The organism is Streptomyces sp. 7R007 (assembly GCF_054850255.1).
On the sequence record NZ_JBTWMV010000008.1, the window covers coordinates 169,667 to 225,682 of the forward strand.

The window sequence follows — 56,016 nt, forward strand, 5'->3', positions numbered from 1 at the left end:
GGCCGAGGAGGCTGTCGCGTTTGTTCAAGAGCCCTGAGCGCGCGCTGCCTAGCGTGCAGGGCATGACGTACGAACAGACGCACCGCTACATGACCGCATGTGCCGCCGAGGCGGCGCGCATCGCGCGCGGCGTCCCGGCGGACCGGCTCGACGACCCCACCCACTGCCCCGGCTGGGACGTCCGCGCCCTGGTCAACCACTGGGTCCTCTACACCTCCCACGGCCTGGAGCACCGTGCGCTGCGCAGGCAGCTGCCCGAGGAGCTGACCGCCCGCGACTTCACCGCAGACCCGGACTGGGCCGGGGCCTACGCCGCCCAGCTGGACCGCGCCGTCGCGGCCTGGGCCGATCCGGCGGTGTGGGAGGGCGAGGTCGACCTCGGCATGGCGACGATGCCGGCCGCCGAGATCGCCGCGATGGTGATCAAGGAGATGGCCGTACACGGCTGGGACGTCGCCGCGGCCACCGGCCAGCGGCTGCGCATCCCGGACGACGCCGCCGCCTTCGTCCTCGACGTGGTGGAGAAGCACGGCGACCTCTACCGCCGGTACGACGGCTTCGCCGACCCGGTGCCCGTCCCCGACGACGCACCCGTGTTCGACCGCGCGCTCGCCGCCAGTGGACGGGATCCCAAATTGGGCCAGTGAAATCGACGTCGATTGGGCCGGGATGCTGCTCCGCCTGGCGGCTAACGTCGACGGCATGACGGACACCGCACCCACCCGCGTCGACTTCTGGTTCGACCCCGCCTGCCCTTTCGCCTGGATCACCTCCCGCTGGCTGCTGGAGGTCGAGCGCGAGCGCCCGCTCGACCTCCGCTTCCACGCGATGAGCCTGTACCTGCACAACATCGGCAACGAACTCCCCGACTGGTACCGGGAGTTGGTCGACAAGTCGATCGGCCCGGTGCGGGTGGCCGTGGCGGCGGCCGAACGGCACGGGGAGAAGGTGCTGCGCGACCTCTACACCGCTTTCGGCACCCGTATCCACGAGCGCAAGGCCGAGGACTTCGACGCCGTGATCGCCGAGTCGCTGGCCGAACTCGGCCTGCCGGCCGACCTCGCGGCAGCCGCCCACGACACCTCCCACGACGAGGCGGTACGGCGCAGCCACGAGGCCGGCGTCGAACCCGACTCGGGCGGCTACGTCGGCACGCCCACCCTCCATGTCGACGGCACGGTGTGGTTCGGCCCCGTCCTGCGGGCGATTCCCCGAGGGGCACGGGCGGCCCGGCTCTTCGACAGCTTCCGGGTCCTGGCCACCGACCCCGACCTCTTCGAGCTCAAACGCACCCGCACGGGGGCGCTCCGCTTCGACTGACGGAAGCCGTCTGACGGCAGCCGTCTGACGGAAGCCGCCTGAGTGGTGCCAAGAGGTGGGCGTCACAGATCGGATGAATGTGTCTCGGAGTGGCGAGATCCACGACCGTTTCCGTCCCGTTCATTGACTGGGGTATTCAATTGCTCCTACCTTTCCGGGGGTTGGGTACAGGCTGATCCCACGGGAGGGGTACATGCCCACGCACCGAAGAGCCGCCCTGGTCGCCCTCGTCACCGCCGTGCTGGCCCTCGGCATCCCGGGCCTCGCGGCCCCGGCCCAGGCCGCCGGCTCCGACGTCCACGTCTCACCCGCCGGCGACGACCACGCCGACGGCAGCGCACGACATCCCGTCCGCACGCTGCAACGCGCCCGCGACCTGGTCCGTGCCCGCGCCGCGCACCTGACGTCCGACCTGACCGTGCACCTCGCCTCCGGCACCTACCGCCAGTCCGGCCCGCTCGTCCTCGACGCCCGCGACTCCGGCACCGCGGGCCACCGGGTGATCTGGCAGGGCACCGGCGCCAGCGTCGTCAGCGGCGGCCGCGAGGTCACCGGCTGGCACCAGGTGCCCGGCCGCGACGGCCTGTGGTCCGCGCCCGCACCCCAAGGTCTCACCGACACCCGCCAGTTGTACGTCGACGGTGTGCGCGCCCAGCGGGCCCGCGGGGCCGTGCCCGTCACCCTCACCCAGACCGCAACCGGCTACACCGCCTCCTCCGACACCCTCGCCCGCTGGAAGCACCCCGAGGACGCCGAGTTCGTCTACACCGGCGGCGAGGCGCTGTGGAACATCGAGCGCAACGGACTCGGCCAGTGGACCGAACCGCGCTGCCGGGTCGCCCGCCTGCGTCCGTGCCCCGCTCGGCGGCGTGCTGTGCCGTCAGGCTCCGACAGCCGCCAGTGCGGGCACGCACGCCGTGTCGTAGCGCTCCAGCAGCACCTGTGCCACCTCCGGTGCCGGGCCCAGCACCTCGGCGAGGACGTCCGCCCCGGCCGCGCCCCGCGCGATCCGGTCCGGCAGGAAGCCCGGCGCCAGGACGTACGGCGCGACAGCGATCTTCGCGCAGCCCGAGGCGCGCAACTCGCCCACCACGTCCTCGGTGCGGGGCAGAGCGGCGGAGGCGAACGCGGGCCGCACGGCGCACCAACCGGTGTGCCGCCACTCCCGCGCGATTGCTGCGATCACCGCGATCGCCTCCGGGTCCGAGGACCCCGCCGAGGCCAGCACGACCCCGGTCGAGGACTTGTCGGCGGGCGTCAACCCCGCCTCGTACAACCGCCGTTCGAGGGCGGACAGCAGCAGCGGCGACGGGCCGAGGACGTCGGCCTGCCGGATCCGCAACCGCCGCGGCGCGTCCCGCAGGACCGCCGGGATGTCCGCCTTCGCGTGGAAGGCGCGGGTCAGCAGCAGGGGCAGGGCCACGACGTCCCGCACGCCCTGCGCCGCCAGCGACTCCAGCACCCCGTGCACGGACGGGATGTTGAAGTCCAGGAAGCCGGTCTCCACGCGGAGTCCCGGCCGCAGCGACCGCACCCGCCGCACCAGGGCGTGCACGGTCGCGGCATGCCGCGGATCACGGCTGCCGTGGGCGATGACGAGAAGAACCGGAGGGCGCATGGCGGATCGGCTCAGCTCTTCACCCCGGCCGGCTTCAGAAGTCCCACCCGTCGTCCTCGGCCTCGTCCTTGACGGGCTCGGGCGACGCGAAGGACTCGCCGACCATGCCCGCGGTGAGCGTGGTGCCGTCGCTGGGGTCGATCAGGATGAACGAACCCGTGCGCCGGGAGTCGGCGTAGGAGTCGACCGGAAGCGGTTCCGCGGTGCGGATCTTCACCCGGCCGATGTCGTTGGCGACCAGGTGTCCCGGGTGCGGGTGCAGCGACAGGTCGTCGAGCGTGAGACGGGACGGGATGTCCTTGACGATCGCCTTGACGGTGCGGGTGCCGTGCTTGAGCAGCACCCGGTGGCCGACGGTGAGCGGGGCGTCGGCGACGTGGCAGACGGTCGCCTCGATGTCCTGCGTGGTCGGCGGGGCGTCCTTGGTCGGGACGATCAGGTCGCCGCGCGAGATGTCGATGTCGTCGGCCAGCAGCACCGTCACCGACTGGGTGGTCCAGGCGACGTCGACCGGCTTGCCCAGCAGGTCGATGCCCGAGATCGTCGAGGTGCGGCCCGACGGCAGCACGGTGACGGACTCGCCGACCCGGAAGGAGCCGGCCGCGATCTGACCGGCGTAACCGCGGTAGTCGGGGTGCTCGGCGGTCTGCGGCCGGATCACGTACTGCACGGGCAGCCGGGCGTGGCAGTGACTCAGATCGTGGCTTACGGGAACGGTTTCCAGGTGTTCCAGCACGGTCGGGCCGCCGTACCAGTCCATGTTGGCGGACGGCTCCACCACGTTGTCGCCGGCCAGCGCGGAGATCGGGATGGCGGTGACCTCCGGGACGCCCAGCTCGGTCGCGTACGCCGTGAACTCCTCGGCGATCGCGGCGAAGACGTTCTCCCGGTAGTCGACCAGGTCCATCTTGTTGACGGCGAGGACCACGTGCGGCACGCGCAGCAGCGCGGCGATCGCGGCATGGCGGCGGGTCTGCTCGACCACACCGTTGCGGGCGTCGACCAGGATCACCGTCAGCTCGGCGGTGGAGGCGCCGGTGACCATGTTGCGGGTGTACTGCACATGGCCGGGGGTGTCGGCGAGGATGAACCGGCGCTTGGGCGTGGCGAAGTAGCGGTAGGCGACGTCGATGGTGATGCCCTGCTCGCGCTCGGCCCGCAGGCCGTCGGTCAGCAGGGCGAGGTCGGGCGCGTCCTGGCCGCGGCTGAGCGAGGCGCGCTCGACGGCCTCCAGCTGGTCGACCAGCACCGACTTGGAGTCGTGCAGCAGCCGGCCCACCAGCGTGGACTTGCCGTCGTCGACGGAACCGGCGGTGGCGAACCGCAGGAGCGTGGTCGCGGAGAGTTCGGCGGTCGTGCTCATGCTTAGAAGTACCCCTCGCGCTTGCGGTCTTCCATCGCGGCCTCGGAGAGCTTGTCGTCGGCCCGGGTGGCGCCGCGCTCGGTGAGCCGGGAGGCGGCGATCTCGGTGATGACGGCGTCCAGCGTCGTGGCGTCGGAGTCGACGGCACCCGTGCAGGACATGTCGCCGACGGTGCGGTAGCGCACGCGCCGCTTCTCGACGGTCTCGCCGTCCTTCGGGCCGCCCCACTCGCCGGCCGTCAGCCACATGCCGTGGCGGCGGAACACCTCGCGCTCGTGCGCGAAGTAGATCTGCGGCAGCTCGATGCCCTCGCGGGCGATGTACTGCCACACGTCCAGCTCGGTCCAGTTGGACAGCGGGAAGACGCGGACGTGCTCGCCGGGGGCGTGCCGGCCGTTGTAGAGGTTCCACAGCTCGGGGCGCTGACGGCGCGGGTCCCACTGCGAGAACTCGTCCCGCAGACTGAACACCCGCTCCTTCGCGCGGGCCTTCTCCTCGTCCCGGCGTCCCCCGCCGAAGACCGCGTCGAACTTCTCCGCCTGGATCTTCTCCGTCAGCGGCAGCGTCTGCAGCGGGTTGCGGGTCCCGTCCGGGCGCTCCTTGAGCACACCCCGGTCGATGTAGTCCTGTACGGAGGCCACATGGAGCCGCAGCCCGTGCGCGGCCACCGTGCGGTCGCGGTACTCCAGGACCTCGGGGAAGTTGTGCCCGGTGTCGACGTGCAGCAGCGAGAACGGCACCGGCGCCGGCGCGAACGCCTTCAGCGCCAGGTGCAGCATGACGATGGAGTCCTTGCCGCCGGAGAACAGGATCACCGGCCGCTCGAACTCGCCCGCCACCTCACGGAAGATGTGCACCGCCTCGGACTCCAGCGCGTCCAGGTGCGAGAGGGCGTACGGGGCGTCCGTACCCTCCTGTACGGAGGCGACGGTCGTCGTCATGCCAGTCCCCTTTCGGTGAGCAGCGCGTGAACCGCGGCCGCGGACTCCTGGACGGTCTGGTGCTGCGACTCGATGCGCAGGTCGGGCGAGGCGGGCTCCTCGTACGGGTCGTCGACACCCGTCAGCCCGCTCAGCTCGCCGGCCGCCTGCTTGGCGTACAGGCCCTTGACGTCCCGCTCGGAGCACACCTCGACCGGGGTGGCCACGTGCACCTCGATGTAGGCCGCCCCGCTCTCCTGGTGGCGCTTGCGGACGGCCTCGCGGCTGTCGGCGTAGGGCGCGATCACCGGGACCAGCGCCTTGACGCCGTTGCGGGCGAGCAGTTCGGCGACGAAACCGATGCGCTGCACGTTGGTGTGCCGGTCCTCGCGGCTGAAGCCGAGGCCCGCCGAGATGAACTCGCGGATCTCGTCGCCGTCGAGCACCTCGACGAGGTGGCCCTCCTCGCGCAGCCGGCCGGCCAGCTCGTACGCGATGGTGGTCTTGCCGGCACTCGGCAGACCCGTGAGCCAGACGGTGGCTCCGGTCGTCACGTGCAACTCCTTGGTGTCCGCCACAGGGGCATTCGCGGTCATTCGTGCAGCCCGCACTCGGTCTTGGCGCGGCCCGCCCAGCGGCCGGCGCGCGCGTCCTCGCCCGCCAGCACCCGGCGGGTGCAGGGGGCGCAGCCGACGGAGGCGTAGCCGTCCATCAGCAACGGGTTGGTCAGGACGCCGTGTTCGGCGACATACGCGTCCACGTCGTCCTGGGTCCAGCGGGCGATGGGGGAGATCTTGACCTTCTGCCGCTTCTCGTCCCAGCCGACGACCGGGGTGTTCGCCCGGGTCGGGGACTCGTCGCGGCGCAGACCGGTCGCCCAGGCCAGGTAGCCGGTCAGACCCTGCTCCAGCGGCTGCACCTTGCGCAGCTTGCAGCACAGGTCCGGGTCGCGGTCGTGCAGCCTGGGGCCGTACTGCGCGTCCTGCTCGGCGACCGTCTGGCGCGGGGTGAGGGTGATGACGTTGACGTCCATCACCGCCTCGACCGCGTCGCGGGTGCCGATGGTCTCCGGGAAGTGGTAGCCGGTGTCGAGGAACACCACGTCCACGCCGGGCATGGCGCGGGAGGCGAGGTGGGCGACCACCGCGTCCTCCATCGAGGAGGTCACGCAGAAGCGCTTGCCGAAGGTTTCCGCCGCCCACCGCAGGATCTCCAGCGCGCTGGCGTCCTCCAGGTCGCGGCCCGCCTGTTCGGCGAGTGCCTTGAGGTCCTCGGTCGTACGCTCTTCCTTCACCGCGGTCATATCTCGTCTCCCCCTGCTTCGGTGTGCTGAAGGCCCCGGGCCAGCAGCCCGAGGAACTTCAACTGGAAAGCCCGGTTGCACGCGGCGCATTCCCACGCGCCGTGGCCCTGCTCGGACGGACGCAGGTCCTCGTCGCCGCAGTAGGGGCAGTAGAAGGGGGCGGCCCGCTCGCTCACGACAGGGCCTCCTCGGACGCGCGGGCGGCCCAGACGGCGAACCGCTCACCCTCCTCGCGCTCGGCCTGGAACCGCCTCAGCACCCGCTCGACGTAGTCGGGCAGCTCCTCGGAGGTGACCTTCAGACCGCGCACCTTGCGGCCGAACCCGGCGTCCAGGCCCAGCGCGCCGCCCAGGTGCACCTGGTAGCCCTCGACCTGCTCGCCCTGGTCGTTGAGGACCAGCTGCCCCTTGAGACCGATGTCCGCCACCTGGATGCGCGCGCAGGCGTTCGGGCAGCCGTTGAGGTTGATGGTGATCGGCTCGTCGAAGTCCGGGATGCGGCGCTCGAGTTCGTCGATCAGCGTGGAGCCGCGCTGCTTGGTCTCGACGATGGCGAGCTTGCAGTACTCGATGCCCGTGCAGGCCATGGTGCCGCGCCGGAAGGGCGACGGCTTGGCCGTCAGGTCCAGCGCCTCCAGGGCCTCGACCAGCGGCTCGACCTGCTCCTCCGCCACATCGAGGATGATCATCTTCTGTTCGACGGTGGTCCGCACCCGGCCCGAGCCGTGCGCCTCGGCGACCTCGGCGATCTTCGTGAGCGTGGCGCCGTCGACCCGGCCGACACGCGGGGCGAAGCCGACGTAGAAACGGCCGTCCTTCTGCCGGTGCACGCCGACGTGGTCGCGCCAGCGGCCCACGGGCTCGGCGGGGGCGGGACCGTCGGCCAGCTTCCGCTTGAGGTAGTCGTCCTCCAGCACCTGGCGGAACTTCTCCGCGCCCCAGTCGGCGACCAGGAACTTCAGGCGGGCCCGGTTGCGCAGGCGCCGGTAGCCCCAGTCCCGGAAGATGCCGACCACACCGGCCCACACCTCCGGCACGTCCTGAAGCGGCACCCAGGTGCCGAGCCGCACGCCGAGCTTGGGGTTGGTGGACAGTCCGCCGCCGACCCAGAGGTCGAAGCCGGGGCCGTGCTCGGGGTGCTCGACGCCGACGAACGCCACGTCGTTGATCTCGTGCACGACGTCCAGCAGCGGCGAGCCGGAGATCGCCGTCTTGAACTTGCGCGGCAGGTTGGAGAACTCCTTGCTGCCGATGTACCGGTCGTGGATCTGCTCGATGGCCCAGGAGCCGTCGATGATCTCGTCCTCGGCGATCCCGGCGACCGGCGAGCCGATCACGACGCGCGGGCAGTCGCCGCAGGCCTCGGTGGTGGACAGCCCGACGGCCTCCAGCCGCTCCCAGATCTCCGGCACGTCCTCGATGCGGATCCAGTGCAGCTGGATGTTCTGCCGGTCGGTGATGTCGGCGCTGCCGCGCGCGAACTCCTGCGAGATCTCGCCGATCACGCGCAGCTGCCCGGTGGTCAGCCGGCCGCCGTCGATGCGCACGCGCAGCATGAAGTACTTGTCATCCAGCTCCTCCGGCTCCAGGATCGCGGTCTTGCCGCCGTCGATGCCGGGCTTGCGCTGGGTGTACAGCCCCCACCAGCGCATCCGGCCGCGCAGGTCGTTGGGGTCGATGGAGTCGAAGCCGCGCTTGGAGTAGATCGTCTCAATGCGTGTCCGCACATTGAGACCGTCGTCGTCCTTCTTGAACTGCTCGTTGCCGTTGAGCGGGGTGTAGTGCCCCGCGGCCCACTGGCCCTCGCCCCGGTGACGGCTCACCTTGCGGCGGGGAGTCGCGGCGGCAGGGTTCTGCGGGGTGGCGGCCATGGTGATTACGTCCTTCGGGACAGGCGGAAAGCGGCTCTGACCTGCGCGTACACGCGCATGGGCATACGTGCGCGACGTTGCGCAACAGGAGAGGAGAAGGCAGGAGTTGTCGGGCGCGGGAGGGCTCTCAGCGCGCCGGACAGATGGCGCTGGACATGCGGCCGAGGTCGACGTGCCGCCGACTCACCAAGGCAATTCCAGTTCCAGACATGACGGAAGCGTGTCACGGCGATCTGGACACAGTCCAGCTTCGTCCATGATGCGGACACCCTTGTCTCGAAGGGTGGGACAAGGGTGGCGTCGATCACATCGTCCGCCGCCGGTCTTGTCCGCGCAGGTCAGACAAGCTATGCGCCGGTCAGGCGGACGACCTGCGCGGCGGGTGGCTCAGACCGGACGTGCGCCGGGCCACGGCCCGGGCGCGGCGACCTCCGCCTGCTCCTCCACCTTGGTGTCGAAGACCTTGAACCCCCTGCGCAGATAGTTGTCCATGGCGTGCTCGCCGTCCAGGCTGCAGGTGTGCAGCCACACCCGCTTCGTCGGCGCCAGCGCCGGCCAGCGCTCGGCGAGGTCCCAGGCGCGGGCGGCACCGTACGACAGCAGGTGACCACCGATGCGGCGGCCCCGGAAGGCGGGGATCAGGCCGAAGTAGACGATCTCGACGGCCCCGTCGTCCTGCGGCTCCAGCTCCACGTACCCGGCCGGCGTGCCCCGCTCGTACGCCACCCACGTCTCCACACCCGGCCGCCCCAGGTGCTCCTCCCAGCGGGCGTACGTCCAGCCGAGCCGGTCGACCCAGCGGATGTCGCCGCCGACGGAGGCGTACAGGAAACGGCTGAACTCGGGGGAGGGGACCTCGGAGCGGACGATCCGGACGTCGCCGTCGGGCGCCGCCGCGGGCAGCAGGTCGGTCGGGGCCGTCTGCTCCAGGGACCAGGTGGTCACGGGGATGTGCGTCATGCCCGTCAGACAATCACCCACGCCGCGGATCTGTCGATCGAGCCGGAACCGGCCGGCTATCCCAGCGACCTGTCGACGGAGGTCAGCGGCAACGCGAACAGCACGCGGCCCGACTGCGACCACAGCTCGCCGGTCTCCTCCCAGTACGACAGAGCCCCGGCGCGCGGGCTCCAGCACTGCCGGCTGTCGTCCGAGCCGCACCGCGTGGCCTTCGCACCCGCCCGGTCCTGCCGCCACAGGCTGCCGTGCTCGTCCCGCGTCTCGGCGCTGCGGCTGAGGAACCAGCCCGAGCGGTACGACAGCACGCCCGCGACGCCGGTCGCCTTCGTCTCGTACGTCTCGTCGGCGACCGCCTTCCCGGCGGCGTCCGTGGCCAGCAGACCGGCCCGCGCCGGGTCCCTGCTGAAGGCGTAGCGCCACAGCCGGGTGTGCCGCGAACCGTCGGCGGGCACCCGCTGGCTCGCCACCAGGCTGTCGGGCGCCGTGCTGCGGTCCAGCGAGAGCGCCGCGGGGCTCGCGGCGGCGGAGGCGGGCCGGTAGGCGCCGACGGCGGGCAGGACGAAGCGGGAGTGGTACGCCGCGAAGCCGCCGTGCACCCGGCCGATCCTGCCACGGTCGACGGAGGCGCGCTGGATGCGGCGCACGTCGAAGACGTAGACCCCGTCCGCCGCGCTGACCAGGAGCTTGCTCTGGTACCAGACCATGCCGGAGACGGCCGAGGTCAGCCCGCGGTAGTCACGGCCGCCGTCGACCGGGACGGCCAGCAGCGCCCAGGTGTAGGTGAGCCGGGCGGCGTCGTCGGCGTTCACGAAGGCGACCCGGGCCACCCCGGCGCGGCCCGCCGTGCCGCTGTCGTGGCTCCAGCCGGACAGCAGCACCCGGTCCGTGCCCCAGTGGCCGTCGTCGTCCGCGTCGCCCGAGGAGGTGACCGCGCCGGCCGTCCAGCCGCGCGTGTCGGCGGCGTCCCAGCAGTACGCGCGCGTGGCCGCCGGTTCCACGGGCAGCGCCGTGCGCTCGGCGGCCGTACAGCCGTCCGCGAGGCGCAGGGAGCGGTCGGACTCGGCGAGGAGGGTGCGCACGCCGACCGGGCGGCCCATCGCGGAGGACAGCCGGTCGAGGGTGGTCTGCGGCACCAGGCTCTCGCGGAGCCCGGCGGACTCGGCGAGCGGCTTGAGCGCGCCGGGGGTGTCGCCGACCGTCGCCTGCGAGGCGCTGATCATGGTGGCGGCGGCGGTGAGCGCCAGGGCGGTGCCGGCCAGGAACGCGCGCAGCGCTGCGCCGCGCTTTCGCCTGCGGTGTCTGCCACGATGCTTCATTGAACCTCCCGAGGCGGACCAACTGCGGCCAATGGTCCGAGGGTTGACCAAAGGAGCAGGTGGGGTGGCCCGTAGAGGATGCTACGGCAGTCGGGCCCGGCTGCGGACGAAGACCCTGCAAATATGCGGAACTCGTCGCGGCATCACAGCTCGACGGCGCCCGTACGGGCCCTGGCCACCGCCGGCGCGGTGGAGTGCGGCAGCAGGTGTCCGGGCTTCTCCGGCAGCAGCACCTCGACCTCGGCGTCCTCGGAGAAACGATACGGCCGATGCTCCAGCAGCCCCCCGAGATACCGCCGCACCCGGGACAGTTCGGCCCGCACCGTCACCGTACGGGCCGGGTCCCCGAACACGTCCTCGGCCAGCTCCGAGGCGCTGCGCCCCGAGCGGTGCACGGCGAGCAGGTAGAGCAACTCGGCGTGCCGCGGACTCAGTTCGTGACTCCAGGACCCCGCGTACCCGGAGACCGTCACCGACCAGCGGCGCGGCTGCGTCAGATCCAGCGCGATCCGGGTGGCGCCCGGCGGCACCGGCTCGTCGCAGGGCCGTATCAACCAGCCCTCGGTCAGCGGTTCCACGGCGCACACACCGAGCGGCGGCAGCCATCGGCGGCCCGCCGACAGCGCCTTGGGCAGCACCACGCGGTGCGTGTACGGCATCCCGGTCACCGCGGCCGTCCAGCCGTCCCGGTCGACCGCCAGCGCCCTGCCGCCCAGCCGCGCCAGCACCGGCGCCGCCACCGCCCGCAGCCGCTCCAGCGAGGCCAGATGCAGCTCGCGCAGCCGGGACTCGGCGAGCTTGGCCACCGAGTCCACCCACGCCAGCGTGGCCGGATGCATGGTCTCCAGCGGCCCGCTGACGTCCACGACGCCCAGCAGCCGTCCGTCGCGCGGGTCCGTGATCGGGGCGCCCGCGCAGGTCCACGTCGTCTGCGAGCGCACGAAGTGCTCGGAGGCGAAGACCTGCACCGGCCGGCGCACCACCGCCGGCGTGCCCACGCCGTTGGTGCCGACGACCTCCTCCCGCCAGTCGGCGCCCAGTTCGAAGCCGAGCCCGTCGGCCCGGCGCAGCACCGCCGCGCTGCCCTCGCGCCACAGCACCCGGCCGTCCTCGTCGGCGACCACCATGATGTGGTGGGCGACGTCCGCGACCGACAGCAGACCCTCGCGCAGCACCGGCAGCACGTGCCGCAGCGCCGACCGCTCACGCCGGCGCCGCACCTCCTCGGCCGGCAGCAGCCCGGACCGGCGGTCGCGCTCGGGGTCCATGCCGCTGCGCAGCATCCGCTCCCAGGACTGCTCGATCACCGGGCGCGGCGCCACCGGGGCGCGCTGTCCGGAGAGCGCGGCGGAGCGGACCTCGCTGAGTACCCGCGCCGCACGAGCCGTGTCGACCACGGCGAGCTGCGTCACGTCCGTCGGCGAGAGGGCCACGGGGCCTCCTGGAGGAAGGGCGTCACTGACTGTCAGTCTCATACTGCCGTTCGTCCCTGTCGGGCGGACACGGTCAGTCCACAGAGAGCAGCAAGTTGCAACCCCCTGCAACCCTGGTGAACGGATCGGGACTCGTTGAAACTTGAGCGACGCCGTCCCGAGCGGCGTCTGCGGCTCTGAAATGGGCCGATGTGGCGGGGGTGGTGCCGTGTCGGCGCAGCACCACCCCTTGCCTCCGACGGTCGGGCCGGTGGCGCGGGGTCCCGTGCGGGGCCGGACGCGCCGACGCGGCCCAAACCCCTCAAGCCCGTTGCGGCCGGGCTCCTTCTACGTCTCCTGTACGGGGCGGGCCCTGGTCACCAGCGCCTTCAGGTTCAGGGTCGGGGGCAGGGTGCCGAAGGCGGCGCCCGCGTCGCCGCCCAGGCGGGCCGCGCAGAAGGCGTCGGCCACCTCGGGCGGGGCGTGGCGGACCAGGAGCGAGCCCTGCAGGACCAGGGCGAGGCGTTCGGTCAGGCGACGGGCCCGGGGTTCGACGCGGTCGAGGTCGGCCAGCTCGGTCAGCAGGTTCTTGATCGCGCCGTCGAGGCGGTGGTCGGCGCCACGGGCCTTGCCGACCTCCTGGAGATAGGCGTCCAGCGCCTGCGGTTCACGCTGCAGGGCCCGCAGCACGTCCAGGGCCTGGACGTTCCCGGCGCCCTCCCAGATCGAGTTGAGCGGCGACTCGCGCACCAGCCGGGGCAGCCCGGACTCCTCGACGTAACCGTTTCCGCCCAGGCACTCCGCGGCCTCCACGGCCAGCGGCGCGCACCGCTTGGTCACCCAGTACTTCGCGGCCGGTACGGCGATCCTCAGCAGCGCGCGCTCCTGCTCACCGCCGTCGTCGCAGGCGGCCGTGAGCCGCAGGGCGAGGGTGGTGGCCGCCTCCGACTCCAGCGCGAGATCGGCCAGCACGTTGCGCATCAGCGGCTGGTCGAGGAGCCTGGCACCGAAGGCCTCCCGGTACGCGCAGTGGTGCACGGCCTGCGCGACGGCCTGGCGCATCAGACCCGCCGAACCCAGCACGCAGTCCAGACGGGTCGCCGCGACCATGTCGATGATCGTGCGCACCCCCCGCCCCTCCTCGCCGACCCGGCGGGCCCAGGTGCCGTCGAACTCGACCTCGCCGGAGGCGTTCGACCGGTTGCCGAGCTTGTCCTTCAGACGCTGCAGGAGGAAGACGTTGCGGGAACCGTCGTCGAGGACACGCGGCACGAGGAAACAGGTGAGCCCGCCGGGGGCCTGCGCGAGCACCAGGAAACCGTCGGACATCGGCGCCGAACAGAACCACTTGTGCCCGGTGAGCTCGTACGTCCCCTCCTCGGCGAGCGGCGTGGCCGCGGTCGTGTTGGCGCGTACGTCGCTGCCGCCCTGTTTCTCCGTCATACCCATCCCGAACAGGGCGCCGGCCTTCAGGTGCGCCGGGCGCAGCTCGCGGTCGTAGACCATCGAGGTCAGGCGCGGCTCCCAGGTGGCGGCGAGGTCCGGGGTGGTGCGCAGGGCGGGGACGGCGGCGTGGGTCATCGACAGCGGGCAGAGGTTGCCGGCCTCGACCTGCGTCCACACCAGGAACGCGGCGGCCCTGCGGACGTGGCCGGCGGGACGGGACCAGGCGGCGGTCAGGCCCGCGGCGACGCCCTTGCCGAGGAGGCGGTGCCAGGCCGGGTGGAACTCGACCTCGTCGACCCGGTGGCCGTGGCGGTCGTGGGTGCGCAGCCGGGGCGGGTTGTCGTTGGCCTGCACACCCCACTCCTGCACCTGGGCCGAGCCGGCGGCGCGCCCGAGGGCGCTGAGCTCGGACCGGACCTCGGGCAGCAGGTCGGGGGGCAGGTGCCGGGTGACGGCGGAGGTCAGGGCTTGGTCGGCGCTGTACACGTCGTAGCCGGTCAGGGGTGGGGGCTGGTTGGTCACGGTGTGGGTGCTGCGTGCCATGCCGCGAACGTACCCCGGGGTGGGGTGGGGGTCACGCCACGGCCTGAACCGTATCCGCGCGTTTCGGCGTCCGGCGGAGAACCGCGTCAGCACGGTGTCCGAACCGGTTCCGCACCGTGTCCGCACCGCGTCCGGGAGGAACCCGCTCACGGCGGGCGTGAGCAGGCGGGGCGGGGGATGAGTGCACTCACGTGCGGCGGATACCTTTAGGGCGTGCAGCAAGCCAGCGAATCCCCTCAGCGGCCCTCCGGTCGTCTCCACCGCGCGCGTGCCCTCTACCGGAACGTCTCGAAGCGCCGGACCGCCTGGCTGCTGCTCAAGGACACCGTCAACTCGTGCATGGAGTACCGCATCCTCGGCCTCGCCGCCGAGGCGGCCTTCTTCACCCTGCTGTCCGTGCCCCCGCTGCTGCTCAGCCTCATCGGCCTGCTCGGCTACGTCGACGACTGGACCGGCACGGACACCATCACCAGCCTCGAGAACAACATCCTGGAGGCCTCCCGCACCGTCCTGTCCGACAAGGGCGTCACCGAGATCGCCCAGCCGATCCTGCACGACGTGGTCAAGGGCGGCCGCCCCGACGTGATCTCGGTCGGCTTCCTGTTCGCCCTGTGGTCGGGATCGCGCGCGGTGAACGTCTTCATCGACACCATCACGGTGATGTACGGCCTCGACGGCGTCCGCGGCATCGTCAGGACACGGGTGATGTCGTTCCTGCTGTTCATCGTGGCCCTGCTGATCGGCTCCATCGCGCTGCCGCTGATGGTCGCGGGCCCCGACGCGGTGGTGCGGATCGTGCCGTGGTCGGAGACGCTGGTCCAAGTCCTGTACTGGCCCGTGGTGATCATCCTGTCCGTCGTCTTCCTGACGACCCTCTACCACGTGTCCGTGCCCGTGCGCTCGCCCTGGATCGAGGACGTCCCCGGCGCCCTGGTCGCCCTGGCGATGTGGGTGCTCGGCAGCTTCCTGCTGCGCATCTACATCACCCACACCATCGAGGGAGCGACGATCTACGGCTCCCTCGCCGCGTCCGTCGCCGTCCTGCTGTGGATCGGCGTGTCCGCCTTCGCGGTGCTGGTCGGCGCGGCGGTGAACGCGGCGATCGACCGGGTGTGGCCGGCCGCCGCCACGGCCGCGGCGCGCGCGGCGAACGAGCGGCTGCGGGAGGCCCAGCTGGCCGAGCACGTGGCCCGTACGGCGGCGGGGCTCGACACCGATCCCGACGATCCGGACATGCCGTCGGAGTTCCCGGAACGCTGGTCGCGTTTCCTGCCACCGGAGGACGTGACGTCGCGCCTGCGCACGCACGTCAAGAGCACGCACACGCACCCGCCGAACAAGCCCGAGGAGCCGTGAGACACCGCCGGCCGACCGGTGCCGGTGGCCGGTCGGGGGGCTGGTCCGGGTGGGCTCTCGTCCGGGCGCGTACGCTGGTCCGGGTGTACACCGAAAGGGCGTCTCGGCTCGGTGGGGCGGTCGTGTGGACGAACACGCCCGCTGAGGACGGCGTCGGGCGGGTGCTGCCCGACGGGTGCATGGATCTGCTGTGGCACGACGGACGGCTGCTCGTCGCGGGGCCCGACACGCGGGCCTATCTGAGCGAAAACGCTTCCGGCACGTGGGCCGGCGTCCGTTTCTACCCGGGGACCGCCCCCGCTCTCCTCGGTCTTCCGGCCCGCGACCTGCTCGACCGGCGCGTGGCGCTCGACGACCTGTGGCCCGCCGCCCGGGCCCGGCGGCTCACCGCGCGAGTGAACGCGGCGCGGGATCCGGCGACGGGGCTGGACGAGGCGGCGGTGTGGCTGGCGGCCGGCGCCGGACCGGCGGACCCGCTGCTCCGACGGCTGGTGGCGGCCCTCGCCGCCGGACGCTCCGTCGGCGCGGTCGCCGACGAACTCGGGCTCGGCGCCCGGCAGCTGCACCGGCGCTCCCTGGCCGCGTTCGGCTACGGGCCCAAGACGCTGGCCCGCGTGCTGCGGCTGCAACGGGCGCTGGGGCTCGCCCGCGACGGCGTGCCGTTCGCGCAGACGGCGGCCCTGGCCGGGTTCGCCGACCAGGCCCATCTGGCGCGGGAGGTGAAGGAGCTCGCCGGGACGCCGCTCGGCGCGCTACTGCGGTAGCGGGGCGAACAGGTCGACGCCGTTGCCGTCGGGGTCGTGCACGACGGCGTACCGCATGCCCCAGAACGCGTCCCACGGCTTGAGCTCCCCGTGGTACCCGGCGCCCACCACATCGTCGTAGAGGGCGTCCACTTCGGCGGGCGACGCGCACCGGAAGGCAAGGGAGACGCGTCCGCCGGCGCTCGGCGGCTGCCAGCCCGCGTGGAAGGAGCGGATGGTCTCCTCGGTGTCCAGGGCGAGGGTCAGTCCGCCGGGCAGTTCGGCCTCGACATGCGGCTGGTCCTCGGAGCCCGCGGGGAAGGCGAGGCCGAGGCGGCGGTAGAAGGCGAGCGAGGCGGCCATGTCGGAGGCCACCAGGCCGATCACGGCGAATCGTGGAGTCATGCGGCCACCGTAGGCGGGGTGGTGGAGGGCGGTCTTGAAGGAATCGGACATTCCCGGGGCGGCGGGTGTCGGGCGGCGGCCGGTGGGGACGCGCGTCGGGAGCGGTGGTGTCCGCCGTGGTCAGGCGAAGGTGACCGGTCCGCGCGGGGTGTCGACCGTGAAGGTGAGGTTCACCGGGCCCCGCCTGAGCGGCAGTTCGGTGCCCACGGCCGCCAGCAGTGGCCGCAGTTCGTCCGGGTCGGGTGCGCTGGCGGACATCGAGAGCAGGGGGGTGACGGGCAGTCCCGAGGCGGTCGGGTGGATCGAGGAACCCCAGTCGATGAGGAAGGGCACGAGGCCGGAGGGGTGCGCGGTGTCGCCGTCCGTCAGCCGCCACCGCAGCACCGTGCCGTCGGGCCGGCGGCGGCCCATCGCCCGTACGTCACCGGGGTCGTACCCCCGCGACCGGGCCGCCGCGACCGCCGCGTCCAGGTCGGGTGGGCTGATCGCCCAGGTCACCGTGCGGGCACGGGCCAGCTCGTCCACGTCGAAGGGCCGCTCGCCGTCCGGATCCGCCTGCTCCGGGTCCGGCCCGATGATCTCCAGGTAGCTGCAACCGCCCAGTGAGACCAGGTAGTTGCGCGTGCCGAGTCCGACATGGGCGCCGCCCGGCGCCGGCGACACCCCGGTGCGCCGGGTGAAGTCGGCGACCGTCGCCGCCAGATCGGGGGTCGCGAGGACCAGATGGTCCAGATGCGGGGGAATCGCGTTCATCTCAGTCGAGGCTACGCAGCACCCACCCGCAATGGAACACCTGTGCGGCGGGCGGGCGAACTCCCAGTCGTCGTACGGGAGATGCCCGTCCTCGTCCCTGTACGGCAGCGCCCACGTCTCGGCCGGGCCGTCGTGGAGCATGCGCCGAAACCCGTGGGGGCAGCACCAGTTCGGGATGGGTGAGCACCGCCTGTCCGGAGCCGGCGCGCACGGCGGCGGGGAAGCGGGCGCCGCTGTGAGCGAGTCCCGCAGCCCCGGAGAGCGCCGGCGGCCGGTCCGTCCGTCCGGTCCGGGGTCGAGAACGAAACTCCGTGGGCCGTGGCGGCTCCAGGCCGTCGTCGCCGGCCGGGGTGAACTCGTCACCGCGCACCCCGCGGCAGTGCACCCCGCGGCAGTGCACCCCGCACGCCTCGACCTCGTTCACCGGCTGCCGCGCCAAGACATCCGCGGCGGCCGGCAGTTCGCGCCGTACCGCCCGGTCGTCCGTGCCCTCCTCCGCGGTGAGGAACAGACGCGACTGCGGCCCGTCCCGCGCCGTCTGCGGCATGCCGTCCACCACGGGCTTCAGCACCCGCCACTCGGAGACCCGGCCCCGGGACCCTGTACGGCCACCCCGCACACCGGCCCGCGCAACGCCGGGTGCGGACAGCGCAGCGGAGAGACCGAACGGACCCGACAGACGCCTCTGTTGAGTGGCCACCGAAGCGAGGCGCTCGGTGTACCCGCGCGGGTGGCACAGTGGGCACCATGGCCCCGCGACTGCTCGTCTACACCCGCACCACCGACTACCGCCACGACTCCATCCCGGCCGCCGTGGCGGCCTTGCGCGCCCTGGGCGGCTTCGAGATCGACCACACCGAGGACCCCGCGGCCCTGGAGGCGCCCCTGGACCGCTATGCCGCGGTGGTCTTCCTGTCCACCAGCGGTGAGGTGCTCACCGCGGCCGGACGGGAGCGGCTGGCGGCCCACGTCGAGGCGGGCGGCGGGTTCGTCGGCGTGCACGCGGCGGCCTGCACGGAGTACGAATGGCCGTACTACGGCCGGCTGCTGGGTGCCCGCTTCGCCCGCCACCCGCAACTCCAGCCCGGCAAGGCCCTGGTCGAGGACCGTGACCATCCGGCGACCCGGCACCTGCCCGCCGTCTGGGACTTCACCGACGAGTGGTACGACTTCCGCACCAACCCCCGCGACACGGTCCACGTCCTGCTGCGGGCCGACGAGTCGTCGTACGAAGGCGGTGGCATGGGCGAGGACCACCCTCTGGCCTGGTGCCGCGAGCAGGGTGCGGGACGCGTGTTCTACACCGCCCTCGGGCATGCCCGCGAGGCCTACGCCGACCCCGCCTTCCGCGCCCATCTGGCGGGCGGGATCGTCTGGGCCGCGCGAACGGCCGCTTCCACCACGTGAGCCGGCCTCACAGGTGTGCCGTGCTGGCCCGTTGGATCAGGCGGGTCGACAGCTCCGTGCGGGTGCTCTCGGGGCGGTCGCCCTCCATCATGCGGACCAGCAGGTGCAGGGCGGTGGCGGCCATCTCCGACAGCGGCTGGCGGACGGTCGTCAGGGCGGGGGCGAGCCACCGGGACTCGGGCAGGTCGTCGAAACCGACGACGCTGATGTCGTCCGGGACACGCAACCCCCGCTCGGCCAGGGCCTGGTAGACGCCGAGCGCCATGCGGTCCGAGCAGACGAACACCGCGCTCGGCGGCTCGCGCAGGTCGAGCAGGTCCAGCATGCGGCGGTGGGCGACGGTTTCGTCGAAACCGGCGTGCCGCACGTACTCCGGACGGTGCCGCACCCCGGCCGAGGCGAGCGCCGAACGGTACCCGGCGATCCGGGCGCTGCTGCACATCTTGCGCTGGTGACCGGCGATGACCGCGATCCGCTCATGGCCGAGGGCGAGCAGGTGCTCGGTCGCCGTGACGCCGCCCTGCCAGTTGGCCGCGCCCACCGACACCACGCCCGGCGGCGGCTCCAGCACCGGGTCGATCATCACGAACGGGATGCGGTGCTGCTCCAGCCACGCGTACTGCGACGGCGTCAGCTCGGCCAGGTTGAACAGCACCCCCGACGAGCCGCGCGCGATCAGCTTGTCCAGCCACCCGCGTTCCGGTCGCCCGCCGCGCGTCCGGGTCAGCCCCGCCGACACGACGACCTCCAGCCCGGCGTCGTGCGCCGCCGCCTCCACCCCGTGCAGCACCGCCCCCGACCAGGACGTGTCGAGCGAGTGCACGACGAGGTCCACCAGCCCCGGCACCTTCGCCGCGTCGAACCGGGGTCTGCGCACATAGCCGAGGCGGTCCAGCGCCTCCGTGACCCGGCGGCGCGTCTCCGGCGCCACGTCCTCGCGGCCGTTGACCACCTTGGACGCGGTCGGCACGGACACCCCGGCCTCGCGGGCCACCACGGCCAGCGTCGGCCCGGCAGCCACGCTCGCACTCCCGGAACGGACCATCGGGAAACCACCTCTCCGGCCCGCCCGAGGGCCATGAAAAGTTTCGACCAGCGCGGAAGTAGTAAGCGCTTCCTACCCTAGGGTCGCGACAATTCCTCGGGAAGAGGTCGGACTTCGCAGGTCTTGAGCGGCGTGGACTTTCGAAACTTCGAACGCGGTATCGCCCTTGGGCGACAAGTAGGTCTCTCACAGATGTCCTACGACTTCGTCGGCCCGTAACCGCATACGCACCGTAACCGTCTCCCCCGAGTAGCGGTCGAATCGCGCTCTGCGCCGGAATACCGCGGCGCCCTGTGGTGCTCTGGTGTTACCGGTGCAGTAGCGCGGTGAGGAGGCTGGTGGGCGTATGACGGCAGCAGTCCGAACAGACCCCGTGGTGAGCACGCCGTACGGCGCCGTGCGCGGACGGTACGAACACGGCGTCGCGGTGTTCCGGGGAATCCCGTACGCCGCGCCCCCCTTCGGCCCCCGCCGGTTCCGGCCGCCCGTCCCGCCCGAGCCCTGGGACGGCGTGCGCGACGCGGGCTCCTTCGGGCCGACGCCGCCGAAACCGCCGTACTCCGAAGCCTTCGAGAAGTACCTGTCGGACCCCGTCGTGCCCGGGGACGACTGCCTCAACCTCAACGTCTGGACACCCGAGCCCGGCCCCGGTGCCCGGCTCCCGGTCCTGGTGTGGCTGCACGGCGGCGCTCTGACCAGGGGTTCGTCCGCCGTGCCCGTGTACGACGGGCGCACCTTCGCCCGCGACGGCGTCGTCTGCGTCTCGGTCAACTACCGGCTGGGCGTCGAGGGCTACGGACTCTTCCCCGACGCCCCCGCCAACCCCGGCCTGCGCGACCAGCTCGCCGCGCTGCGCTGGGTGCACGAGGCGATCACCGCCTTCGGCGGCGACCCCGACCGCGTCACCCTGTGCGGCCAGTCGGCCGGTTCGATCAGCGCCGGCGCCCTGCTCGCCGCCCCGCAGGCGCAGGGGCTGGTGCGGCGCGCGGTGCTGCAGAGCGGACCGCCCGAGGCGTTCGACAGGGACAAGGTACGGCGGATGGTGCGCCGGATGGCCACCCGGCTGAAGATCCCCGCCACCGCCGCCGCCTTCGCCGAGGTCGACCGCGAGCTGCTGCTGCGCACCCAGGCCGAGGTGGGCCGGCTCAGCAGCCCGGTGCTCGGCGGCCCGTCCTTCGGGATCGTCGTCGACGGCGACCTCGTACCCCGTGATCCCCTCCAGGCCCTGGTCGACGGCGACGCCGCCAAGGACGTCGAGCTGCTGATGGGCTGGACCCGCGACGAGTACCGCCTCTGGCTCGTCCCCGGCGGCCTCCTGGAACGCGTCGACCGGCTCGGCGCGGTCGCCCTCGCCGGCGCCATGGCCCGCTGCCACTGCGGCACCGAGGTTCCGCGCGGCTACCGCGCCCTGCACCCCGGCGCCGGCACCGCCGAGATCGTCGGCCAGATGGTCACCGACCACCTGCTGCGCATCCCGCTGCACCGCCTGGCCGACGCGCGGCCCGGGTCGTCGTACGTCTACGAGTTCGCCTGGCCCTCCAACCTGCCCGCCCTCGGCGCCTGCCACGCTCTCGAACTCGGTTTCGTCTTCGATACGGGCGACGTCCCCGAGTCCGCCCGGCTGGCGGGCGAGGGGGCCCCGCAGGAGCTCGCCGACGCGATGCACGGGGCGTGGGTGCGGTTCGCGACCGACGGGGATCCCGGATGGCAAGCCTGGGACGCCACACACCCGGTGCGGATCTTCGACGCGGAGACGCCGCGCACGGTGTTCGGTCCGCGAGACGCCGAGCTCGCACTGTGGACGGTGGACGCCGTCACGCAGGCGGCCACCGCCGCTCCCGTGACCGCCGAGCGTGATCCGCAGCTGCGGTCGGTGGTACGGCGGCTGCGCCTGCCCGGCGCCGTCCGGCGGCAGTGAACCGAGCGAGGGGTCACGGAGCGTTGAGCCGGCCGTACCGTCATCTGGCCGGGCAGTGACTGAACCGGTTACCTAGGCACTCAGCCGATCATCCGGCGCCGGTTGTCGGGCCGGCGCCGCGACCGAGTCCCACGCGACCACGTGCGTGCCCGGGCACAGCTGCTCGGCCGCGCTTTCCGGAGTGCGGCCGAGCGCGGTGCGCGCGGCGAGCCGGCCTGGTTCCTCGTAGGGCACGTGGACCGTCGTCAGGGCCGGACGCAGGTCGCGGGCGCAGAATGCCAGCGCGGGCGTGCGGACCCCGGCGACCGCTTCGGCGTGCGCGTCGGCGACGTACTCCATCCATCTCGCGCACCGCCCGCAGCACCCGTTCCCGGGTCGCCGCACGCACCGGATGCACCCCGCCGGGCACCCGCGACACCGCCAAGGCGAAGACACCGGCACGCACGGCGACGTCCCGGATCGTGCTCCGGCCCGCACGAGAACTGCGGAAACGGTACGGGAGCCGGTTGCCGACGGCGAGCGTCGCGCCGTATCGGCACGGAAATCGGCGCGGCGCACGCCGTTCGAGACACCCGCCGCTGGGCTCACGCCGCTCCATCCGCGCGGCTCGGCTCACGCCGCTGGGCCGACGCCGTTCAATCCGCGCGGCTCAGCTCACGCCGCTCAGCTCACGCCGCTCAGCGTCTCCGTGAGGGACGCGATCGCTTGAGGGCCGACCCGGCAGCACCCGCCGATCAGGCGCGCTCCGGCCTCCCGCCACCCCGTGACCTCCTCCGGCGTGAAGGTCGAGCGCCCGTTCCACGCCCGGGCCTCCGCGTCCCACGCCTCCCCGCTGTTGGGGTACACGACGACAGGCTTGCCGGTGACCCGCGCGGCGATCTCGACCGCGCGCTCCACGTCCCGCGGAGCACAGCAGTTGACGCCGACCGCGATCACCTCGTCCACCTCGGCCGCCAACGCGAACGCCTCCTCCAGGGGCTGCCCCGCCCGCGTGCGCTCACCGTCCACGGTGTACGACATCCACGCCGGCACCCCCAGCCCGCGCACCGCCCGCAGCAGCGCCGCGGCCTCGTCCGCGTCCGGCACCGTCTCCAGCGCGAGAACGTCCGGAGCCGCCGCGGCCAGCACCTCCAGGCGCGGCCGGTGAAAAGCCTCCAACTCGGCCACGCTCAGCCCGTACCGCCCCCGGTACTCGGAGCCGTCCGCCAGCATCGCCCCGTACGGACCGGCCGAGGCCGCCACCCACAACGGCCGCCCCGCACCGGCCCGCCGTGCCGCCTCCCGCGCCAACTCCACGCTCAGCGAGAGGAGTTCGGCAGCCCGCTCGTGCCCGATGCCACGCTTCTCGAAGCCCTCGAAGGTCGCCTGGTAGCTGGCGGTGATCGCCACGTCCGCGCCCGCCTCGAAATAGGCGAGATGCGCCTCGGTGATCGCCTCGGGCCGCTCGGCGAGCAGCCGCGCCGACCACAGCTCGTCGCTCAGGTCGTGCCCGGCGGATTCGAGCTGGTTGGACATGCCGCCGTCGAGCACGACCGTGCCGGCGGCGAGAGCGTCGGCGAGGGGGATGGGGGTGTCGCTGGTCATGCCACGAGGCTAGGCGAACGGCCGCGCACCAGCCGTGTATGTCCAGTACGTGAACAGATCGCCCAGGATGTGGGACACGGGTCGCGATCACGCCCTCCCCGTCCCCTGCAACGGAACCGCCATCACCGCAACCAGCCCCACCCAGGCCGCCGCCCCGTCCCCCGACCCCGCCGCGGACCCGGCTGCGGACCCGGCCGCTCCCGCCGTAGGCCGACGCGCCTTCGGTCTCGCCGCCACCGCTCTCGTCATGGGAAACATCATCGGCGGCGGCAACTTCGCCCTGCCCGCCGCCACCCAGTTGTACCGGCTGGCCCGCGGCACCCGCGAACGCGTCCGCCCGGCCCGTCTGACCCGCGCAACCTGATCGTCGCCCCCCTCTCCTTCGCGTCCTCCTTCTGGTTGATCGCGGGCGCGAGCGACGCGGCCGTGTACCAGGGAGTGCTGTTCCTGTTGGCCGGGATTCCGGTGTACGTGTGGCTGCGCGGACGCCGGTGAAGGGGGTCGCGCCGGCCGCCTGAGCGGTTCGTCCGCCTGACCCATGGCCCGTCTGACCCATGGCCCGCCCCGGTAGCCCCCTTACGCTTGTTCCCGTGATCGAGCCGAGAGCCGTCGGTTCCGCCGAAGGCGGCCATGACATCGACGTGACCCTCGTGCACGCGTGCCGGCGGGACGGCCGTGGGGGCAGTCCGACCGCCGTGCTGGACGAGGTGCCGATGAGCGACGAGCAACGCCGCCGGGTGCCCGTGACGGTGGGCGCCTCGCACGCCGTGTTCGTGTCGCGAAACGGCGCGGGACCGGTCTCGTTGCGTTTCTTCACGGCCGAGGGCGAGCTGCCCGCCTGCGGGCACGGCACGGTCGCGGCCCTCGCGGTGCTCGCTCAGCGGGACGGGGGCGCCGGGGGTGCGGGGCAGGCCGTATACGAGGTGACGCTGCGGACGGTGGCGGGCGAGCTGGAGGGCCGGGCCACCCGGGGGCACGAGGGGTTCGAGGCATTCTTCACCACGGCCCCGATCGGCCTGAGAAAGCCCGAGGGACGCGAACACGCCGACGTCCTCACCGCATTGGGCATCGACGCGAGCACCCCCGGCTGTGTCGTCGCCACCCTCGGAAGGCCCCGCCTCCTGGTCCCACTGCCGACCCGTTCCGCCGTCGCCGCCCTGACCCCGGACACCGCCCGTCTCCGCGCCGCGTGCGACCGGCTCGGCCTGCTCGGCTGTTACGTCCACTCGGCGCCGACGCCCGAAGGCCGCGTCGCCGCCCGGATGTTCGCCCCGTCGATCGGCGTCCCCGAGGACGTCGCCAACGCCAACAGCACCGCCTGCCTGGCCGCCCGTCTGGCCCGCCGGGGCGTCCCCAGGGTCACCGCCGACATGGGCGACTCGCTCGGCAACCCGGCGACGATCACCGCCGTCGCCCGGGCGGGGGAGCAGGGCACCGGAGTTCTCGTGGGCGGAGCGGCGGAGATCATCCGCGTTCTAGCCTTGGGCCATGCCTGAAAGGTCACTCGCGGACGCCTGTGAGCGCGCGGAGGCGCGCGAGGTGCTCGGCACGGGCGAAACCGTCTCCGAGCCCCTCGTGCACAACCCCAAGAACGGTGTCACCGCGGGCGTTTGGCGAGTGACCTCCAAAGACCCTGCTCGCGACGGCCGTTCCGCCGTGCTGAAGGTGCTCACCCGCCGCAAGAAGGCCACCGGCCGCTGGGTCGCCTCGGACGACCCGCGGCACTGGAACTACTGGCGGCGCGAGGCGCACGCGTACGAGTCCGGGCTCACGCAGCTCTGGCAGCCGTACGGCATCCGCGCGCCCCGCCTGCTCGCCTGCGTCGAACGGCCCGACGGGGACGTCGCGTTGTGGCTGGAGGACGTGGCGGGTCAGCCGGCCACCGCCTGGCCGCTCGCCCGGCACATCGAGCACGCCCGCCGGCTCGGCGCCGCCCAGGCGGCCGTGCCGATGACGGACCGGCCGTGGCTGACCCGCCGCTTCCTGCGCCAGTACGTCGGCAGCAACACGCTCGGCGAGGAACTCCTGGAGGACGCCGAGGCCTGGCAACAGCCCCTGGTCCGCGACCACTTCCCGCCCGGCCTGCGTCACGAGACGGTCCGCCTCCACCATGACCGGGAGTGGTTCCTGCAGATCATGGAAGCGCTGCCCCGCACACTCGGCCACCTCGACCACTGGCCCGCGAACGTCCGCGGTGACGGACGCGAAAGCGTGCTCTTCGACTGGGCGTTCACCGGAGACGGCGCGCTCGGCGAGGATCTCGGGAACTACCTCCCCGACTCCGTCTTCGACCTCTTCGTCCCGGCCGCGCGCCTGCCCGCGTACGCGGCGGCGGCCTATGAGGCGTACCTGCGGGGCCTGCGCGAGGGGGGCTGGCGCGGGGAGGAACGGCTGGTCCGGCTCGGGGTCTGCGCCTCGGCAGTGAAGTACGACTGGCTCACCGCGCTGATGCTGGCCAGGGCGGGGGAGGAGCAGGTGGACTACGGCGGCACACGCAGCGTATCGGCCGAACTCCGCTACCGGGAGCGCGGGTTGGCCCTGTCCTTCCTCGCCGGCTGGGCCGCCGAGGCGCGAACGCTCGCGCCACAGCTGGGTTTTCCCGAGGCGCCCAGCGGACGCTGACGCGAAGCCCGCCCGCACTCCTCGGGGCAACGCCACCCGCCTCCGCCGCGAGCACCTGGGTGAAAGCGCTCTCTGTTCGTCGCGTCAGACCCGTTGACCTCCCCCTTCCACGCCCTTACCTTTTCGGCGTTCGTCATGGCAGATGCTGTTTGACATCTCGAACATCCCTCCGAGAGGCACGCCGTATGAGCCGCGATGACGACCTGCCCCCAGACCCTCACCCCCCCACCCGTCGGCTGACGCCGAAGGGAGCCGCCATGGCCGCGGGCGCCCTGGCGTGGGCCCCCACCCTGACCGCCGCCGCCCCGAACCCCGCGGCCGGCCCCACCCCTACATCCACCGCCACGCAGACGGTCACTCCTACTTCACCGCGACCGTCCCCGAGTACGACCGCATCACCGCATGGGCGGCAAGTGGTACGTCTACTTCGCCTCCGCGCCCGAAACCGAGAGCGTGTGGGACATCCGCATCGGGGTCCTGGAGAACGCCGACCACGACCGGTTCCAGGGAACCTGGACCGAAAAGGGCCGGATCAAGACCGCCTGGGAGACGTGGCTGTCGGAGATGGCGAACCCGTGGACCCTCCAGGGCCCCCAAGTACGGCTCTTCATCTACCACGCCCGCCAGTACAAGGAGATCACCGGCGATCCCCTGAACGACCCCAACCGCCACACCGGGATCCAGAAGCTTGGCTGGAACCCGGACGGCACACCCGACTTCGGCATCCCCGTGGCCGGCTCAGCGGCCGACCGACGTAAAGGAGAGTGCGTGAGATGAGACGTGCGTACGCCGTCGTGCTCGCTTTCTGCCTGGGCCTGCTCGGCGCCCTCGTCACCGCCGGGCCCGCCCAGGCCGCGGCCCAGACCATCACCAACGGCACCCAGTTCACGGACACGTCGGGCAACGTCGTGCACGCGCACGGCGGCGGTGTCATCAAGGTCGGCTCCTACTACTACTGGTTCGGCGAGGACCGCAACTCCGACAACACCTTCAGGTACGTCGACGCCTACCGCTCCACCGACCTGAAGAACTGGGAGTTCAGGAACCACGTCCTGAGCCAGTCCTCCGCCTCCGAACTGGGCACCGCTTACATCGAGCGCCCGAAAGTCGTCTACAACGCCTCCACCGGCAAGTTCGTGATGTGGATGCACAAGGAGAACGGCGTCGACTACAGCCAGGCCCGCGCCGCCGTCGCCGTCTCCGACACCGTCGACGGCACCTACACCTACCAGGGCAGCTTCCAGCCGCTCGGCCAGTACATGTCCCGGGACATCACGACGTTCGTCGACACCGACGGAACCGCCTACATGGTCTCCGCCGCCAACGAGAACTACGACCTGCACATCTACAGGCTCACCGCCGACTACACCGGCATCGACAGCCTGGTCGCCAACCCCTGGCCCGGCGGGCACCGCGAGGCCCCGGCGCTGTTCAAGCGCGGCGGCGTCTACTTCATGCTGACCTCGGGCGCCACCGGCTGGAGCGCCAACCAGCAGCAGTACGCCACCGCCACCAGCCTCTCGGGTCCCTGGACGTCCTGGTCGAACGTCGGCGACTCCACGGCCTACAACTCCCAGACCGCCTACGTCCTGCCCGTCACCGGCACCTCGGGCACCTCCTACCTGTACATGGGCGACCGGTGGGGCAACTCCTTCGGCGGCACCGTCAACGACTCCCGCTACGTGTGGCTGCCGCTGACCTTCCCCACCTCCACCACGATGTCCATGTCCTGGTACCCGGAGGTCACCGTCGACACGGCCGCCGGCACCGTCGGCGGCGCAAGCGCCACGTACAACACGCTCGTCGCGCGCCACAGCGGCAAGTGCGCGGACGTACCGAACCAGTCCCTGTGGCAGGGCGTCGCCATCAGCCAGTACACCTGCAACAGCGGCACCAACCAGAAGTGGTGGTTCAAGGACCTGGGAACCGGTTACTACGAGCTGATGGGCCGCGGCAGCTCCCTGTGCCTGCAGGAGAACGCTTCCGACGTCACCCAGGAGAACTGCACCGGCGCCACCGCCCAGCAGTGGTCCGTGGTCACCTCGGGCTCCTACGTCACCCTCAGGGCCCGCGCCAGCGGCGAGTGCCTGGACGTGTCCGGCGCGTCCACCGCCAACTCCGCCGCGATCATCACGTACACCTGCAACGGAGGCACCAACCAGCAGTGGACGCGCGGGACATGACGGTCAGGCCAGCAGGTCGATCGCGTCGATGGACGTGCCCGCGCTGAGATACGAGGTCGTCCCCGAACCGCTGACCACGTAGATCTTCAGCGTGTTGTACGCGCTGGTGTCCGTCTGCCAGGCGGACGCCGGGATGCTGTAGCCGAAGGTGTGGTTGTTGCCCCGGTAGGAGCCGACGGTCAGCGACCGGGTGCTCGGCTGGGAGGGCGGGGAGGGGATGGCGGACGTCCAGGTGTCGTTGACGACGACCTGCGGCCGGCCGTTGGCGTAGGCCGTCGTCACGCCGATGCGCAGGGTGTGCGCGGCGGCGGCCTGCGCGGCCGTCAGCCTGAAGTAGACGACGATGCCGCTGTTGACGTCCTTCCAGAGATAGCAGGGGAAGGCGGAGGTCTCGGTGCCGCTGCCGATGACCACGTTGCCGGTCCAGGACGCGGCCCGTACGTCCGAGGGGTGGGCGTACGTCATCAGGTCGGCGTTCTTGAAACCGCTCGGCGTGCCGTTCCAGTCGCCGATGCGCCAGATCGCGCTCGCGTTGCCCGGGTCGTTGGAGGAGGGGACCGCGATCGTGTTGAGGGTGGTCGTGGCACCCGCGGTGACCGTCACCGAGCCGGTATAGACGGCGAGTTCACCCTTGAAGACGGTGAGGGTGTACGTCCCCGGAAGGACACCGGGGATGGAGAAGTAGCCGTCCGAGGAGCGGGCCGGACCCCAGTACTGGGCGGCCGGGTTGGCGAGGCCGACCGTGTAGGGGTACGCGGTGTTCCGGCCGCTGATGCCCACCCCGGCGACCCGGCCGCGGCCGCTCGCCGCGACGTACCCGGAGATGCCGAGCCCGTCGGCCCAGGAGGTGTCGACGTTGGCGTGGTAGAGCGACGAGGAGGGGGCGCCGCCGTCCGTGAAGGCGATGACGTAGGGGCCCTGGAGGCCGTAGCGCTCGGACTCCGTCTGGTTCTCGCCGTAGTAGAGGATCTCGTACAGGCCGCCGCCGTCGGCGCTCTGGTGGCGCAGCAGGGAGCGGTAGAAGGGGCCGCCGGACGCCTTCTCGTGGTTGGAGCGGACGACCCACAGGCCCACGCTGCCGGTGCTCCAGCCGATGTAGTCGTAGTCGATGACGCGGAGTTTCGAGTAGTGCTTCGAGCGGGTCTGGCCGTCGGACTTCTCGAAGACGTCGGAGGCCTCGATGGTGGTGGGCGCGTAGGTGTAGGAGTCGGGCTCGTCGTTGAGGAACATGCCCGCCTTGACGCGCACGATGTAACGGGTCGCGGTGACCGAACTGTCGGCCTTGTTGGTCCACAGATAGATGTTGTTCTCGCCGCTGCGGGCCGCGTAGTAGTGCTTGAGCGTGCCGTAGGCGACGGAGATCAGGATCGTCGGGCCGGACTGCCTGACGGTCACGGTGGAGGTGCCGAGGCCCGACTCGACGTGCGAGTTCTTGCCGCCGTAGCCCTGGTACTCGGTGCCCTTGTAGACCAGTGAGGTCAGGTCGCCGTTGGTCTTGCTGACCTTGAAGACCAGGCTGGCGCCGGTGTCGACGACGTAGTTCGAGCCGTCGTCGCTGTAGCCGAAGCCCGCGGCGGACGCGGTCGGGGCGAGCGGTCCGGCGAGGGCGGCGGCGGACGCCACGGCGGCGCCGCCGAGGACGAAGGTGCGGCGGCCGACCGGTCTGTTCGCGGTGTCGGACATGGGGGTGCCTCCTTCGGAACGTGGGGGTTGCGGGTGAGAGGCAGCGTGGCAGTTGAATCGATTTCGCGAAAGGGCTTTCACTCGCTGGAGGTTGGCAATCTCGGGAAATCGGTCCAAGGGCTAGAAAGCGCTTGCGGACGGCGGTACGGTCCCTGCCGCCAGGCTTTGCCGACCCGTATCGACAGCCGAGGAGCCGTGATGAGACGTTTCAACCTCGCCGTGCTGGCGGCGCTCACCCTGGGCGCCACACTGACCGCCGTACCGGCGCAGGCCCATGAGGGAAGCCGACCGCTCGGCATCGGGAACTGCACCGCCACCGCCTGCCACTTCGACGTCCCGCCCGGCACCTACGACGTGCGGGTCCTGCTCGGCGGCGAAACCGCTTCCAGCACGTCCGTCAGCGGCGAGACCCGGCGCTCCCTGCTGCCCGAGACCTCCGTCGCGGCGGGAGAGCGGACCGCCCGCAGCTTCACCGTCGACGTACGCACCCCCGAAGGCGAACCGACCGGCGCCGACGGCACCCCCGGGCTCGACCTGACCCTCGGCGGATCCGCCCCCGCCCTCGCAGGCATCCAGGTCACCCCCGCCCACCGGGCCCGCCAGATCATCCTGGTCGGCGACTCCACCGTCTGCGACCAGCCCGCCGACCCCTACTCCGGCTGGGGCCAGCAACTGCCCCAGTACCTCCGCAAGGGCCTGTCCGTCGCCAACTACGCCGATTCCGGGGAGAGTACGGTCACGTACCTGGGGAACCCTCAGCTGTGGGGAACCGTCCAGCCGCTGATCCGCCCCGGCGACCTGGTCCTCGTGCAGCTGGCGCACAACGACAAGACGACCGACGAGGCGACATACCGCGCCAACCTGGAGACACTGGTGGCAGGAGTGCGGGAGAAGGGCGGTGAACCGGTGCTGGTGACCCCCATCGTGCGGCGCTGGTTCAACTCCGACGGCACCCTGAACAACAACACCGCGCTTCTGGTCAACGGCCTCGGCGTGGACCATCCTGCCGTCATCCGCTCCGTCGCGGCCGCGGAGGGCGTACCGTTGATCGACCTCACGGCCAAGACGAAGGCGTTGGTGGAGTCCTTGGGCGTCGAGGGCTCCAAGGCGATCTATCTCTACAACGAGAAGAAGGACAACACCCACACCTCCGTACACGGCGCAACGGTGTACGCGGGCCTGGTGCGTGACGAACTCGTCGCGCGGCATCTGGTGCCCGAGGGCCTGGTGCGGGTGGGATAGAACCCTGGGGCGTCCCGACCGGAACCGGGGCGCCCCAGGCCTGTGCCGTACGACCGCACCGCGACGCCGAGCCATCCGCGGCCCGGCGTCGCGGGGACACACGAGCCCGCCCCCCGACCCGCCTTCACGAGAACCGTGAAAGAGCCGACGCACGCAAGAGAGCCGACGCACGTGAGAGAGCCGATGCACCTGCCCCCCGAAGACCGCGCCCGCAGCCCGCGCACCGGCTACACGCGCGCCCACTGGGAGGCGGCCGCCGATTCCCTGCTCGCCGCGGTGGAGCCGTACGCCACCGACGAAGGCGCTCTCTACCACTTTCCCGGCGACCGGACGAGCTGGTCCGGTCGCCTCTCGGACGGCCTGGAGGGCTACGCCCGCACACTGCTCCTGGCGGCCTTCCGCCAGGACGAGACCGTCCTCGGCCGCTACGCCGACGGACTCGCGGCCGGCGTCGCCGGCGTCTGGCCCCGTATCGAGGACCGCGGCCAGCCCCTCGTCGAGGCCGCGTCGATCGCCCTGGCGCTGCGTCTGACGCGTCCCCTGCTGTGGGACCGGCTCGACGACGACGTCCGGCACCGGGCGGCGGCCTGGCTCGGCGACGCGCTCACCGCGGAACCCTGGCCCTGCAACTGGGAGTTGTTCCCGGTGACGGTGGGCGGATTCCTCGACGACATCGGTTACGAGCGCGACGTCGCCCGCAAGGCGGTCGACCGCGGCCTGGAGCGCATCGAGCGATGGTACGTCGCCGACGGCTGGTACACCGACGGCGACGGCCGCAAGTTCGACTACTACAACGGCTGGGCGATGCACCTCTACCCCGTGCTGCACGCCTGGCTCGCGCACGACACGCGGCTGCTCGACCTCTACGGCACCCGACTCGAACGCCATCTCGCCGACTACGCCCGCCTGTTCGGCGGCGACGGCGCCCCCGTGCACCAGGGCCGGTCGCTCACCTACCGCTTCGCCACCACGGCCCCGCTGTGGCTGGGCGCCCTGTGCGGCCGTACGCCGCTCCCGCCCGGGGAGACCAGGCGGCTGGCGTCCGGCGCGCTGAAGTACTTCCTCGACCGGGGCGCGGTGGACGAGCACGGCCTGCTCACCCTCGGCTGGCACGGCCCCGACTCCACGGTCCTGCAGGGCTATTCGGGGCCCGCGTCCCCTTACTGGGCGAGCAAGGGCTTCCTCGGCCTGCTGCTCCCGCCCGGCCACCCGGTGTGGACGGCCGCCGAGGAGCCGGGCCCGGCGGAGCGCGCGGACGCCCTGACGCCGGTCGCCGCCCCCAACTGGCTGCTTCAGTCCACCCGTTGCGACGGCCTGGTGCGCCTGCACAACCACGGCAGCGAGGACGTCCGCTACGACCCGTACTACACGCGGCTCGCCTACTCGACGGTGACGCGGCCCTCTTCGTCGTACGACAACAGCGTGTTCGTCGGCGGAGACCCCGGCCGCACCGGCATCGAGCCCCTCGGGGTGGGCGACGGCTGGGTGGCCTCCCGGCACACGGCGGCCGGCGGCGCACGCGTGACGAGCGTGGTGTTGGCGCACGGGGCGGTGGAGGTGCGGGCGCATCTGGTGTCGGGGGCCGCGCCCGGGACGCCGGTGCGGGTGTCGGGCTGGACGGCCGGGGACGGCGTGCGCGCCGAACTCGTTCCCGTGAGCGGTCTGGACGACGAACTCGCCGGTCGGACGGGCGACGGGGAGAGCCTGTTCGTCGCCCTGGCGCGGCTCACCGCCGAAACGGATCCGGCGCCGCTCGCTGAGTCGGCGGACGTGGCGCTGGGCGGGGAGGGGGAGTTGACCGCCCGTTTCACCGAGGGACCCGAGGTGCGGGTGCGGATCGCGGACGGCGCGGTCGAGGTGCGCGGGCCGGAGGCGGGGCCGAGCGCTCAGGCCAGCGAGGCATAGGCGTGGCCCGGCGACGAGGTGAGCGAAGCCAGACGTGGCGCGGCGATCGAGCCGGGAAGGACGAACACCGGCTCGATCGCCGCCGGAAGGGCCGCCTCAGGGCGTGAGGCGGGTGATCCGCAGGGGCGTCGACGCCGGTGACGCATCCGTGAGCCCCGTCGCATACGTGAGCGTGACCGGGACGTACGCGGACACGCCGTTGCGGAACCGCCGTGGCAACCCCGCGGCCGGCGTACGGACACTTCGGCCGGCGCCGAAACGATCCGTGTCTAGCGTGGACGCATGACCGAACGCCCGCAGGAAACCCCCGCCCAAGCCGTCACCGGCATGGTCGACCACGTCCTCGCCCTGGCCGCCACCTGGACCGCCTGGGACGGGAAACCGGCGCACGTCGACGACCGCGTCCACACCCCGCACAAGGCGATCCGACGCGTCGCCGACCACCTGGTGGACCACCTGGCGGAGCTGGAGGCCCGTCTCGCGGGCGAGGAGCCCCAGCCGGACCAGTGGCACGCGTCGGCCCTGACCAGCGAGGCCGATCTCGCGCCGTTCACCGGGGCGGACCTCGAGGAGGCCCGCAGCCGGCTCACCCGCCTCGCGCGCATCTGGGCCAACCGCCTCGACGCGCTCACCGACGAACAGCTCGACGCCTCCCCCGGCGAGGGCTGGAGCTTCCGTGAACTCGCCCTGCACCTCAAGGGATCCACGTACTACGCCGACGCGCTCGGAGCGCTTTCGTGAGTGTCTTCGCCGGCCTTCACCGCGAGGGCGAGCCCCTGCTGCTGCCCAACGCCTGGGACCACGCCTCGGCGTCGGCGCTGGCCGCGCGCGGGTTCCGGGCCGTCGCCACGACGAGCCTGGGTGTCGCGGCGGCCGCCGGCCTGCCCGACGGCGCCGCGGCGACCCGCGAGGAGACCCTGCGGCTCGCCCGGGTCCTGGGCGGCGTACGGCGGTCGGGCGGGCAGGCACCGGCCGCCCAGCCGTTGCTGCTGTCGGTCGACGCGGAAGGCGGATTCAGCGACGATCCCGACGAGGTGGCGGAGGCGGCGCGGGAACTGGCCGCCGCCGGCGCCGTCGGCATCAACCTGGAGGACGGACTCGGACCGGTGGAGCGGCACGCCGCGAAGATCGCCGCCGTGAAGGCCGCCGTGCCGGGCCTCTTCGTCAACGCCCGCACCGACACGTACTGGTTGGGCGACGGCGAGGGCACGGCGGACCGCCTGGACGCCTACCGACAGGCGGGCGCGGACGGCGTGTTCGTGCCCGGCCTGACCGAACCGGCCGCGATCGCCGACCTGGTGAGGCACCTCGACGTCCCCCTCAACATCCTCTACTCGCCCGCCGGTCCCACCGTCTCCCACCTCGCCGACCTCGGCGTGCGCCGCGTCAGCCTCGGTTCGCTGCTCTACCGGCGCGCCCTGGGCGCGGCCCTGGAGGCGGCCGAGGACGTCCGGGCGGGCCGGACACCGCGGGGCGCCATGCCGTCGTACGAGGACGTGGCGGCCCTGGGACGCCCGGTGCCCGCGGAGCCGATCAGCCGGCGCTGACCTCCCGGGGCCAGTTCTGCAGCAGCACGTGCAGCGCGTCGACGGCCTTGTCCCACGACTCGCGCACGTCACGCGGGGCGCCGAACCCGCCGTTGGACTCCAGGGCGCAGTAACCGTGGAAGGCCGCGCGCAGCAGGCGTACGGCGTCGGTGAGGTCGGGTTCCGCGAGGCCGTAGGCGCGCAGCATGGCGTAGGTGATCTCGGCGGTGCGGGCGAAGACGGGGGAGTCGGCGACCAGGGCCTGGTCGACGCGGATCTGCGTGGCGGCGTACCGCCCGGGCCGTTCCAGGGCGTACGCGCGGTAGGCGCCGGCGAACGCGACGAGCGCGTCCTTGCCCGCCCGTCCGGCCACGGCCGCGGCGATACGGTCGATCATCTCGGCGCCGGCGTACAGCGCCAGCCGCGTCCGCAGGTCCTGGATGTTGCGGACGTGCGAGTACAGACTCGCGTCCTTCACCCCGAAGCGCCGGGCCAGCGCGGACAGGGAGACGTTCTCGAAACCGACCTCGTCGGCGAGGTCGGCGGCGGCCGCGACGATGCGGTCGGGGGTGAGGCCTGCGCGAGGCATGGGCGAACCTCCGAGAACGGAAACCTAGGGGGCTTAGGAAATATACCGGCCCCGGCGTGCACGCAGGCCCGTGCGGGAGGCACGCGCCCCGGCTCAGCTCCGCCGCTCGCGGCGCGCCCGGTGCGTCCCGTGCACGGTGTCGAGTGCGCCGACCGCCGCGCGCACGTGTCCCGGGTCCCCGCCGGTTCCGCTGCCGGCGCAGACCCACACCACGGTGTCGTCGCGGTGGTCCAGATGCATGCCGAGACCGTGTTCCTCGCACACCGGCCAGGCGCGCCACAGGCACTCGGTGAGCGTGTCCTGCGCCGCCTCGGCCACGGCGGCGAGCGCGGTGTCCGCAGCCCCGGACCCCCACACGTTGTTGCCCCACCAGTGGCCGTTGGGAAGAGCGACGTAGACGTGCTCCACCTCGTCCTCCTCCTCCCAGCCGGGCAACGCCAGCAGACGCAACGGCCCGTGGTCCGGAAGCGTCGCGGCCACGTCCCGGTTGACCAGGGCCAGCGCCTCCTCCCACGCGGGGTGTTCGCCGGGCTGGACCCGGCGCGGGGTGGGGTGATCGAACGGTGTGTACATGGGGACCATCCTGCACCCCCGCACGGAAACGGGCGTGAGAATTGTCCGCCGGCAACCGTAGGGTGACCGGGGGTTCGGGAGGAGCGTGGGTGTCGTCTGAGACGGACAGGTGCGGTGGTCGTGCGCGTGACGCCGCGGCCGGCGGCGGGCGGCCGCTGTGGCGGCAGCGGGACTTCGGGGTGTTCTGGGGCGCGCAGACGCTTTCCGTGCTCGGCGACTCCTTCGCGCTGATCGCCCTGCCCCTGCTGGTGCTCCAGGCCACGGGGTCCGTCGCGCGGATGGGGCTGCTGACGGCCGTGGGCGGGGCCGCGGCGGTCGTCGCGGGGGTGTTCGCCGGAGTGGTGGTGGACCGTGCCGATCGGCGCAGGCTGCTGATCGGCTGCGACCTCGTGCGGATGGTGTTGTACGGGGCGATTCCGCTGGCGTGGCTGTTCGGCCCGCAGATCTGGCTGCTGTACGTGGTGCTGCCGCTGTGCGAGGCCGTCGGTGTGCTCTTCTCCGTCGGCTATGTGACCGTCGTGCGCAGCCTGGTCGGCACCGGGCAACTGACCGAGGCCAACGGGCGGTTGAACGCGACGGCCGCTGCGGCCGGGGTGCTGGGGCCGTTGTGGGCGGGCGTGGTCGCCGGGTGGGCGGGGCCGGCCGCCGCGGTGGGCGTGGACGCGGTCAGCTTCGGTGTCTCGGCGTCGTGTCTGCTGCTCGTGCGCTTCCGTGCCCGTCCGGCCGATGCGGACGGGTCCTCGCCCGGGCGTTCCGGGCTGTGGCGGGACCTGCGGGCCGGGATCTCCTTCCTCGGCGGGCATCGGGTGCTGCGTACCCTCACCGCCCTCCTCTTCGTCTTCAGTTTCCTCACCTTCGGCCTGAACGACCTGGTCATCTACCACGTCAAGCACGACCTCGGGCACGACGACCGCACCGTGGGCACGGTCATGGGGCTCGGCGCGCTCGGTACGATCACCGGCGCCCTGCTCGTCGCGCGGATTCGCCGCCGGCTCGGCTTCGGACGGGCCTGGACCGGTGCCGTCGCGCTGTGCGGGCTGGCGTTCGCGGGGCTCGGCTGGGCGCGCGGTGTTCCCGAAGTGGCCGCCCTGAGCGCCGTTTTCCTGGCCTGCGGCTCCATCGCCGGCACCTGCTCGATGTCCCTGCGCCAGGAGGTGACGCCGGAACCCCTGCTGGGCCGCGTCACCTCGGCCTTCTGGACCCTGCACTACTCCGCGGCTCCGATCGGCGCGGCCGTCCTCACCTGGGCGGCGGAACGCAACGGCACCGCACCGATCGCGCTCGCCGCCGGATCCGCCTGCGTGGCGATCGCGGCCGTCGCCCTGCTCACGCCGATCCGATCAGCGTGACGGGAAGGGAGGATGACGGCGCGTCAGAAACCGACAGCCGTCACCAGCCTTCACTCCCTTCAGGCACCGCCACCCACCGCCCCAGCACCGCCGCTCCCACCCCCGCCAGGATCAGCGCCGCCAGCGCCGTCCGCAGGCTCGTCGTGCCGGCGAGCAGGCCGACCGCCGGGCCCGCGAGGAGGAAACCCGGCCACTGGCCGATGGTGATGACGGAGACGCCCTCGCCGGCCGGCACGCCGGGCTGGCGGCCGGCCAGGGCGATCGCCGTGGGCAGGACACAGGCGATGCCCAGGCCGACGACGACGAAGCCGGCGAGGGCGGTCCACAGCGCGGGGCGGACGATGACGAGCGCCGCGCCCAGGGCCAGGGCCAGGAGGGAGAGGCGGAGGAAGCGGCTGCGGCCCAGCCGGGACACACAGCGGTCGCCCAGCAGCCGCCCGGCCAGGATCGCCACCGAGAACGACGTGTACGTCGCCGCCCCCAGCGCCGCCCCCTCGTCGAGGTAGTCGGCCGTGTACACCGAACTCCACTGCGACGCCGCTCCCTCGGTGAAGGAGCCCAGGAACGCGATGGACGCCAGGAGGAGGAGCTGGGGAGTGAAGCGGTCCTTCAGCGGGCGGCGTTGCTCCCGGCGAGCGGGTGCCTCGCGGGGCAGGCGTGCGCCGAGGACGGCCAGAAGGGTCCCCAACAGGGCGCTGCTCAGCGCCATTTGCGTGCCGGGGGTCATGCCCGTCGCCGCGGCCAGCGTGCCGAGTGCGCCTCCGGCCAGGACCCCGCAGCTGTAGCAGGCGTGGAAGCCCGACATCAGCGGGCCGCCGTGGGCGCGTTCCACCGCGACGGCCAGCGCGTTGACCGGCGTGGCCAGGAAGGTCGCGCCCACGCCCCACGCCGTCAGCCCCAGGACCAGAGCCGGAACGGTCGACGCGTACGCCAGCACCGGCGCGTTGAGCAGGACGACCGCGGCGCCCGCGAGTGCCAGGGGCCGCGTGCTCACCCGGCCGATCAGGACGGTGACCAGGACGATGGCGACGAGGTCGCCGGCCGCCGACGAACTGCTCAACAGGCCCCAGCGGGCGGTGTCCACGCCGACCTGGTCCCGGATCGCCGGGATACGGGCCATCCAACCGCCCTGCGTGCCGCCGAGGATGACGAACACCAGGCCCACGGCCAGGCGCGTGCGTAAGTCGGACGACGATCCCTTGGTGGTCGTGGCCGTCATCCGTTCACCCCCGTGTAGTGGTTCAGGCTCCAGCGCCGCAGGAGCCGGGCGCCCGGATGGGCCGGCACCCCGAGCAGCGGCGAGATGTCGAGGCGCGTGATGCGCCACGCGGTCCGGACGGCATGCACAGGCATCAGCCTCCTTGTAGCGGGGTGCGCCGGCACAGGAACCGGGTGGGCGGGAACAGCGGCACCGCCCACCCGGCCTGTATCGCCAAGTGCCGTGGCGCGGCGGATCTCAATGCCGCCGGTCACTCGGCGACCTCCGGGTGAGGGGGATCAGCCCTACGGTGGCCGCGAGCGAGGCGGCGGACAGCGCGGTGAGCAGCCAGGGAACCGCGTGGATGCCCGACGCCTCGATGCCCACGCCCAGCAGGGGCGGCGCCGCCACGCCACCGATCATCGACGCGGCGATGACCCAGGCACCGGCGCGCCTCGCCTGGGGAAGCGCCCTGTTCAGCCAGGGCAGTCCGGTCGGGAACACCGGCGCGATGAACAGTCCGACACCCGCGTACGCCACGGGTGCCACTCCTTTCACCAGCGTCAGCAGGAGGCACACCGTCATCCCGGCGGCGCAGATCGTCAGGATGCGCTCGGGGGAGTGCCTCAGGGTGATCGGTACGACGAGGAAGCGGCCCGCCGTCATCATCAGCCAGTACAGGGAGGTCGCCGAGGCGGCCGCGGTCGCGCCGTAGCCGACGGTCTCCAGGTGGGTGGGTTCCCAGCCGCCGACGCCCGCCTCGACGGCGACGTTGAGGATGTAGAGGACGAGGAAGCCGACGAGGACGCGGGAGACTCCGAGGGAGGCGGACGAGGGCGGCTCCGCCGAAGCGTCCGTCCGGGTCGTCCGTACGCCCTTCGTGCACAGGCTCAGTACGGCCGCGAGCGCTGCGCACGCCCCGAAGGCGTACGGGTAGCGGTCCGGGCCCAGCCAGGCCACCAGTGCCGGGCCCAGCACGGCGCCGATGCCGAAGTGCGCGTTGAGGACGTTGAGCATCGCCGTGGAGCGGTTACCGAAACCCGCCGCGAACAGCTGGTTGAGGCCGTAGTCGATGCCGCCGAAGCCGAGCCCGCCGAGGAAGGCGGCCGCCAGCGCGAGGGGCCAGTTCGGGGCCAGCGCGAAGCCCGCGCCGCCGAGCGCCATCAGGCCGTAACTCGAAGCCAGCAGCCTTCTGTTGCTGATGCGGGAGTGGATCGCGTTGAAGGCGAGGACGCCCGCGACGCCACCCGTGAAGTGCAGGCTCAGGCCGAGGCCGGCGCCCGCCGGGGACAGGCCGAACTCCTCGCGCAGACCGGGCACGGCGGGCCCGTACAGCGCCTGCAGCGTGCCGATGAGGATGAATCCCACGCAGGACGCGACCGCGGCCGGACGGGTGAAGAGCCGTCCGGCCGCGGAAGTCCTCAGGACCGTTTCAGTCAACTGATCTCCGAGAAGACGAAGGAGAACTCCGCGGGCGCCGCCCGCAGGAAGTACTGCGGCAGCGGGCCCGGGCCGCAGGACTGCGAGCCGATGCCGTGCTGGCCGTGGTCGAGGTTGACCCACACGGTGTCGCCCGGCGTGAGGTCGGTCAGATGCGCCGCCGCCTCCAGCTGCTCGGTCGTCCAGCGCCGGGCGCTGAGGGAGAACGCCGGATCGCCCTCGATCCGCAGCCCGCCGAGCTGCGCCCAACGGACGTCGGCGCGCGCGCCGTTCTCCTGCGGGCGCACGTACGGGGTCTGCAGCGCGTCGACGGTGGACTCCCAACGCCCGATCCGCGAGGCCGCCTTCGTGTCCGGGTATGCCTCGCCGGGGCCGCCCCCGAACCACTTCACGACGTCTGCCTGCGCGAGACCGAACCGGACGCCGAGCCGCGGCAGCGGCACGCTCCACTCGCCCTCGGGCGTCACGGCCACCGTCAGCTTCAGCCGGGTGCCGTCGGACGTCCAGCGGTACACGGTGGCCAGGCCGAACTCCCAGGCGGCGGGCGCCACCCGGGTGCGCACCGTGAGCGCGTCCTCGCTGAACTCCACCGCGTCCAGGCGGTGTTGCATGCGGTGCAGGCCGAACTTGCGCCACAGCAGGCCGAACCGGGTGTCCGTCTGCCACTCCGCGCCGTCGTCGTTGTCGGTGGGCGCCCGCCACACGTCCAGGCGCAGCCCGGCCACGCCGACGCCGCCGATCGCCCGCAGCGCGCCGGTGCGGGCGTCGAAGAAGGCCGGACCGAGGGTGATCACCCACTCGCCGGGCACGGGCGCGGCGGTCGCGGCGACGGAGGGCGAGGGGCCCGCGGCCACCGGGAACTGTCCCCACGCCACCTCGTGGCCCTTCGGCGCCCAGGCGGTGTCGGCCGCCAGCAGCGCCCGTACGGTCCACTGCGTCTCGGCGCCCTCGATGTCGGCGGGCGGCTCCGGCAGCTTCACCTCGGCCGACTCGCCGGGCGCCAGCGGCGGCACCGACAGCGTGCCCGCCTCCACCGTCTCGCCCTCCACCTGGTACGACCAGGCGAACGTGAGCGCCGACAGGTCGGCGAAGTCGTACCGGTTCGTCACCCGGACGGTGCCGTCGGAGCCGTCGCCGTCGATGCGGACCGGCTCGATGACCTTCTTGTACTCGAGCAGACCGGGGGAGGGCCGGCGGTCGGGGAACAGCAGGCCGTCGCAGACGAAGTTGCCGTCGTGCAGCTCCTCGCCGAAGTCGCCGCCGTACGCGAAGCCGTAGCGGTCGTCCTTGATGCCGTGGTCGATCCACTCCCAGATGAAGCCGCCCTGGAGCCGGTCGTACGCCTCGAACAGCCGCTGGTAGTCGGCGATCCCGCCGGGGCCGTTGCCCATGGCGTGCCCGTACTCGCACAGGATGAAGGGCAGTTGACGCCGCTTGTGGGTGCCGCCGTCCAGCTTCCGGCCGATGCTCTCGACCTCGGCGTGGAAGGCGTACATGCGCGAGTACATGTCCGTGTCACGGCAGTCGATGTCGCCTTCGTAGTGCACGAGCCGGGAGGGGTCCCGGTCGTGGATCCACTCGGCCATCGCGGTCAGACCGCGCCCGGTGCCGGCCTCGTTGCCCAGGGACCAGACGACGACGGAGGGGTGGTTCTTGTCGCGCTCGACCATGCGGGCCGCGCGGTCGAGCAGCGCCGGGGTCCAGCGGTCGTCGTCCACGGGGTTGTCACGCCACGCCTGCTCGACGAAACCGTGCGTCTCCAGGTCGCACTCGTCGATCACCCACAGGCCCAGCTCGTCGCAGAGGTCGAGGAAGGCCGGGTGCGGCGGGTAGTGCGAGGTGCGCACGGCGTTGATGTTGTGCCGCTTCATCAGCAGCACGTCCTCGCGCATGGTCGCCGGGTCCAGGGCGCGGCCCCGCTCCGGGTGCCACTCGTGACGGTTGACGCCCTTGAAGAGCAGCGGCTTTCCGTTGACCTTGATCAGGCCGTCGTCCAGGACGACGGTACGGAAACCGATGCGCAGGGGGATGCGCTCGCCCTCGGTGGCGAGGACACCGTCGTAGAGCGTCGGCACCTCTGCCGACCACGGCCGGACCGGTACCGTGACCGTTTCCCCCGTGGCGACATCGATGTCCAGGGCGGGCACGGTCACCCGCCCGTCGACGTCGGAGTCGACCCGCAGGGTGCCCTCGCCCGTGACGTGGTCGTAGGAGGCGTGCACGAAGAAGTCGAGGGCGCTGCCCGCCGGGCGGTGCAGCAGCGTCACGTCACGGAAGATGCCGGGCAGCCACCACTGGTCCTGGTCCTCCAGGTAGGAGCCCGCCGACCACTGGTGCACGCGCACCGCGAGCACGTTCCCGGCCGGTTTCAGCAGCTGGCCGACCGCGAACTCGTGCGGCAGCCGGGAGCCCTTGAACTCGCCGATGTCCGTGCCGTTCAGCCAGACCCGGGCGCAGGACTCGACCCCGTCGAACCGCAGCACGGCGCCGCCCTCGGCGAGGTCGGGCCAGTCCGCCGGCAGGTCGAAGACGCGCAGGTGGTCGCCGGTGGGGTTGTCGGTCGGGACGCGGGGCGGGTCGACCGGGAAGGGGTAGAGGTGGTTGGTGTAGACGGGGGAGCCGTGCCCCTGCAGCACCCAGTGGCCGGGGACCGTCACCTCGGCCCACGCCCCGGCGTCGTAGCCCTCCTCGGCGAAGGAGTCGTCCTGCGCGTCGGCCCTCGCCGACAGTCTGAAACGCCAACTGCCGTTCAGCGACAGCGACCTGGCGTCCGAGGAGGCGTACCAGGCCCGGGGCGGCAGCGCCCCGGAACCCGGCGAGACGTCCTCGACGTAATCGAGGCTGGGGGAGGTCGTGCGGAAAGACATCGGTCTCCAGATCGTGAGAGGACGGCGTCAGCCCTTGATGCCGGTCTGCGCGATCCCCTGCACCAGCCAGCGCTGGAGGAAGAGGAAGACGAACAGCAAGGGCAGGATGGAAATGGCGGTCGCCATGAAGATGAGGTGGTAGTTGACGGTCTGGTTGGTCATGTACGACGACAGGGCGACCTGGACCGTCCAGGCGCTGGGGTCCTGGCCGATGACCAGCGGCCACAGGAACGAGTTCCAGCCGTTGATGAAGGTGATCGTCGCGATCGCCGCGAAGAAGTTCAGCGAGTTGGGCACGACGACGCGCCAGTACGCGCCCCAGTAACCGAGCCCGTCCACGCGCGCCGCCTCCTCCAGCTCCTTGGGGAACCCCAGGAAGTACTGCCGGAAGAGGAAGCACGTGAAACCACTGAACAGGCCCGGAATGATCAGACCGCGGTAACTGTCCACCCAGCCGAGGGAGGAGACCAGCACGAAACTGGGGACGAAGGTGACGGCCGTGGGGACCATCAGGGTGAACAGGACCCCGTAGAAGATCTTGTTGGCGTGCTTGTAGGGGATGCGGGCCAGGCCGTAGCCGGCCAGGGAGCACACGAACAGGATGCCGGTGGTGTGCAGGATCGCCACGATCAGCGAGTTCACCATCGACTGGCCGAAGTCGACCGTCACGTCGTGGAACGGCTCGGTGATGTTGCCCCACTGGATGTCGGTGGGGAAGAACTTCCAGCTCTCGCCGGTGATCTCCGGATCGGTGGAGAGGGCGTTGCGGATCAGGACGTAGAACGGGACGAGGAACAGGACGGCGGCGATGCTGGTGGCCACGTAGAGGCCGGTCGAGCTCATCACCGAGCCGCCGCGCCTGCTCCGGCGCGGCTTGCCGGCCTCGGGTGCGGTCGCGGTCACTTGGACTCGTCCCCCCTTCCGAATCCCATGATCTTGCCCTGGAACAGGGTCACGATGCAGATCAGCGCGGTCAGCACCACGGCGCCGGCGCTGCCCTTGCCGTAGTTCTGGTCCTGGCCCAGCGCCGTGTAGTACAGGTCGACGAGCGGGGGGCGGCCCCAGGTGGTCTTCGACAGCAGGTTGAAGAACTCGTCGAACGCCTGGTAGGCGGCCACCAGCAGCAGCAGGATCACGGCCGTGGAGGTGGCGCGCAGCTGCGGCAGCGTGATGTACCGGAAGGTCTGCCAGCCGCGCTTGGCGCCGTCGATGGCGGCGGCCTCGTACAGCTCCTGCGGGATGTTCTGCAGCGCCGCGAGGAAGAGGATCATGTAGAAGCCGGACTGCAGCCACAGGCGCGCGGTGACGATGACCAGCCAGTACCACGGCGGGTCGGGGTTGGCGAGCCAGGCGATGTTGTCGACCCCGAACCATCCGAGGACGGTGTTCGCCAGGCCGAAGCGGACCCCGTTGAACAGGGACATCTTCCAGATCAGCGAGGCGGCGACGTAGCTGCACGCCGTCGGCAGGAAGAACACCGAGCGGTAGAACGCCCGCATGAACCTGAGCCGGTTCACCAGCAGCGCCAGGCCCAGCGAGACCGCCCAGGTGGTGGGGACGATGAAGGCGGCGAAGACCGTGAAGGTGACCAGCGAACCGGTGAAACCGGTGTCCGAAAGGATCTCCCGGTAGTTGCCCAGCCCGACGAAGTCGCTGGGCGTGACGGTGAAGCGCGCCTCGAAGAAGCTGAGGTAGATGCTCCAGCCGATGGGCACGTAGACGAAGACGATCAGTCCGATGAGGAACGGACTGGTGAAGAGCCAGAAGTTGAACGTGCGGTTGCCCCGCCATCCCCGCCGCGGCCGGGCCTGCTGGGCCTGGGCCGGGGCGGGGCTCGCGAGGCCACGCGTGGTGGTCGTCGACATGGTGTGATCCGTCCGGCTGCTTATCCGAACAGCTTCTTCAGCTCGGCGTTGACCGTCTTGTCGCACTTGTCGAGTGCGGCCTCCGGGTCACCGCCCTTGCGCACGCAGTCGGCGAACACGTTCTCCGTGGCGGTGATCATCGCCTGGGTCCAGCCGATGTTGTCGAAGTGGCCGTACTCGTTGAAGAGCTTCACGCCCTCCGCGGGCAGGCCCGACTTCAGCTTGGTGGCGGACTGGGCGATGGAGGTGCGCGGCGGGATGTGGAAGCCGTACGACGTGGCCCAGTCCTCCTGGTACTTCTTCTGGTCGATCCACAGCCACTTCACGTACTCCTTGGCCGCGTCGACGTTCTTGCCCTTGGCGTTGACGAACATCGACCAGCCGCCGTTGTAGACCGAGGGCTTGCCGGCGTCGCCGACCTTCGGGAACGGCATGACGCCGATGTCGTCGCCGAGCGTCTGCTGGAACTGCGGCATGGCCCACATCCCGCAGAACTGGATGGCGCACAGGCCCTGGTTGAGGGCGGAGGGGTCCCAGTAGTCGGCCGGGGCGTCCAGCAGCAGGTGCCCGCTGGTGAACAGCTTGCGCATCTGCTTCAGGCCCTCGACGACGGCGGGCGTGTGGTAGGCGATCTCGTTCTTGTCGTCGAGGGTGTCCGCGCCGGCCGACCAGATCAGCGGGGTGATCACCGCGTGCAGGTCGTTGCCCAGGAACAGGCCCTTGACCTTGCTCGTGGTGAGCTTGGCGGCGGCCTCGATCAGCTCGTCCAGGGTGGTCGGCGGGTCGATGTTCGCCTTCTCCAGCAGGGACTTGCGGTAGAAGAAGAACTGCGGGTCGTCGATCATGCGGACGCCGTATATCTTCCCGTCGACCGTGTGCGAGGCGATGTCCGCCTGGTTGAAGTCGTCCTTGACCGGCTCGATGATGTCGGTCAGGTCCGCCACCTGACCGCTCTTGACGAGCTGGATCTGCGGGTGGAACTCGAACACGTCGGGCGCCTGCTTGGTGAGCAGCGCGGCGAAGAGCTTGCTCTCGAAGTTCGAGCCGGTGATCCACTGCGTGCTCACGTCGGCCTTGCCGTACGCCTTCGCGTACCGCTTGATGGCCTGCTCGGTCCCGGCCTCGCCGTAGGCGTGGAAGTACTGCACGAGCTGCTTGCCCGAACCCGACCCGCCCCCGCGCCCGTTGTTGCTGCCGCACGCGGCCAGCGTGCCGGCGGCGGCCATGCCGGCGGCCGCGCGGAAGAGAGACCGGCGGGAGAGGTTGCTGTTGCTCGATGCCGACATGTTGACGTCCTTGTCTCTAGTGCGGCTGCGAATGCGGCTGCGGCTCCACGGCTTCAGCGCCACGTGGCTCGAATTGCGTTGCGGTGCCGGACGTTAACCTTCGGCTAAGGCTTCGGCAAGGGGTTGGACGAAGTCTGCACGAAGCGTTGTCCGCGGTTCGGAATGACGAACGCCCGGGCGGTGCACAGGAGATGAGGGCCGCCGGGTCAGGGGGCCGGCGGCCCTCGGCCAAGGGGGCCTTCCGCGGGGAGCCCGCGGCGGATCTCCTACGGCGTCACAGCCTGCTCCACGCCTCGTTCGCACCGCCGTTGCAGCTGTACAGGATCACCTTGCTGCCGTCGGCGGTCGCCTGCCCGCTGACGTCCAGGCACTTCCCCGACGCCTCGCTGACGATCTGCCCGTTGGCGTTCAGCAGCCAGCGCTGACCGGCGTCACCGGTGAACTGCGCCGTGGTCGTCAGCCCCGAACTCCCGGCCGTCAGATACCCGTCGGCGCCCTTCAGCGTGCCCTTCGCGTCGTACGACCACGCCTGCTCGTCGCCACCCGTGCACGTGCTGATCGCGGCACCGGAAGCACTCGCGGTCAGGCACTTGCCGGACTGTTTGCCCCGCAGCGCGCCCGTCACGGCCGAACTGCCGTGCCCCTTCTGGTCGAAGACGTACGTCGTGACCGAGCGGGCCGCGAGCGTCGCGGACACCGTGCCGTCGCTCACCGCCGGCTTCGCCACCCGTGCCCAGTCCTCGGTCGCCGACGTGCGCACCGCCTGCCGGGCGTGCACCGGCGCCTCGCTGTTGAAGTGCAGACTCAGCGGCGTGTCCGTGGAGTTGTGGTTGTTGACCACGACCACCCAGGTGCCGTCCCGGTCGTAGGCCGACACCTCCACGCCGTCCGGTGCCCCGGTCACGTTGTGCGCGACCGAGCCCGGCCTGACGAACTTGCTGTACTGGCCGAGCGCGTAGTACCGCTTGGTGAAGTACAACTGCTGGTTGCCGTCGGTCGCGTAGTCGGGGTCGTAGTAGATCAGGCCGTCGTTCCAGCCGGCGTCGTTCCTCGTGTACGGGTCGCTGCCGTAGCCGCTGGCGAGGGCCACCCACCACTGGAAAGCCGAGTCGTGTGCCGTCGCGAAGTCCTTGTAGATGATCCGCGACATCAGCAGGGCGTTGTCGATGGTCGGGTCGTACTCCTGGTTCCAGCCCGTCGAGCCCTTGCCGAAGCAGCAGATCTCACTCGCCCAGGGGGTCTTGCCGACGGACTTCGACGTCTCGTAGACCTGGGCGAGCCGGCCGTCGTCGGGGTTGTCGTAGGTGTGGTGGGCGAGCCGCGACACGTACGGGGCGGTGCCGGGCTGCGCGATCCACTGGGGGAGTTCGGAGACGAACTGCGTCGTCTGGCTCGACTCGTCCGCCATGATGGTCGTCTTCTGGTGCCGGGCCCGCTGCTCGGCGCCCAGCGCCCGCACGATGTCGTCGCGTTGGTCGACGGTGACCTTCATGCCCTCCTGACCGCACGAGCCGAAGTCGTTGTCCGGCTCGTTGAAGGGGCTGATGTAGTCCAGCCGGACGCCCTGGCGGGCGAAGTGGTTGGTGACGTCGGCGACGTACCGGGCGTAGTCCGTCTCGTTCTCCGCCTTCAACTGCCCGCCGCAGCTCTGCCCGTTGGTCGTCCACTGGGCGGGCGCGCTGTTGACGAAGCCGATCAGGTCCTCGACGCCGTACCTCGCGGCGTACTTCAGGAACGTCCGGCCGCCCTTGTCCCGGCTCCAGTCGTAGGAGCCGTCGGCGTTCAGGAAGTCCTCCGCGGCGCGCGCCGGGGTGGTGACCGCGACGCCTCCGCCGCCGATGTTGTAGCGGTAGGAGCTGAGGTCCAGTCCCTGCTCCGAGAAGAGCAACTTCGCGACCCTGGCCTGCACCTGGGGCTTGAAGTGCTGCAGGTCGTTGACCCACCAGGCACCGGACGCGCCGATGTCGTCGATGGTCTGGGCCGCGTGCGGGGACACCTCGGCAGCGGCCGGCGCGGCGGAGGCGGTGGGGGCGGAGGCGAGAGGGCCCGCGACGGCGAGCGCGGCCGCGGCGGCAAGCAGGAGGGGTCTTCTGTGGCGGGGGTGAGTCACGTGCATCCCTTCCGTCGTCATGAAGGTGGTGCGGTACGGCTCCTTGCGGGGGTGGTGCGCTTGGCGGTGGTGCGCTGGCCGACCGACTGCAACGCGCCTTCCAGCGCGAACGTGGCCGCGCCCAGGCACACCGGGTCGCTGGGGATCGAGGAGAGGACGATCTCGGTGGCGGCCATCGGCCGCGGCAGCGCGTGCCGGGCGACGGCCTCGCGTACCTCGGCGACCAGGGGCTCGCCGAGGGCGGCCGCGACCCAGCTGCTGAGCACGACCACTTCGGGGTTGACCAGGTTGACCAGGTTCGCGATGCCGGCGCCGAGGTAACGGACCGTGTCCCGCAGCACCTTGACTGCCACGGGGTCGTCACTGCGGACCCCCTCGGCCAGCGCGGCGATGGTGGCCGTCTGGTCCTCCGGGTGCAGCAGCGGGCTGTCGGGGCTCAACTCCCGCAGGGTGAGCATGATTCCGGACGCGCCGGTGTACGCCTCGACGCAGCCGTGCTTGCCGCACCGGCAGAGCCGGCCGTCCAGGACGATGGTGGTGTGGCCCCACTCGCCGGCGCTGTTGCTGACGCCCCGGTACAGCCCGCCGCCCAGGACGAGTCCGGCGCCCACGCCCGTGCCGAGGTTGACCAGCACGGCGTCCTCGTGTCCGCGGATCGCGCCGAACCAGAGTTCGGCCACCGCGCTGGCCCGCAGCGGGTTGTCCAGGTACAGCGGATAGGCGATGACCTCGGACAGCAGGTCCATGAGCGGTACGTCGTGCCAGTCCCAGTTGGGCGCGTACTCCGAGACGCCGGTGCTGCGGTCGACCTGGCCCGGCACGCTCACCCCGACGCCGAGCACCCGCGCGCCCTCGACGCCGGCCTGCGCGACCAACGCGCCGACGGCCGCGGCGACATGGCCGACGACCTGCTCGGGACGGTTCTCGCCGGGGCGCATGTCCTCGTCGGCGCGGGCGAGCACGTTCAGCGCGAGGTCGAACAGCTCGACGTGCACGTACGTCTCCGCGATGTCGACGCCGATCAGGGCGCCGCCGGAGGCGTTGACCGCGACGAGACCGCGCGGGCGGCCGCCCGCCGAGTCCTCGAAGCCGACCTCCGTGATCATCCGGAGGTCGAGCAGTTCGCCGACGAGTGTGGCGACGGTGGCGAGGCTGAGGCCGGTCGCGGCCGCGAGCTCCTGCCGGGAGGTGGGAGACTGGGCGATGATCTGGCGCAGCACCTCGTAGCGGTTCGCGGTGCGGATGTCACGTGATGTGCGCTTCACCGGGTTGCCCCCGTCCCTTCACTCAGGCCGACCGGGCACGACGTCACCGGCGCGGCGCAAATCTATGGCCTGCGGAGACTTTCGACAAGGGGTTAGGAAAGGGGGTTGAGAAAGTCCCCCGAAGACCACGACGAACGAGCCGGAGCCCAACGGAACCTGGGCCGGAGGCGGACGTACGAACCGGCCGGAGGCCGGACGGCGCTGACTCAAAGGTCGGGCGAGGCTGAGCCGGAGACCGGACGGACGCTGAGTCGGAGCTCTGGCGGAAACGCAGGCGGAGGTCGCACGGAAACTCAAGCCGAGGGGTGATCGGGGCCCGGGCCGAGGCCGGCGGGGAAACTGCGCGCGAGGCCGATCGGGGCGCTGGCGCGCGGTCGGCCGGGGTGCTGGTTCGAGCCTCGATCGGGATGCTGGTTCGAGGTGGGCCAAGGGAACTGGCATGAGGTCGATCGGGGAACTAGCGCGAGGTCGGCCGGGGGCTGGCGTGAGGTCGATTGGGATGCTGGCCCGAGGTCGGCTGGGGAGCTGGCGCGAGGTCGATCGTGAAGCTGGTGCCAGGCCGCCCCGGATTCGGGCCTGGCGTCGGCCGGGGCCAGGCCCGAGGTGGCCGGGAGCCAGACCCGAGGGCGCCCCGAACCCGGCCCCGCGTCGCCCTGTTCCCCGCCCGAGGTCGCTCCGGATCTCAGCCCGGCGTCGCCCCGGATTCCGGGCCGAGGCCGGCCGGGAGCTAGGCCGGAGGTCGCCCCGGATCCCCGCCCGCGTCGCCTGGGAATCCGGCCTGGCGTCGGCCGGAGGTCAGGCCCGAGGTCGGCCGGCAGCTAGGCCGGAGGTCGCCCCGAACCCGGCCCCGCGTCGCCCGGGAACCCGGACCGGCGTCGGTCGGGGGTCAGGCCCGACGTGGCCCCGGGTCCCGGACCGGCGTGGTCCCGGGTCCTGGCCCGGCGTCGCCCCGGATTCCGGGCCGAGGTCGGCCGGGAGCTAGGCCGGAGGGCGCCCCGAACCCGGCCCCGGGTCGCCCGGGAACCCGGACCGGCGTTGGTCGGGGGTCAGGCCGGAGGGCGCCCCGGGTCCCGGACCGGCGTGGCCCCGGGTCCCGGGCCGGCGTCGTCCCGGGGCCCGGGCCGAGGGCGGCCCGGGACCCAGCCCCGCGTCGGCCCGGCAGTCAGTTGTTCAGCACCGTCCGTACGAAGGCGTTGGTGAACTTGCCCGTCGGGTCCAGTGTTTGGGTCAGTGTCCGGAAGTCGTGCAGTCGTGGATACCGTTCCCGCAACACCGCGGGCGCGGTCGTGAAGACCTTCCCCCAGTGCGGCCGTGCCTCGAACCCGTCGAGGGCCTCCTCCACCCGCCGCACCACCGGCAGCACCGCCTCGGTGTCCTCGACCCAGGTGAAGTGCACCGCGACGGTGTCCCGCCCGTACGCCGGACTCAGCCACTGCGCGTCCGCGGCCACCGTCCGCACCTCACAGGTCTGCAGCACGGGCGCGACCGTTTCCCGTACGGCGTCCAACGCGTGCAGCGCGTCCAGCGCGTACCGGCGCGGCAGCAGGTACTCCGACTGCAGCTCCGCACCGCTGCTCGGCGTGAACTCGGCCCGGAAGTGCGGCAGCCGCTCGTGCCAGGGCCCGGGCACCCCGAACTGCTCGGTGCAGTTGACCGCCGGCATCCCCGGCACCGGATGCAGCTTCTCGGTGGCCGGCGCGGCCCACGGGAAGTCGGGCAGCGGCTGGTCGGTGCGCCGCTTCAGCCACACCTGCCGAAAGCCCGGCGCCCGCCAGTCGGTGAACAGGCTCACGCTGTACGCCGCCGCCGCGACCGCCTCGAAGTCCAGCCCGTCGAGGGGCAGTTCGGTGAACAGGTGCTGCTCGACCCGGTACGACGGCTCCAGGTCGAGGACGAGGGCGGTGACGACCCCGAGCGCGCCCAGCGAGGTGACGGCGCCGTCGAAACGGGCGTCGCCCCGGGCGATCCGTACGAGCGAACCGTCCGCCGTGACGATCTCGACCTCGCGCACCGCCGACGCGAGCGAGCCGTTGGCCACCCCCGAACCGTGCGTGCCGGTGGCGACCGAGCCGGCCACCGAGATGTGCGGCAGGGACGCCATGTTGGCCAGCGCGAGCCCCTGCGCGTCCACCGCGCGGGCCAGCTCCGCGTACCGCACCCCGCCCGCGACCCGCACCGTACGGGCCGCGGTGTCCACGTCGATCGCGGGCGGCAGGCCGGCGATCGACAGCAGGACGCCCTCCGGACCCGGCTCGGCGATCTCGTTGAACGAATGTCCGCTGCCCAGCACCCGCACCGCCGCCGCCCCGGCCACCAGGGCGCTGACCGCGTCGAGCGAGTACGGCCGGTGCACCTCCTTGGCGCTGTAGGTGATGTTGCCCGCCCAGTTGGTGATGGTCTGCGTCATTCCGGTCGTCCCTCTCGCGGTCTGCGTGTGCGTCGACCTTCTCATTCGAGGGCACGGTGTTGTAGACAGCGGTTTCCGCACCGTATTCGACACCGCTTCCGACACGGTTTCCCCGTGGCCCGACGGGAAGGTCAGTGCATTGCCCGAGCGTGAGCGTCCCCAGGCGCTGTTCGCCATGACCGCCGAGAACGTTCCGCAGCTCTTCCCGCCGGAGCTCCTCGCACGGCTGCGTGCGTCCGTGCGGATCGACCCCGCCCTGGTCGCCCAGGACCTCGCCGACCCCGGCCTCCGGGAGATCCTCGCCCGCACCGAGATCCTCGTCACCGGCTGGGGCTGCCCGCGCCTGGACGCTGACGTCCTGGACGCCGCGCCGAACCTCCGGGCGGTCCTGCACTCCGCCGGTTCGGTCAAGGGCTTCGTCACGCCCGAGCTGTGGCGCCGCGGCATCGCCGTCTCCTCGGCCGCCGCCGCCAACGCCGTCCCGGTGGCCGAGTACACGCTCGCCATGATCCTGCTCGCCGGCAAGGACGTCTTCGCCAGCCGGGAGCGGATGCGCGCCGAGCGCACCTCCCCGGGCTGGGGCGTCGTCCCCGGCATCGGCAACCTCGGCATCCGGGTCGGCATCGTCGGCGCCTCCCGGATCGGCCGCCGGGTCATCGAGCTGCTGCGCCCCTTCGACCTGCGGGCCGCCCTCAGCGACCCGTACGTCGACGAAGCCGGGGCCGCCGCACTCGGCGTCCCCCTGCTGCCGCTCGACGAGCTGCTGCGCACCTCGCGGATCGTGAGCCTGCACGCCCCCGAGACGCCGGAGACGCGTCATCTCGTCGGCCGCCGCGAGCTCGCCCTCATGCCCGACGGGGCGGTGCTGATCAACACCGCGCGCGGGGGGCTCGTCGACCATGACGCCCTCGTCGGCGAACTGCGCACCGGGCGCCTGACCGCGATCCTCGACGTCACCGACCCCGAGCCGCTGCCCGCCGACTCGCCCCTGTACGACCTGCCGGGGGCCTTCCTCACCCCCCACCTCGCCGGCTCCCAGGGCAACGAGCTCGCCCGGCTCGGTGCGGTGGTGGCCGAGGAGGCGGAGCGGCTGGTGGCGGGGGAGGAGCTGGCGTACGCCGTTGATCCGAGCACGCTGGCGCGGGTCGCGTAGGGGGCGGGGGGTGGGTGAGGTGGCGGGTGCGGGTCGAGTGTGGTGGCCCGCGCGGTTCCCCGCGCCCCGAGAGGGCGTCACCGGCTCCGGCGTGGCGGTGGTGCGCATTTCGTCGATCAGCGACCCTGTTTCCACCGTCTCGGTAATTTCCATCGCCGTTACCTGCCGATATCGATAGTCTCCGCCCTCATGGACCACACCCCTGTCCCCGCACCCGGCCCCCTCCCCGCCACCCTCCCCGACACCGGCCTCACCCGGCATCGCCGCCTGCGTGAGCAGGGCAGTACCCGGCGTGCCGATCTGGACGCGATCCTCGACGCCGGGTTCGTCTGTCATCTGGGCGTGGTCGTCGACGGGCGGCCGCTGGTCGTGCCGACCGTCTACGGGCGCGACGAGCGCCGGCTCTACCTGCACGGTTCCGTCGCCAGCCGTAGCCTGGCCGGCTCCACCCCCGTCTGCGTCACCGTCACCCACGTCGACGGCCTGGTCCTGGCCCGCTCGGTCTTCGAGCACGGCGTCAACTACCGCAGCGCGATGATCCACGGCCAGGCCCGCAAGGTCACCGACCCGGACGAGAAGCTGGCGGGCCTGCGCCTGCTGACCGAACACGCGGCGCCCGGCCAGTGGTCGTACGCCCGCCTGCCCGACCGCAGGGAACTCGCCGCCACCACCCTGCTCGCCGTCTCCCTCGAAGAGGCCTCCGTCAAGATCCGCGCCGGCGCCCCCGACGACGGCGACGGCCCCGACGCCGAGCTCGGCCTGTGGGCCGGCGTCCTGCCGCTGACCTCCGCCTGGGGCGCCCTCGTGCCCGACCCCGCGCTGCCCCCGGACACTCCCGTACCCGGGCACCTCGCACGCCGTGAGGGGACCCGGCACGGCTGACGCGCGGGCGAGGGCATACGGTGAGGAGTCGTACATCTCAGCCGGGAGGAGAGTCGGGATGGGCAGCCGTACCGCACTGGTCGAGGATCTGCTGGAGCGGTTCCCGCACGTGCCACGGGAAGCCGTCTTCAAGGAGGACCTGCTGCGCGGGGGCGTGGCCTTCGACCCGTCGGCGCTCAGCGACAACGAGGGCGGCGAGGTCAAACCGAAGTCGTACTTCATCTTCTCCTTCGACCACGGGACCCTGCCCGAGCTCGGGGAGGCCGCGCTCAGGCGCCCGCCGGAGGAGATCATCCTCACCGGCGGACCGTACGACCTGCGCCGGACCGTCGTCTCCGTGCGCGTGAACCCGGCCTCGCCCTACCGCGTCGCCGCCGACGACGAGGGCGTGCTCGGCCTCTACCTCGACGGCCGGCGCATCGCCGACGTGGGCGTGCCGCCAATGCCGGAGTACTACCGGCACACCCTCTCCAACGGGAAGTCCGTGATGGAGGTGGCCCCCACCATCCAGTGGGGTTACCTGATCTATCTCACCGTTTTCCGCGTCTGCCAGTACTTCGGCGCCAAGGAGGAGTGCCAGTACTGCGACATCAACCACAACTGGCGCCAGCACAAGGCGGCCGGACGCCCCTACACCGGCGTCAAGGACGTCGAGGAGGTGCTGGAGGCGCTGGAGATCATCGACCGTTACGACACCCAGAAGGCATCCACCGCCTACACCCTCACCGGTGGCGCGATCACGAAAACGGTTGCCGGCCGCGACGAGGCGGACTTCTACGGCCACTACGCCAAGGCCATCGAGGAACGCTTCCCGGGACGGTGGATCGGCAAGGTCGTCGCCCAGGCGCTGCCCAAGGACGACGTACAGCGGTTCAAGGACTACGGCGTGCAGATCTACCACCCCAACTACGAGGTGTGGGACCGCCGGCTGTTCGAGCTGTACTGCCCGGGCAAGGAGCGCTACGTCGGCCGCGACGAGTGGCACAAGCGGATCCTGGACTCGGCGGAGGTCTTCGGCGCCCGCAACGTCATCCCCAACTTCGTGGCGGGCGTGGAGATGGCCGAGCCCTTCGGCTTCACCACCGTCGACGAGGCCATCGCCTCCACCACCGAGGGCCTGCGCTTCTTCATGTCGCACGGCATCACGCCCCGCTTCACCACCTGGTGCCCGGAGCCGACCACGCCGCTCGGCAAGGCCAACCCCCAGGGCGCGCCGCTGGAGTACCACATCCGCCTGCTGCAGGCCTACCGCCAGACCATGGACGACTTCGGCCTGTCCTCGCCCCCCGGATACGGCCCGCCCGGCCCCGGCCGCGCCGTCTTCTCCGTCAGCTCCTTCATGGACAGCCTCCCGGCCCAGGAGCCGTCCGCCGAGGAGCCGACGAGGGTGTAACTCCCGCCTGCCGCCGGACATAGAGGGGTGTCATCGCGGACGGCGGACGGAAGGGGGCGGGTGTGCCGGAGGACGGAACACCTGACGCGGAGCACAGATTGCGGGCGCTGTACGCGGCGCACTACGGGCGGGTGCTGAGCTTCGCCCGGCGCCGCGCGGGCGACGCGGAGACGGCGCAGGACGTGGCGGCCGAGACCTTCCTGGTCGCCTGGCGCCGTATCGACAAGGTGCCGAGCGGACCGGATGAGGCGTTGCCGTGGCTGTACGCCGTGGCCCGCAACATCCTCGCCAACCAGGCCCGCGGCGAACGGCGCGGCGGACGCCTCGCCGCCCGGCTCGGACGCACGGCACCCCGGACGGCCGCCAGCCCCGACCACGCCGGGACCGTGGTCGAGGCGCTGCACGTGCGCGAGGCGCTCGCCGCGCTGTCCGAACGCGACCAGGAGACCCTGTGGCTGGTCGGCTGGGACGGCCTGGACACGGCCGCCGCCGCCCGCGTCGTGGGCTGCTCGCCGCGCACCTTCGCGGTACGGCTGCACCGCGCACGGCAGCGTCTGGAGCGGGAGCTCGCACGGCGGGAGGAACCGGGACGGCGGCCGCTGGCCGGAGCGAAGGGGGAGCGGGCATGAGAACACGCGCACGGACGGCCGAAGTCGAGCAGCGGGTACGTCAACTGCTGGGCCCCGCCGACCCGGTGGCCGCCGACGCCCCGCCCGACCCGGCGGTGCTGGACCGCATCCTGGCCCAAGGGGGGCCGCGGTCGCGGGCGTTGCGGCGGCCAGGGCGGCGCTGGGTGGTCGGCGTCGCGGTGGCCGCCGTACTGGGCGGCGGCGGACTGGTCGCGCAGGCCGCCGGCGTCATCCCCGGCGACGTGGACTGGGGGCTCAACAGGGCGGGTCACGGCCCCGGTTCGCACGGGATGGCACCGGACACCGACCGGGCGACGATGCGGTTCGCCGGGACCACGCCCGACGGTCTGCGCATGGAGTACTGGACGGCGCCCAATGCCTCCGGCGGGAGCTGCGCCTATGTGCGCGTCCTGAAGGACGGCCGGAGCACCGACGGCGGCTGGTCCGAGTGCAGCCGCGGCGGCGGCAACGCCTCAACCCCCGCGCTGTGGTGCAACGTCGACACCAACGCGCTGACCGACTGGGTCGCGGTCTACGGCCGCGCGCCGCGCGGAGCCGTCTCCGTCC

53 protein-coding genes and 2 pseudogenes (2 of these 55 only partly in view) are annotated in these 56,016 nt (G+C 72.0%); 22 read left to right on the plus strand and 33 right to left on the minus strand.

The features are described from left to right. The 3 genes in view from ACYF6T_RS13475 to ACYF6T_RS13485 are tightly spaced (at most 55 nt apart) and all read left to right on the plus strand, a layout consistent with a single transcriptional unit that may run on beyond the window. A protein-coding gene (locus tag ACYF6T_RS13475) for a ketopantoate reductase family protein (protein ID WP_461696228.1) crosses the window boundary here: on the plus strand, positions 1 to 37 show its final stretch. Its footprint begins 992 nt before the window's first position; the window shows 37 of its 1,029 coding nt (coding positions 993-1,029); its start codon lies beyond the left edge, outside the window; its stop codon occupies positions 35 to 37. Positions 38 to 62: 25 nt separating this feature from the next. Continuing rightward, a complete protein-coding gene (locus ACYF6T_RS13480) occupies positions 63 to 647 on the plus strand; it encodes a TIGR03086 family metal-binding protein (protein ID WP_461696229.1) in 585 nt (194 codons plus the stop codon). A gap of 55 nt (positions 648 to 702) precedes the next feature. Beyond that, positions 703 to 1,320, plus strand: a complete 618-nt coding sequence (locus tag ACYF6T_RS13485) for a mycothiol-dependent nitroreductase Rv2466c family protein (protein WP_461696231.1) — start codon at positions 703 to 705, stop codon at positions 1,318 to 1,320. A gap of 304 nt (positions 1,321 to 1,624) precedes the next feature. On the opposite strand, the gene ACYF6T_RS13490 is transcribed toward ACYF6T_RS13485, so the two are convergent. The 13 genes from ACYF6T_RS13490 to ACYF6T_RS13550 form a co-directional block, all read right to left on the minus strand. After that, the gene (locus tag ACYF6T_RS13490) at positions 1,625 to 1,816 is read right to left on the minus strand and encodes a hypothetical protein (RefSeq protein ID WP_461696232.1); all 192 of its coding nucleotides are present in this window, start codon (positions 1,814 to 1,816) and stop codon (positions 1,625 to 1,627) included. Positions 1,817 to 2,200: 384 nt separating this feature from the next. Beyond that, positions 2,201 to 2,938: a sirohydrochlorin chelatase gene (locus tag ACYF6T_RS13495; protein WP_461696233.1), complete on the minus strand. Its 738-nt coding sequence runs from the start codon at positions 2,936 to 2,938 to the stop codon at positions 2,201 to 2,203. A gap of 34 nt (positions 2,939 to 2,972) precedes the next feature. Continuing rightward, the gene (locus ACYF6T_RS13500; RefSeq protein ID WP_461696234.1) at positions 2,973 to 4,301 is read right to left on the minus strand and encodes a sulfate adenylyltransferase subunit 1; all 1,329 of its coding nucleotides are present in this window, start codon (positions 4,299 to 4,301) and stop codon (positions 2,973 to 2,975) included. A gap of 2 nt (positions 4,302 to 4,303) precedes the next feature. Continuing rightward, on the minus strand, positions 4,304 to 5,242 hold the full coding sequence (gene cysD, locus ACYF6T_RS13505; protein ID WP_461696235.1) for a sulfate adenylyltransferase subunit CysD: 939 nt from the start codon (positions 5,240 to 5,242) through the stop codon (positions 4,304 to 4,306). Continuing rightward, the gene (gene cysC / locus ACYF6T_RS13510; protein ID WP_461696236.1) at positions 5,239 to 5,775 is read right to left on the minus strand and encodes an adenylyl-sulfate kinase; all 537 of its coding nucleotides are present in this window, start codon (positions 5,773 to 5,775) and stop codon (positions 5,239 to 5,241) included. Before cysC ends, cysD begins: the two co-directional genes overlap by 4 nt. Before the next feature lie 38 nt (positions 5,776 to 5,813). Then, positions 5,814 to 6,524, minus strand: a complete 711-nt coding sequence (locus ACYF6T_RS13515; protein ID WP_461696237.1) for a phosphoadenylyl-sulfate reductase — start codon at positions 6,522 to 6,524, stop codon at positions 5,814 to 5,816. Continuing rightward, complete coding sequence (locus ACYF6T_RS13520; protein ID WP_461696238.1) at positions 6,521 to 6,700, minus strand: hypothetical protein; 180 nt, start codon at positions 6,698 to 6,700, stop codon at positions 6,521 to 6,523. The genes ACYF6T_RS13515 and ACYF6T_RS13520 overlap by 4 nt, the downstream gene beginning before the upstream one ends. Continuing rightward, a complete protein-coding gene (locus tag ACYF6T_RS13525; protein ID WP_461696240.1) occupies positions 6,697 to 8,394 on the minus strand; it encodes a nitrite/sulfite reductase in 1,698 nt (565 codons plus the stop codon). The genes ACYF6T_RS13520 and ACYF6T_RS13525 overlap by 4 nt, the downstream gene beginning before the upstream one ends. 127 nt (positions 8,395 to 8,521) lie before the next feature. Then, the gene (locus tag ACYF6T_RS13530; RefSeq protein WP_310591794.1) at positions 8,522 to 8,605 is read right to left on the minus strand and encodes a putative leader peptide; all 84 of its coding nucleotides are present in this window, start codon (positions 8,603 to 8,605) and stop codon (positions 8,522 to 8,524) included. Positions 8,606 to 8,781: 176 nt separating this feature from the next. Then, the gene (locus tag ACYF6T_RS13535; RefSeq protein WP_461696242.1) at positions 8,782 to 9,354 is read right to left on the minus strand and encodes a GNAT family N-acetyltransferase; all 573 of its coding nucleotides are present in this window, start codon (positions 9,352 to 9,354) and stop codon (positions 8,782 to 8,784) included. Between the two features lie 56 nt (positions 9,355 to 9,410). After that, positions 9,411 to 10,670, minus strand: coding sequence for a hypothetical protein (locus ACYF6T_RS13540; protein ID WP_461696244.1), 1,260 nt, complete (start codon positions 10,668 to 10,670; stop codon positions 9,411 to 9,413). A gap of 143 nt (positions 10,671 to 10,813) precedes the next feature. Next, complete coding sequence (locus ACYF6T_RS13545) at positions 10,814 to 12,103, minus strand: helix-turn-helix domain-containing protein (RefSeq protein ID WP_461696245.1); 1,290 nt, start codon at positions 12,101 to 12,103, stop codon at positions 10,814 to 10,816. 327 nt (positions 12,104 to 12,430) lie between these two features. Continuing rightward, a complete protein-coding gene (locus ACYF6T_RS13550) occupies positions 12,431 to 14,071 on the minus strand; it encodes an acyl-CoA dehydrogenase family protein (protein ID WP_461696246.1) in 1,641 nt (546 codons plus the stop codon). Between the two features lie 213 nt (positions 14,072 to 14,284). Here ACYF6T_RS13550 and ACYF6T_RS13555 point away from each other — a divergent pair, with 213 nt between their 5' ends. Together ACYF6T_RS13555 and ACYF6T_RS13560 are read left to right on the plus strand one after the other, a co-directional pair. Then, positions 14,285 to 15,427 carry a YihY/virulence factor BrkB family protein gene (locus ACYF6T_RS13555; protein WP_461696247.1) on the plus strand — a complete coding sequence of 381 codons (1,143 nt, stop codon included), beginning with the start codon at positions 14,285 to 14,287 and terminating at the stop codon, positions 15,425 to 15,427. An 83-nt stretch (positions 15,428 to 15,510) separates the two neighbouring features. After that, the gene (locus tag ACYF6T_RS13560) at positions 15,511 to 16,191 is read left to right on the plus strand and encodes a helix-turn-helix domain-containing protein (RefSeq protein ID WP_461696248.1); all 681 of its coding nucleotides are present in this window, start codon (positions 15,511 to 15,513) and stop codon (positions 16,189 to 16,191) included. Here the strand turns inward: ACYF6T_RS13560 and ACYF6T_RS13565 are convergent. The 3 genes from ACYF6T_RS13565 to ACYF6T_RS13575 form a co-directional block, all read right to left on the minus strand. After that, the gene (locus ACYF6T_RS13565; protein WP_461696249.1) at positions 16,180 to 16,575 is read right to left on the minus strand and encodes a VOC family protein; all 396 of its coding nucleotides are present in this window, start codon (positions 16,573 to 16,575) and stop codon (positions 16,180 to 16,182) included. The two genes, ACYF6T_RS13560 and ACYF6T_RS13565, sit on opposite strands and share 12 nt — an antisense overlap. 120 nt (positions 16,576 to 16,695) lie before the next feature. Next, positions 16,696 to 17,328: a VOC family protein gene (locus ACYF6T_RS13570; protein ID WP_461696251.1), complete on the minus strand. Its 633-nt coding sequence runs from the start codon at positions 17,326 to 17,328 to the stop codon at positions 16,696 to 16,698. A gap of 1 nt (position 17,329) precedes the next feature. Then, positions 17,330 to 18,028, minus strand: a complete 699-nt coding sequence (locus tag ACYF6T_RS13575; RefSeq protein ID WP_461696252.1) for a DUF5954 family protein — start codon at positions 18,026 to 18,028, stop codon at positions 17,330 to 17,332. Between the two features lie 47 nt (positions 18,029 to 18,075). Between ACYF6T_RS13575 and ACYF6T_RS13580 the strand changes: the two genes are divergently transcribed. Next, positions 18,076 to 18,735 (plus strand): ThuA domain-containing protein, encoded by a 660-nt coding sequence (locus tag ACYF6T_RS13580; protein WP_461696253.1) that lies wholly within the window; start codon positions 18,076 to 18,078, stop codon positions 18,733 to 18,735. A gap of 7 nt (positions 18,736 to 18,742) precedes the next feature. Here the strand turns inward: ACYF6T_RS13580 and ACYF6T_RS13585 are convergent, their stop codons facing one another. Further along, positions 18,743 to 19,780, minus strand: coding sequence for a LacI family DNA-binding transcriptional regulator (locus ACYF6T_RS13585; protein WP_461696254.1), 1,038 nt, complete (start codon positions 19,778 to 19,780; stop codon positions 18,743 to 18,745). Between the two features lie 346 nt (positions 19,781 to 20,126). On the opposite strand from ACYF6T_RS13585, the gene ACYF6T_RS13590 reads away from it, so the two are divergent. Next, a complete protein-coding gene (locus ACYF6T_RS13590; RefSeq protein ID WP_461696255.1) occupies positions 20,127 to 21,698 on the plus strand; it encodes a carboxylesterase/lipase family protein in 1,572 nt (523 codons plus the stop codon). A 72-nt stretch (positions 21,699 to 21,770) separates the two neighbouring features. On the opposite strand, the gene ACYF6T_RS13595 is transcribed toward ACYF6T_RS13590, so the two are convergent. The 3 genes and pseudogenes from ACYF6T_RS13595 to mmuM all read right to left on the minus strand — a co-directional run bounded on the left by ACYF6T_RS13595 (position 21,771) and on the right by mmuM (position 23,282). Then, the gene (locus ACYF6T_RS13595) at positions 21,771 to 22,037 is read right to left on the minus strand and encodes a hypothetical protein (protein ID WP_461696368.1); all 267 of its coding nucleotides are present in this window, start codon (positions 22,035 to 22,037) and stop codon (positions 21,771 to 21,773) included. Between the two features lie 58 nt (positions 22,038 to 22,095). Further along, positions 22,096 to 22,296, minus strand: a pseudogene (locus ACYF6T_RS13600) (hypothetical protein); the annotation flags it as partial. A 65-nt stretch (positions 22,297 to 22,361) separates the two neighbouring features. Continuing rightward, positions 22,362 to 23,282 (minus strand): homocysteine S-methyltransferase, encoded by a 921-nt coding sequence (mmuM, locus tag ACYF6T_RS13605; RefSeq protein ID WP_461696257.1) that lies wholly within the window; start codon positions 23,280 to 23,282, stop codon positions 22,362 to 22,364. A 49-nt stretch (positions 23,283 to 23,331) separates the two neighbouring features. Here mmuM and ACYF6T_RS13610 point away from each other — a divergent pair, with 49 nt between their 5' ends. The 5 genes and pseudogenes from ACYF6T_RS13610 to ACYF6T_RS13630 all read left to right on the plus strand — a co-directional run bounded on the left by ACYF6T_RS13610 (position 23,332) and on the right by ACYF6T_RS13630 (position 28,087). Further along, entirely contained in the window at positions 23,332 to 23,646 is a 315-nt protein-coding gene (locus ACYF6T_RS13610) for a hypothetical protein (protein ID WP_461696258.1), read from the plus strand. A gap of 226 nt (positions 23,647 to 23,872) precedes the next feature. Next, complete coding sequence (locus ACYF6T_RS13615) at positions 23,873 to 24,778, plus strand: PhzF family phenazine biosynthesis protein (protein ID WP_461696259.1); 906 nt, start codon at positions 23,873 to 23,875, stop codon at positions 24,776 to 24,778. After that, positions 24,771 to 25,904, plus strand: coding sequence for an aminoglycoside phosphotransferase family protein (locus ACYF6T_RS13620; protein WP_461696260.1), 1,134 nt, complete (start codon positions 24,771 to 24,773; stop codon positions 25,902 to 25,904). The genes ACYF6T_RS13615 and ACYF6T_RS13620 overlap by 8 nt, the downstream gene beginning before the upstream one ends. 185 nt (positions 25,905 to 26,089) lie before the next feature. Next, a pseudogene (locus tag ACYF6T_RS13625) lies at positions 26,090 to 26,681 on the plus strand (glycoside hydrolase family protein). Next, entirely contained in the window at positions 26,678 to 28,087 is a 1,410-nt protein-coding gene (locus tag ACYF6T_RS13630) for an RICIN domain-containing protein (RefSeq protein ID WP_461696261.1), read from the plus strand. The pseudogene ACYF6T_RS13625 and the gene ACYF6T_RS13630 overlap by 4 nt, the downstream one beginning before the upstream one ends. Positions 28,088 to 28,090: 3 nt before the next feature. Here ACYF6T_RS13630 and ACYF6T_RS13635 read toward each other — a convergent pair whose 3' ends face one another. After that, positions 28,091 to 29,770, minus strand: a complete 1,680-nt coding sequence (locus ACYF6T_RS13635; RefSeq protein WP_461696262.1) for a rhamnogalacturonan lyase B N-terminal domain-containing protein — start codon at positions 29,768 to 29,770, stop codon at positions 28,091 to 28,093. A gap of 198 nt (positions 29,771 to 29,968) precedes the next feature. Between ACYF6T_RS13635 and ACYF6T_RS13640 the strand changes: the two genes are divergently transcribed. The 4 genes from ACYF6T_RS13640 to ACYF6T_RS13655 all read left to right on the plus strand — a co-directional run bounded on the left by ACYF6T_RS13640 (position 29,969) and on the right by ACYF6T_RS13655 (position 34,464). Beyond that, entirely contained in the window at positions 29,969 to 31,012 is a 1,044-nt protein-coding gene (locus tag ACYF6T_RS13640) for a rhamnogalacturonan acetylesterase (RefSeq protein ID WP_461696263.1), read from the plus strand. A gap of 183 nt (positions 31,013 to 31,195) precedes the next feature. Next, a complete protein-coding gene (locus tag ACYF6T_RS13645; RefSeq protein ID WP_461696265.1) occupies positions 31,196 to 32,917 on the plus strand; it encodes a DUF2264 domain-containing protein in 1,722 nt (573 codons plus the stop codon). Positions 32,918 to 33,199: 282 nt separating this feature from the next. Then, positions 33,200 to 33,658, plus strand: a complete 459-nt coding sequence (locus ACYF6T_RS13650) for a hypothetical protein (protein ID WP_461696267.1) — start codon at positions 33,200 to 33,202, stop codon at positions 33,656 to 33,658. Further along, positions 33,655 to 34,464, plus strand: coding sequence for an isocitrate lyase/PEP mutase family protein (locus ACYF6T_RS13655; RefSeq protein WP_461696268.1), 810 nt, complete (start codon positions 33,655 to 33,657; stop codon positions 34,462 to 34,464). Before ACYF6T_RS13650 ends, ACYF6T_RS13655 begins: the two co-directional genes overlap by 4 nt. Here the strand turns inward: ACYF6T_RS13655 and ACYF6T_RS13660 are convergent. Further along, positions 34,451 to 35,032 carry a TetR/AcrR family transcriptional regulator gene (locus ACYF6T_RS13660; protein WP_461696269.1) on the minus strand — a complete coding sequence of 194 codons (582 nt, stop codon included), beginning with the start codon at positions 35,030 to 35,032 and terminating at the stop codon, positions 34,451 to 34,453. The genes ACYF6T_RS13655 and ACYF6T_RS13660 overlap by 14 nt on opposite strands. A 93-nt stretch (positions 35,033 to 35,125) precedes the next feature. Continuing rightward, complete coding sequence (locus ACYF6T_RS13665; RefSeq protein ID WP_461696270.1) at positions 35,126 to 35,605, minus strand: hypothetical protein; 480 nt, start codon at positions 35,603 to 35,605, stop codon at positions 35,126 to 35,128. An 89-nt stretch (positions 35,606 to 35,694) separates the two neighbouring features. Here ACYF6T_RS13665 and ACYF6T_RS13670 point away from each other — a divergent pair, with 89 nt between their 5' ends. After that, complete coding sequence (locus ACYF6T_RS13670) at positions 35,695 to 36,954, plus strand: MFS transporter (protein ID WP_461696271.1); 1,260 nt, start codon at positions 35,695 to 35,697, stop codon at positions 36,952 to 36,954. A 40-nt stretch (positions 36,955 to 36,994) separates the two neighbouring features. Here the strand turns inward: ACYF6T_RS13670 and ACYF6T_RS13675 are convergent, their stop codons facing one another. The 10 genes from ACYF6T_RS13675 to ACYF6T_RS13720 all read right to left on the minus strand — a co-directional run bounded on the left by ACYF6T_RS13675 (position 36,995) and on the right by ACYF6T_RS13720 (position 51,392). After that, positions 36,995 to 38,173 (minus strand): MFS transporter, encoded by a 1,179-nt coding sequence (locus tag ACYF6T_RS13675; protein ID WP_461696272.1) that lies wholly within the window; start codon positions 38,171 to 38,173, stop codon positions 36,995 to 36,997. Beyond that, complete coding sequence (locus ACYF6T_RS13680) at positions 38,170 to 38,307, minus strand: hypothetical protein (protein WP_461696273.1); 138 nt, start codon at positions 38,305 to 38,307, stop codon at positions 38,170 to 38,172. Before ACYF6T_RS13680 ends, ACYF6T_RS13675 begins: the two co-directional genes overlap by 4 nt. Before the next feature lie 103 nt (positions 38,308 to 38,410). After that, a complete protein-coding gene (locus ACYF6T_RS13685) occupies positions 38,411 to 39,592 on the minus strand; it encodes an MFS transporter (protein WP_461696274.1) in 1,182 nt (393 codons plus the stop codon). After that, complete coding sequence (locus ACYF6T_RS13690; protein WP_461696275.1) at positions 39,589 to 42,459, minus strand: glycoside hydrolase family 2 TIM barrel-domain containing protein; 2,871 nt, start codon at positions 42,457 to 42,459, stop codon at positions 39,589 to 39,591. The genes ACYF6T_RS13685 and ACYF6T_RS13690 overlap by 4 nt, the downstream gene beginning before the upstream one ends. Positions 42,460 to 42,486: 27 nt before the next feature. Further along, a complete protein-coding gene (locus ACYF6T_RS13695) occupies positions 42,487 to 43,362 on the minus strand; it encodes a carbohydrate ABC transporter permease (protein WP_461696276.1) in 876 nt (291 codons plus the stop codon). Further along, positions 43,359 to 44,324: a carbohydrate ABC transporter permease gene (locus ACYF6T_RS13700; protein WP_461696277.1), complete on the minus strand. Its 966-nt coding sequence runs from the start codon at positions 44,322 to 44,324 to the stop codon at positions 43,359 to 43,361. The genes ACYF6T_RS13695 and ACYF6T_RS13700 overlap by 4 nt, the downstream gene beginning before the upstream one ends. A 20-nt stretch (positions 44,325 to 44,344) precedes the next feature. Further along, entirely contained in the window at positions 44,345 to 45,610 is a 1,266-nt protein-coding gene (locus ACYF6T_RS13705; protein ID WP_461696278.1) for an ABC transporter substrate-binding protein, read from the minus strand. A gap of 274 nt (positions 45,611 to 45,884) precedes the next feature. Then, positions 45,885 to 47,726 (minus strand): glycoside hydrolase, encoded by a 1,842-nt coding sequence (locus tag ACYF6T_RS13710; RefSeq protein WP_461696279.1) that lies wholly within the window; start codon positions 47,724 to 47,726, stop codon positions 45,885 to 45,887. 11 nt (positions 47,727 to 47,737) lie between these two features. After that, a complete protein-coding gene (locus ACYF6T_RS13715; protein WP_461696280.1) occupies positions 47,738 to 48,985 on the minus strand; it encodes an ROK family transcriptional regulator in 1,248 nt (415 codons plus the stop codon). A 1,162-nt stretch (positions 48,986 to 50,147) separates the two neighbouring features. Then, positions 50,148 to 51,392 (minus strand): D-arabinono-1,4-lactone oxidase, encoded by a 1,245-nt coding sequence (locus ACYF6T_RS13720; RefSeq protein ID WP_461696282.1) that lies wholly within the window; start codon positions 51,390 to 51,392, stop codon positions 50,148 to 50,150. A gap of 175 nt (positions 51,393 to 51,567) precedes the next feature. On the opposite strand from ACYF6T_RS13720, the gene ACYF6T_RS13725 reads away from it, so the two are divergent. From ACYF6T_RS13725 to ACYF6T_RS13745, 5 genes are all read left to right on the plus strand, one after another. Next, positions 51,568 to 52,545 carry a hydroxyacid dehydrogenase gene (locus ACYF6T_RS13725; protein WP_461696363.1) on the plus strand — a complete coding sequence of 326 codons (978 nt, stop codon included), beginning with the start codon at positions 51,568 to 51,570 and terminating at the stop codon, positions 52,543 to 52,545. Between the two features lie 189 nt (positions 52,546 to 52,734). After that, the gene (locus ACYF6T_RS13730) at positions 52,735 to 53,427 is read left to right on the plus strand and encodes a pyridoxamine 5'-phosphate oxidase family protein (protein ID WP_461696283.1); all 693 of its coding nucleotides are present in this window, start codon (positions 52,735 to 52,737) and stop codon (positions 53,425 to 53,427) included. 58 nt (positions 53,428 to 53,485) lie between these two features. Next, positions 53,486 to 54,820, plus strand: coding sequence for a radical SAM protein (locus ACYF6T_RS13735; protein WP_461696284.1), 1,335 nt, complete (start codon positions 53,486 to 53,488; stop codon positions 54,818 to 54,820). 62 nt (positions 54,821 to 54,882) lie between these two features. Beyond that, positions 54,883 to 55,449: an RNA polymerase sigma factor gene (locus tag ACYF6T_RS13740; RefSeq protein ID WP_461696285.1), complete on the plus strand. Its 567-nt coding sequence runs from the start codon at positions 54,883 to 54,885 to the stop codon at positions 55,447 to 55,449. After that, positions 55,446 to 56,016: the 5' portion of a hypothetical protein gene (locus tag ACYF6T_RS13745; protein WP_461696287.1), read on the plus strand. 176 nt of this gene lie beyond the right edge of the window; the window shows 571 of its 747 coding nt (coding positions 1-571); the start codon lies at positions 55,446 to 55,448; its stop codon lies beyond the right edge, outside the window. Before ACYF6T_RS13740 ends, ACYF6T_RS13745 begins: the two co-directional genes overlap by 4 nt.

Coding starts and splice junctions, on each gene's coding strand:
- ACYF6T_RS13480 (WP_461696229.1), top strand. CDS start 63: ATGACGTACGAACAGACGCACCGCTACATGACCGCATGTGCCGCCGAG.
- ACYF6T_RS13485 (WP_461696231.1), top strand. CDS start 703: ATGACGGACACCGCACCCACCCGCGTCGACTTCTGGTTCGACCCCGCC.
- ACYF6T_RS13495 (WP_461696233.1), bottom strand. CDS start 2,938: ATGCGCCCTCCGGTTCTTCTCGTCATCGCCCACGGCAGCCGTGATCCG.
- ACYF6T_RS13500 (WP_461696234.1), bottom strand. CDS start 4,301: ATGAGCACGACCGCCGAACTCTCCGCGACCACGCTCCTGCGGTTCGCC.
- cysD (WP_461696235.1), bottom strand. CDS start 5,242: ATGACGACGACCGTCGCCTCCGTACAGGAGGGTACGGACGCCCCGTAC.
- ACYF6T_RS13515 (WP_461696237.1), bottom strand. CDS start 6,524: ATGACCGCGGTGAAGGAAGAGCGTACGACCGAGGACCTCAAGGCACTC.
- ACYF6T_RS13525 (WP_461696240.1), bottom strand. CDS start 8,394: ATGGCCGCCACCCCGCAGAACCCTGCCGCCGCGACTCCCCGCCGCAAG.
- ACYF6T_RS13530 (WP_310591794.1), bottom strand. CDS start 8,605: ATGTCTGGAACTGGAATTGCCTTGGTGAGTCGGCGGCACGTCGACCTC.
- ACYF6T_RS13535 (WP_461696242.1), bottom strand. CDS start 9,354: ATGACGCACATCCCCGTGACCACCTGGTCCCTGGAGCAGACGGCCCCG.
- ACYF6T_RS13540 (WP_461696244.1), bottom strand. CDS start 10,670: ATGAAGCATCGTGGCAGACACCGCAGGCGAAAGCGCGGCGCAGCGCTG.
- ACYF6T_RS13550 (WP_461696246.1), bottom strand. CDS start 14,071: ATGGCACGCAGCACCCACACCGTGACCAACCAGCCCCCACCCCTGACC.
- ACYF6T_RS13565 (WP_461696249.1), bottom strand. CDS start 16,575: ATGACTCCACGATTCGCCGTGATCGGCCTGGTGGCCTCCGACATGGCC.
- ACYF6T_RS13570 (WP_461696251.1), bottom strand. CDS start 17,328: ATGAACGCGATTCCCCCGCATCTGGACCATCTGGTCCTCGCGACCCCC.
- ACYF6T_RS13580 (WP_461696253.1), top strand. CDS start 18,076: ATGGCCCCGCGACTGCTCGTCTACACCCGCACCACCGACTACCGCCAC.
- ACYF6T_RS13585 (WP_461696254.1), bottom strand. CDS start 19,780: ATGGTCCGTTCCGGGAGTGCGAGCGTGGCTGCCGGGCCGACGCTGGCC.
- ACYF6T_RS13590 (WP_461696255.1), top strand. CDS start 20,127: ATGACGGCAGCAGTCCGAACAGACCCCGTGGTGAGCACGCCGTACGGC.
- ACYF6T_RS13595 (WP_461696368.1), bottom strand. CDS start 22,037: ATGGAGTACGTCGCCGACGCGCACGCCGAAGCGGTCGCCGGGGTCCGC.
- mmuM (WP_461696257.1), bottom strand. CDS start 23,282: ATGACCAGCGACACCCCCATCCCCCTCGCCGACGCTCTCGCCGCCGGC.
- ACYF6T_RS13620 (WP_461696260.1), top strand. CDS start 24,771: ATGCCTGAAAGGTCACTCGCGGACGCCTGTGAGCGCGCGGAGGCGCGC.
- ACYF6T_RS13630 (WP_461696261.1), top strand. CDS start 26,678: ATGAGACGTGCGTACGCCGTCGTGCTCGCTTTCTGCCTGGGCCTGCTC.
- ACYF6T_RS13635 (WP_461696262.1), bottom strand. CDS start 29,770: ATGTCCGACACCGCGAACAGACCGGTCGGCCGCCGCACCTTCGTCCTC.
- ACYF6T_RS13640 (WP_461696263.1), top strand. CDS start 29,969: ATGAGACGTTTCAACCTCGCCGTGCTGGCGGCGCTCACCCTGGGCGCC.
- ACYF6T_RS13645 (WP_461696265.1), top strand. CDS start 31,196: ATGCACCTGCCCCCCGAAGACCGCGCCCGCAGCCCGCGCACCGGCTAC.
- ACYF6T_RS13650 (WP_461696267.1), top strand. CDS start 33,200: ATGACCGAACGCCCGCAGGAAACCCCCGCCCAAGCCGTCACCGGCATG.
- ACYF6T_RS13660 (WP_461696269.1), bottom strand. CDS start 35,032: ATGCCTCGCGCAGGCCTCACCCCCGACCGCATCGTCGCGGCCGCCGCC.
- ACYF6T_RS13665 (WP_461696270.1), bottom strand. CDS start 35,605: ATGTACACACCGTTCGATCACCCCACCCCGCGCCGGGTCCAGCCCGGC.
- ACYF6T_RS13675 (WP_461696272.1), bottom strand. CDS start 38,173: ATGACGGCCACGACCACCAAGGGATCGTCGTCCGACTTACGCACGCGC.
- ACYF6T_RS13680 (WP_461696273.1), bottom strand. CDS start 38,307: ATGCCTGTGCATGCCGTCCGGACCGCGTGGCGCATCACGCGCCTCGAC.
- ACYF6T_RS13690 (WP_461696275.1), bottom strand. CDS start 42,459: ATGTCTTTCCGCACGACCTCCCCCAGCCTCGATTACGTCGAGGACGTC.
- ACYF6T_RS13700 (WP_461696277.1), bottom strand. CDS start 44,324: ATGTCGACGACCACCACGCGTGGCCTCGCGAGCCCCGCCCCGGCCCAG.
- ACYF6T_RS13705 (WP_461696278.1), bottom strand. CDS start 45,610: ATGTCGGCATCGAGCAACAGCAACCTCTCCCGCCGGTCTCTCTTCCGC.
- ACYF6T_RS13710 (WP_461696279.1), bottom strand. CDS start 47,726: ATGCACGTGACTCACCCCCGCCACAGAAGACCCCTCCTGCTTGCCGCC.
- ACYF6T_RS13720 (WP_461696282.1), bottom strand. CDS start 51,392: ATGACGCAGACCATCACCAACTGGGCGGGCAACATCACCTACAGCGCC.
- ACYF6T_RS13725 (WP_461696363.1), top strand. CDS start 51,568: ATGACCGCCGAGAACGTTCCGCAGCTCTTCCCGCCGGAGCTCCTCGCA.
- ACYF6T_RS13730 (WP_461696283.1), top strand. CDS start 52,735: ATGGACCACACCCCTGTCCCCGCACCCGGCCCCCTCCCCGCCACCCTC.
- ACYF6T_RS13735 (WP_461696284.1), top strand. CDS start 53,486: ATGGGCAGCCGTACCGCACTGGTCGAGGATCTGCTGGAGCGGTTCCCG.